This is a genomic window from Mucilaginibacter gilvus, assembly GCF_004054195.1.
In the GTDB taxonomy this organism is placed as follows: domain Bacteria; phylum Bacteroidota; class Bacteroidia; order Sphingobacteriales; family Sphingobacteriaceae; genus Mucilaginibacter; species Mucilaginibacter gilvus.
Map to the genome: position 1 here is coordinate 461,215 of NZ_SBIW01000001.1, position 57,671 is coordinate 518,885.

The window sequence follows — 57,671 nt, forward strand, 5'->3', positions numbered from 1 at the left end:
TTGCACGCCCGCCAAAATAGCGCCAATGGTAACCGTAGTAAAATAAGGTACCGCGGTAACATCAGGTATAGTAGCCACAGCGCCCTTTTGGCCGGTTGCGGTTAGTTTACCTATCGATAGGTTGTATAGTCCGGCAAATTGATCTTTAGGGGTAAGTGCATCTGCCGCGCCGCCGCTGGTTGCGTAACCCAATGCGTCGTTATTACCTAACCAATCGGTAAAAAAGGTGAATGGTTTGGCGGTAACAAAATCAAGGTAGGTGGTGCTGTTTGTACCTGCGTTGCCCGGCAGCATTCTTTCAAAAAAACCGTTAAGGTTACCATAAGGTGCATAGGTTACCTGTTGTAGTTTTATGCCCGGTACACCATAGTTGTTTATGTCGCCGGTGTATTTGGTGTATAAAACCACGGTGCCAAAGCCCGGTATAGCAGCTGTACCCCTAACCGCAAGGTTAGTAGTAACCGGCGTAGTGATCGGCGAGCCTGTGGCGGTAAAGCCAGTTAATTGGATGTAACCCGAACCGTTAGACTGATCGGCGTTAAATAATGGCTGCGTAAATGTACCGCCGCCAACCATAGCCATTTGCTTGGCAATAATGCTTGGGTAGGAGTTTAATTGCCCTTCCAGGTATAAACCGCCATCGGCGTACCCTGCGGTTAACGAGTTACCCAGAGAGATGTACCGCGAAAAATCGGCACCACCTTGTGTAGAGGCCGGGGTTTCTATAGTAGGCTTGCACGATGCTAATAATAACAGCCCGGCAGATATGTATATGTAATTTTTTATCGATTTCATGTGCTTAAATACTAAATATTACCAATGATAAGAAAGTGAAACGCCGGGGATATACACGTTACTTTTGAAAGTACCCGATAACTGTGTTTCGATATTGGTTTGGGTACGGGTAAACAGGTGCTCAAACTCAAAAGACAGGTCGATATCTAAGCGTTTAGCAAGCTTGTAGCCCACGCCACCGGTTAAGTAGTAACGGTTAGCATCCGGCACCTCGGGGGTTACATACCCATCCTTAACAGGCGTAGTAGCATAACCGCCGCCAAAGCGCAGTGCTAATTTATTGCTGTATTTATATTCCGCACCGGTACGCAACGCGAAAGCATTCTCGTAGTTGCGTGGGGAATAAGTATCGGCCAATGCAGAGGTGTTGGTGGCGTAATCAAAGGCAAGCGCTTTAAAGCTGCTCCAGCCCACAAAGTTAGCATCGAAGCCCACGGTCAATTTTTTGGTTGGATAAAACCCAAGACCTAACGATAGGGTTCCCGGTAAAGGTATGCCCGAGTTAAACGTATTTGGTTGCGGGAAGTTTGCCTGCACGGATGATGGCACGGTAAAAATCGCGTCGCCGTTTTTTAGTTTGGTATTCACTTTCGAGCGGTAGTCCAGCCCTGCTGTAAAAGATTTGGTTTTCAGGAAGATCCCGGCGTTCCAGCCATAGCCTTTGCCCGTACCTTCCAGTTTTGCCTGGCCGGGGTTTCCGTTAGCATCTGCCAAAGGTATGGCCTTCCTCAGATCTACGCTGGCATGATTATATACAAAACCTGCACCAATGCTTAAAGCATTGGTTAGCTTGTAGCTAAACGTTGGTTGAATAAAGATAGCTTTCAAATCCAGGCTCTCTACCGCGTATTTGCCCGCCCATGTAGTACCCCAGTCGGTAAGCCCGCCAAATGGCGTATAAACGCCCAGGCCAAATTTCCAGTTCGCGGCTTTTGGCCCCCAAACGGCGTAAGCCTGTATAGGCGTTGCTACGCGGTTTTTGGTAAAATACTTGTCGTTGGTGCCCGATGGATTGAAGCCGGATTTGAACCATAAAGGGCTTATGCCGACAGAGACGGAATTTTCCGGCAGTAGGGCGACAGCACCCGGGTTAAAGAAAATGGATGCGCCATCCTGCAGCAGGCCGGTGCCGGTATGGCCCATGCCAATTTGTTTTTGCCCACCAAGATTTACCTGAAAACCCTGTGCAAAGGCAATAGCAGGTGATAGCCACAATAGTAGCAGTAAAAGTTTTTTCATTAATGAGAAATTACGTAACAGAAATAATTGGTTTATTATTGGGCATCAAACTTAAGAAATTACCTTTAATAAAAACATCAAAAAATCTTAACATAACTATTTAAATATTTGGCAATAAACCTTAACTTTGCGCCTCTGAAATAGTACCGTTGTATAATAAAGGTATCCGTTTCAATTAAAATTCTTTAAAACACCAGGTAATATATGCCAAACATTGGAAAAATATCACGGATCATCGGTCCGGTAGTTGACGTAAGTTTCGCTGATGATGCACATCTTCCTAAGATTTATGATGCGCTTGAGATCACTAAAGACAACGGACAAAAAATTATTTTAGAAGTTCAGCAACACTTAGGTGAAGACCGTGTACGCGCAATCGCCATGGACTCTACCGACGGCCTGCTGCGCGGAATGAATGTTTTAGATACCGAAGCTGCTATTAAAATGCCGATTGGTGATGCTATTAAAGGCCGCGTATTTAACGTAGTTGGCGATGCTATCGACGGTATCCCTAATCTTGATAAAACCAATGGACGCTCTATCCACAACACGCCTCCGCGTTTTGAGGACCTGTCTACCGAAACTGAGGCCCTGTTTACAGGTATTAAAGTTATCGACTTATTAGAGCCTTATGTAAAAGGCGGTAAGATCGGTTTGTTTGGTGGTGCCGGTGTAGGTAAAACCGTATTAATCCAGGAACTGATCAACAACATCGCGAAAGCTTATGCAGGTTTATCTGTATTTGCGGGTGTAGGTGAGCGTACCCGTGAAGGTAACGACTTACTGCGCGAGATGCTTGAATCGGGCATTATAAAATATGGCGATGCATTTATGCACTCCATGGAAGCAGGCGGATGGGATCTTACAAAGATCGATCCTGAAGCTTTAAAAGAATCAAAAGCAACCTTCGTTTTCGGCCAGATGAACGAGCCTCCAGGTGCACGTGCACGTGTGGCGCTATCAGGTCTTACCCTTGCAGAGTACTTCCGCGATGGTGACGAAGAAGGTAAAGGCCGCGATATCCTTTTCTTTATCGATAATATTTTCCGCTTTACCCAGGCAGGTTCTGAGGTATCGGCATTATTAGGCCGTATGCCATCTGCGGTAGGTTACCAGCCAACTTTGGCAACAGAGATGGGTACCATGCAGGAGCGTATCACTTCAACAAAACGTGGTTCAATCACATCTGTACAGGCCGTTTACGTTCCTGCGGATGATTTAACTGACCCTGCACCGGCAACAACTTTTGCCCACTTAGATGCTACAACCGTACTTTCGCGTAAAATTGCGGAGCTTGGTATTTACCCTGCGGTGGATCCGTTGGATTCTACCTCACGTATCCTTAGCGCGGCTATCTTAGGTGATGAGCACTACAATACCGCTCAGCGCGTTAAAGAAACTTTACAGCGTTACAAAGAACTTCAGGATATCATCGCCATCTTAGGTATGGACGAGCTTTCTGAAGAAGATAAATTAACCGTATCGCGTGCTCGCCGTGTTCAGCGTTTCCTTTCTCAGCCATTCTTTGTGGCAGAGCAGTTCACCGGTTTAAAAGGTGTATTGGTTGATATTAAAGATACCATCAAAGGCTTTAACATGATCATGGATGGCGCAGTAGATGAATACCCTGAGGCAGCATTTAACCTTGTGGGCAGCATTGAAGACGCTATTGAAAAAGGCAAGAAATTATTAGCAGAAGCTAATAATTAGTAGCAAGTATTTAATTAGTATCAAGTAGTTAGTATCAAGTAGCAAGACAGTTTTGTTTTTCCGCTTAATAAAATTGCTTTATACTACTAAATTTTTACTTGATACTTGATACTAACTACTTGATACCAAAAGCATGACATTAGAAATTCTTACTCCTGATAAAAAAGTTTTCGAAGGCGAGGCTACCTCAGTAACCCTGCCCGGTACTTTAGGGTTTTTAGAGATCCTGAACAACCACGCCCCCATCATCTCTACCCTGAATGATGGCAAGCTAACCGTAAGGGATGGCGGTAAAGAAGATATCTTTTTTATTAAAGGCGGTGTAGTAGAAGCTTTAAACAATAAAGTAACTGTACTGGCAGAAGGCATTACCCATAAGTAATTGCTTTTTGCGCTGATATTGAAAAGGCTTTCGACGCATGTCGAAAGCCTTTTTTGTTGTTGGAGTATCAGTTCTAAAACTATAAATTTGTATATAAGTGTAAAAGTATGACTACATTAAATATGCGGCAAAAAATAATAAGTTATTTGGCAGATGCTGAAGAAAACAAAGTAAAGGCCATCTATACATTATTGGAAAGAGATATTGATGAAGGAGAAGCCTTTTTATTGTCTGACGAGCAACTCGACATCTTAGAACAGGAGGAAGAGTTGCATTTAACTGGCAAAACCAAATCCTATACTAAGGACGAAGCTATTCAAATAATCAGAAGGCAACGAGATTTTTAATGCCGCAGTTAATAGTTAAGCCGCGCGCCATCAAAATGGCACAGGAGGCCTATGGTTGGTATGAGGATCAACAACAAGGTTTAGGAGAGTTATTCTTAAAAGAATTGAGCCGCTGTTTTGGGAAAATTGAAGATTGGGCATTGCTGTATGCAAAAATTAAGAAAGACTTCGTCAAATAGTTTTACAAACAGTCCCTTATGTTGTTGTTTTCAAGATTATAAAAAAGCGAGGTTATAGTTTACGCCGTGTTTCATACGAGCCGCAGCCCTCGGAAGAAATTCACTAAATAGTATTGTTGGCAAAAAATACAAAAGGGCCCGGACAAATGTCTGGGCCTGTTTTTGCGGTCAAGCTTTTTATTTCCCTGTTGCGGTCATATCTCCTATGATGCTCATCGGGTAGGTCATGCCGCCTGGTGTAGCCGCAGTATCTTTTATTTGTACAGTAGCTTTCAGATTGCGGGTTTGTTTGTTTTCAACGATCCAGCCGGTGGTTTTGTTGAGTTTTATCTTGGTGGTAAGTTCGCCGGATACTGCGGTCATACGCATTTGTATGCCGTTAGCAACCCTGTAGTCAGGCAGCGTTTTTTCAGATAATACGGTGCCGGTTCCCTCTATTAAGCACGCGTCGTCCGTTATAGCCTTCAGGCTGTAGTTTATCTTGGTATTAGCAACTATGGCTGCTGCTTCCATTAAACTATTGGTTGTCCATACCCCATTTGCACCAATTTCATCTTTTGGCAACATTACAAAAGAATCCTGCAGATTAGATTTAATAGATTTTTCGCCGAACGACTGTTGTAGTTGAGCCCTAAGCTGGTTTTTTTGCGCGTCGGGTATCGAGGGTAAATTATCAAACATATGTACATAAAGGCTATCGGTACCCATCACTGCTACAACTTTACCGCGTTTGCTCATTATAATGGTGAATGGCCTGTTCAGCATCGAGCCCAGTAGCTTGGAAATAATATCCTGTCTATCCAAGCTGCTGCTAAAATCAATCACTTTACCCATCATATCCATATGCATGGCCATATTAACGTAACTGGTTTCCAGGTTGTAAAGCGTATCATTTATAGCGGTTACTTTGTGGGCAACCTTTGCAGTAATAATGGTGGTCATCACCTGATGTGTGCCGTTAATTGCCTGGTCTATACTTATATTGGCATTGGTGGTAAGGTAGTACGTACTGTCTTTTTGCAAGTTGAGTTGTAGTTTTACCTTTTGGGCGTAGCCGTTTAGGCCAATAAACAGCAGTAATAAGGTTAGGTATTTTTTCATGTATATGGTTTGTTATAAAGGTAAAGATGCATATAGTTTTTAACAGAGGGAACAACAAAAAGAATTTTGCAAACTCCAATATTGGCCGTGTGGTTTAGAAATAACTTTTATTACATTTGGGCTCAGTTTTCACCAAAACAGCAACATGAACAATTTAAACAATAACATAACTATAGTGGCGCAAGTCATTATTCGTAGATAGAACTTTTTATACTGATATAGAGAGCCAGGTCAGTATTGTCCGGGCTTTTTTTATGACAATTTTTTTGGGGCTGAGTGCCATTTCAGGCAGAATTTAGCAAACTTGTTATGCATGCATAAAAAACATACCAAATACCGTTTTAAACTTTGGTATAAGGTGTTAAAAATTACATTCTTTATTTTATATATTTAACAAATTTTAATTCTGTTATATTAAATTATAAAAAACAATATTCTTTTTTAAAATATTTTTTTTAGTTGTTGTTATTCGCGGTAGCTATATCTAACTTACAGAAACAGATTATCACCTAATCATCTATCAACAAATTTAGCGTTTACGTTGATCGTAAAATATAAAAAATGAGTTCATCATCAGATACTACAGCGGCTATAGAATTAAACAAGTATAGCAAAACCTTTACGCAGGACCCAACACAGCCGGCCGCACAGGCCATGCTTTACGGGATCGGCCTTACCGACGATGATATGCGCAAAGCGCAGGTCGGCGTGGCAAGTATGGGTTACGATGGTAACACCTGTAACATGCACCTGAACGATCTGGCCAAGTTGGTTAAACAAGGCGTGTGGAATGAAGATATGGTAGGTTTGATATTCCACACCATTGGCGTAAGCGATGGTATGAGCAACGGTACCGAAGGAATGCGCTACTCCTTAGTGAGCCGCGATATTATTGCCGATTCTATTGAGGCTGTTACAGGCGCACAGTACTATGATGGTTTAATAACCCTGCCCGGCTGCGATAAAAATATGCCGGGCTCTATTATGGCTATGGGCCGCTTAAACCGCCCGTCTATTATGGTATACGGCGGTACTATTAAACCTGGTCACTGGAAAGGCGAAGACCTGAACATTGTATCGGCGTTTGAAGCCTTGGGTAAAAAAATGGCCGGCACCATTACTCCTGAGGATTTCCTGGGGGTGATCAAAAACGCCTGTCCGAGCGCGGGCGCTTGTGGTGGCGTGTACACCGCTAATACCATGGCTGCAGCTATCGAGGCTTTGGGCATGAGCTTACCTTACTCCTCATCAAACCCCGCATTAAGCGAAGAGAAAAAAGCCGAGTGCCTGGCAGCAGGCGCGGCCATCAAAATATTATTAGAGAAAGACATTAAACCTTCGGACATCATGACCCGCGAAGCATTCGAGAATGCCATGGTAGTGATCATGGTGTTAGGCGGATCTACCAACGCGGTGTTGCACATGATAGCCATGGGCAAAAGCGTTGGCGTAAAAGTAACGCAGGACGATTTCCAAATCGTAAGTAACCGTATCCCGGTGTTGGCCGATATGAAGCCAAGCGGTAAATACATGATGGAAGACCTGCACAACGTTGGCGGTGTGCCCGCGGTAATGAAATACTGTTTGGCCCAAGGCTGGCTGCATGGCGATTGCCTTACCGTTACCGGTAAAACTATTGCCGAAAACTTAGCAGAAGTACCGGCGTTGGATTTTGATGTGCAAAAAATTATATGGCCGGTGGAAAGCCCGGTTAAAGCTACCGGCCACTTACAAATACTTTACGGCAATATTGCCGAAGGTGGTAGCGTAGCCAAGATCAGCGGTAAAGAGGGAACTCATTTTGAGGGTCCTGCCCGCGTGTTCGATGGTGAGTTTGAACTAATAGCAGGCATTCAAAGCGGCCGCGTGCAAAAAGGCGATGTAGTGGTTATCCGAAACGTTGGCCCTAAAGGTGCGCCGGGTATGCCGGAGATGCTGAAACCAACCTCAGCCATATTTGGCGCTGGGTTGGGCAGTTCAGTAGCATTGATTACCGATGGCCGTTTTAGCGGCGGTACCCACGGTTTTGTGGTAGGCCACATCACCCCAGAAGCTTTTGACGGTGGTGCAATAGGTATCATTAAAGATGAGGACAAGATCATTATTGATGCAACAACCAACACCATCAACGTAATATTAAGCGACGAAGAAATGGCAGCCCGCAAAGCTGCATGGCAACAACCGGTGCTTAAGGTTAGCAAAGGTTTACTATATCGCTATGCAAAAACGGTAACCAGCGCAGCAGAAGGTTGCGTAACAGATGAAATGTAAAGCCCCCTAACCCCCTGAAGGGGGAACAAAGGAGCAAAAAAATAAATAATTAACAATTCTTCCAGCTCCCCCTTCAGGGGGCTGGGGGGCTAAAAACTTCCCCTTTAGGGGGTTGGGGGGCAATATGGAAACACAAACAATCACACAGGAAGTAAGTGAAATCGAAGAAAAATCGGTTAAATCATTTAAAGAGGTTTCAGGGTCGGTAGCTTTATTAGAGGCTTTGATCGTGGAAGGTGTGGAAACCATTTTTGGTTACCCCGGCGGCGCTATCATGCCTATTTATGATGCCCTTTACGATTATAAAGAAAAATTAAATCATATCCTGGTTCGCCACGAGCAAGGCGGCATCCATGCCGGCCAGGGTTATGCCCGTACATCAGGCAAAGTGGGGGTGGTATTTGCTACCAGCGGCCCCGGTGCTACTAACCTGGTAACAGGTTTAGCCGATGCACAGATAGACAGCACACCATTGGTTTGTATCACCGGCCAGGTTTTTGCGCACCTTTTGGGTACCGATGCCTTCCAGGAAACAGACGTGATCAACATCACCACCCCGGTTACCAAGTGGAACTACCAGGTAACCGATGCTACCGAGATCCCCGAAGTAATTGCCAAGGCATTCTACATTGCCAAAAGCGGTCGCCCGGGCCCGGTTTTAATTGATATCACCAAGAACGCGCAGATCCAAAAATTCAACTACGAGGGTTATGTTAAATGTAACCATATCCGTAGCTACAGGCCAAAGCCTATCGTTCGCCACCAGTATATCCAGGAGGCTGCCGAGCTGATCAATAGCGCCAAAAAACCATTCATCATTTGGGGACAAGGCGTAATATTAGGCAGTGCCGAGCAGGAATTTAAAGCCTTTGTAGAAAAAAGTGGGATCCCCGCAGCGTGGACGGTCCTCGGTGCAGGCGCTATCCCAACAGATCACCCGCAAAACGTAGGGATGCTGGGGATGCATGGTAACTACGGGCCAAACGTGTTAACTAATGATTGCGATGTATTGATCGCCATAGGTATGCGTTTCGACGACCGTGTAACCGGCCGCCTTGATAAATACGCCAAACAGGCAAAGGTAGTGCATTTAGATATTGACCCCGCCGAGATCGACAAAAACGTAAAATCAACGGTACCCGTTTGGGGCGATTGTAAAGAAACCCTGCCATTGCTTACCGCTTTGGTTGACGAAAAAAAACATACCGGCTGGTTGGCAACTTTTAACGAATACACCGCGAAAGAAATTGAGGCGGTAATTCATAAAGAACTTAACCCCGAAAGTGGCGAAATGACCATGGGTGAGGTGATCAAACAACTAAACGAGATCACCAAAGGCGATGCCATTATTGTTACCGACGTAGGCCAGCACCAGATGGTGGCCTGCCGTTACGCCAAGCTAAACAAAACCCGCAGCAACGTTACCAGTGGTGGTTTAGGCACTATGGGCTTTGCTTTACCGGCTGCCATAGGCGCAAAATTTGGCGCGCAGGATCGTGATGTGGTTGCTATCATCGGCGATGGCGGTTTCCAGATGACCTTGCAGGAATTGGGTACCATTATGCAAAGCAAAGTTGATGTAAAGATCATCATCCTCAACAACCGTTTCCTGGGTATGGTGCGCCAATGGCAGGAGCTGTTTAACGAGCGCCGCTACTCTTTCGTAGATATCCAAAGCCCCGATTTTGTAATGGTAGCCAAAGGTTACGGCATCGATGGTAAATCAATTTCGGAACGTGAGGAGCTTATCCCAACGTTAAACGAAATGATGGCGCACAAAGGTGCTTACCTGTTAGAAGTAATGGTTACCAAAGAGAACAACGTGTTCCCGATGGTTCCGCAAGGATGCAGCGTTAGCGAGATCAGATTAAAATAAGAGAAGCCCCCCCTAATCCCCTGAAGGGGAACTTTAAAACAATAACATGGAAACATTAGATAACGGCAAGCAGGAATTTAACATAACGGTTTACACGGAAAACCAAATAGGTTTACTAAACCGTATTGCCATCATATTTACTCGCCGTAAAATCAATATCGACAGCCTGAACACCTCTCCGTCGGAGATAGAGAGCATTCACCGTTTCAACATTGTGATCACAGAATCTGAAGACGTGGTGCGCAAGCTTACCCGCCAGATTGAGAAGCAGGTTGAGGTACTAAAAGTATACTACCACATTAACGAGGATGTGGTTTGGCAGGAAATGGCACTATATAAAATGAGCACCGATGTGATTGCCGAAAAGGTAAGTGTAGAGCGTTTGCTTCGCGAGAATGGTGCTCGTGCGGTGGTGATCCGTAAGGATTATACCGTGTTCGAAACCACCGGCCACCGCGAGGAAACCGATGCGCTCATCAAAATCCTGCAACCTTACGGGTTGATAGAATTTGTACGCAGTGCCCGTGTTGCCATCATCAAAAAAAGTGACGGCTTCAACAGCAAACTCCGCGAATTTGAAAGGCTGGAACCAGGCGAAGACGTCATAGAAAACGAATATTTGAACAAGGGTCAGAAAGTGTTTACGATGTAAAGCCCCCCAGCCCCCTGAAGGGGGAGCAGAATTTAAGAATCCGTGTAATCATCTTCAATCGGTGAAATCATATAAAATAGTAATCAGTTATAAATCACAATAAAAAATCAATCGGTGTAATCATTAAACAACATCGGTGTAATCACAAACAATAAAACAATGGCAAAACTAAATTTCGGCGGTAGTGAAGAAAATGTAGTAACCCGCGAGGAGTTCCCTTTATCAAAGGCACAGGACGTATTAAAAGACGAAGTTGTAGCAGTAATTGGCTACGGTGTTCAAGGCCCGGGCCAGGCGCTCAATCAAAAAGACAATGGTATCAACGTAATTGTTGGTCAGCGTAAAAATTCAAAAACATGGGACAAAGCTATCGCTGATGGTTTTGTACCGGGCGAAACCCTTTTTGAAATTGAAGAGGCTTTGGAAAGAGGAACCGTTATTTGCTATTTATTAAGCGACGCTGCACAGATAGCTGTATGGCCAACGGTTAAAAAACACTTAACCCCGGGTAAAGCTTTATACTTTTCTCATGGTTTCGGTATCACTTTTAACGAGCAAACCGGCATCATCCCTCCTGCTGATGTGGATGTATTTTTAGTTGCACCAAAAGGTTCTGGTACTTCATTGCGCCGTATGTTCTTACAGGGCCGTGGTTTAAACTCAAGCTACGCTATCTTTCAGGATGCTACAGGTAGAGCTTTCGAGCGCGTTATTGCTTTAGGTATCGCTGTAGGTAGCGGTTACCTGTTCGAAACAGATTTCCGTAAAGAAGTATTCAGCGACTTAACAGGCGAGCGTGGTACACTAATGGGTTGTATCCAGGGTATTTTTGCTGCTCAATACGAAGTATTGCGTGCTAACGGCCACTCTCCATCAGAATCTTTCAACGAAACTGTAGAAGAGTTAACCCAATCACTTATGCCATTAGTTGCAGAAAACGGTATGGACTGGATGTACGCCAACTGCTCAACCACTGCACAACGCGGCGCGTTAGACTGGTGGAAGAAATTCCGTGATGCTACTAAACCGGTATTTGAAGACCTGTACAAAAGCGTTGCAACCGGCGTTGAATCACAAAAATCAATCGACAGCAACAGCAAAGACGATTACCGCGAAAAATTGGATGCTGAATTAGCAGAATTACGCGAAAGCGAATTATGGCAAGCCGGTAAAACTGTACGCAGTTTACGCCCGGAAAACCAAGCTGTAGAAGCATAGTGAAGTTTAAAGTCGAAAGTATAAAGTGGAAGGTTAAAAATCCGCTTTATACTTTTGACTTTCAACTTTTGACTTTCAACTTTAAAAAACATGGGACAGACATTATTCGACAAAATTTGGGATGCGCACGTCGTCAGTAGCAACGAGGGTTTCCCTGATATTTTATACATCGATACACATTTCATACACGAGGTAACCAGTCCGCAGGCATTTGATGGTTTGCGCACCAGGGGCTTACCCGTTTTCAGGCCAAAACAAACTGTTGCCACGGCCGATCATAACGTCCCTACCTGGGACCAGCACCTCCCCATTAAAGAAGAACTTTCCCGCTACCAGGTTGATATGCTCACCAAAAACTGCGCAGAGTTCGGCATCGAACTTTACGGTTTAGGGCATCCATTCCAGGGTATCGTCCATGTTATAGGCCCCGAGCTGGGCATCACCCGTCCCGGTGGTACCTACGTTTGCGGCGACAGCCACACCTCTACACACGGCGCATTTGGTGCTATCGCTTTCGGTATAGGCACCTCGCAGGTAGAGCAGGTAATGGCTACACAATGTTTGCTGCAATCGCGCCCAAAAAGGATGAAGATAGAAGTGAACGGCAAGCTGCAAAACGGCGTTGGCGCTAAGGATATCATCCTGTATATCATCGCGCAAATTTCCGCGGCAGGTGGTACAGGCTTCGCAGTAGAATACGCCGGCGACACCATCCGTGGTTTAAGCATGGAAGGCCGCATGACCATCTGCAACATGAGCATCGAAATGGGTGCACGTTGCGGACTAATTGCGCCCGACGAAACCACCATTAATTATGTAAAAGGCCGCGAATTTGCCCCTAAAGGCGAAGCGTGGGACGAGGCCGTTGCTTACTGGCAAACATTGTATTCTGATGAAGATGCAGATTTCGACAGCATACTAAGCTTTAAAGCCGAAGATATTGAGCCGATGATCACCTACGGAACCAATCCGGGGATGGGCATAGGCGTTACACAACACGTACCCGAAACTGCATCGTTTGAGCAGAAAGAACAGGGTTCGTACAAAAAAGCACTTGATTACATGGGCCTGCACGATGATGAGCAATTGTTAGGCAAACCTATCGATTACGTGTTTATCGGCAGCTGCACCAACTCGCGAATAGAAGACCTGCGCCAGGTAGCCGAATTCGTAAAAGGCAAACACAAAGCCGATAACGTTACCGTATGGGTAGTGCCCGGCTCCAAACAAGTGCAGGAACAAGCCATCCGCGAAGGGCTTGACAAAATATTCGATGCAGCAGGTTTCCCGCTGCGCGAACCGGGTTGCAGCGCATGCCTGGGTATGAACGAGGACAAGATACCGGCAGGTAAGTACTGCGTATCCACCTCCAACCGCAACTTCGAAGGCCGTCAGGGGCCAAACAGCCGCACCTTCCTGGCCAGCCCGTTAACGGCGGCAGCGAGTGCGATAACAGGGGTGGTGACGGATATAAGGGAATTCCTGTCTGAATCAGAATTTTCAGAATTAGAGAATTAACAGAATGTGACTAGCTAAATGGAAAGGGATGAACTTACATACAAAATAATTGGCTGTGCTATGAAAGTGCACAACACACTTGGCAATGGTTTTCAGGAAGTTATTTACCAAAGATGCTTAGCGCATGAATTAACTAAAGCAGATGTGAAATTTGTAAGAGAAGAGGAACATCCGATATTTTATGAAGGGGTGAACGTTGGTACGAGGCGAGCGGATTTTATAATTGAAGGAAGGCTGTCGGTTGAACTGAAAGCAATCATCAATTTAGAAGATGTACACTTAGCACAGGCTAAAAACTACACCGTAGCATACAATTATCCAACTGGATTATTAATAAACTTTGGCAGTCAAAGTTTACAATATAAATTGATTTTAACCAACGATATAATTTACAAAACGGACAGAATTAGAAGGTATAGGTATTCTGTAAATTCTAAAATTCTGTAAATTCTGATTCAGACAATGGCAACCAAAATATTCAAACATATACAAACCAGCGTAGTGCCGCTGCCTATCGAGAACATAGATACGGACCAAATCATACCTGCAAGGTTTTTAAAGGCCACCACCCGCGATGGTTTTGGCAATAACCTGTTCAGGGATTGGCGCTACGATAACGAAGGCAACCCTAAAACGGATTTCGTTTTGAACGAACCTATCTACAGCGGTAAAATACTGGTAGCTGGTAAAAACTTTGGTTGCGGAAGCAGCCGCGAACACGCCGCCTGGGCTATTGCCGATTATGGCTTTGATGCCGTAGTAAGCAGCTTTTTTGCCGACATATTTAAAGGCAACGCGCTTAACAATGGTTTACTACCGGTACAGGTGAGCGAAGATTTCCTGGCGAAATTATTTGCAGGCGTTTTTGCTGATCCTAACGCGGTGATAGAAATAGATCTGGTAGACCAGTTCATCAAAATTGTAGCAACCGGCGAAACAGAAAGCTTTGAGGTTAACCCCTACAAAAAAGCCTGCATGACCAATGGTTACGATGATATCGACTACATCCTAAGCAAAAAAGAACTAATAGCGGAATTTGAAGGAAGGTAATAAGTTCTGAGTTTAAAGTCTTGAGTAAACAATGACTTAATGACGCAATGCCCCAATGACAACACAACAGAAAGAGATAAAACGAGAAGGCAAAGGCACCGCCAAACTATTCGATGAGCGTAGTTTGGAAGTGGATTATGCAACCCTGCCGCCGTTGCTGCAACCGGGCTGGAAAGTGCTGGATGTGGGCTGCGGAACAGGCGCTATCTCTAAAGGTATAGTCGCAAAAGTTGGCTCAACAGGGCACGTTACCGGCATAGATAACACTGCATATTTTATCGAAAGCGGTAAAGAAACTTATGCAGCTATCGATAACCTGGAACTAATCCATACCGATCTGTTTACTTACGAACCAGCAGAAAAGTTCGACCTGATCACATCGGCGAGAACCCTGCAATGGCTGGGCAACCCGCAGGAAGCGGTGGTAAAGTTCAGATCGATGCTGAAACCGGGTGGAATATTATCCGTATTGGATTATAACCACGAGGCATTGGAATGGCAGCCGCAACCGCCTGCAAGTATGCTGAAGTTTTACGCTACTTTTTTAAGGTGGCGTGGCGATGCCGGCATGAACAACCACATTGCCGAAGACCTGCCAGGTTATTTTACAGAAGCCGGGTTTACATCGGTTGAAGTACTGGAAGCAAACGAAGTGTACAAAAAAGGTGATGCAAATTTCGCGCAAAAGGTGGGCATCTGGTCGTCGGTAGCGCAGATGACTCAGATGGTGGATGAAGGCTATATCAGCAATGAAGACCGCCTGCAGGCCATTGAAGAATACGATAACTGGATTGAAACCGACGCGGAACTGATGGTCATGAAATTGAACGAGGTCCGCGGCGTAAATAAATTATAAAAACAAAAAAAGTTCCCCCTTCAGGGGTTAGGGGGCAAGAGCTTATGCAAAAACACATATTAGTAATACCCGGTGATGGCATCGGTCCCGAGGTTACCACCTGGGGAAAGGCCGTTTTAGAGAAAATTGCTGCCAATTTTGGTCACAAGTTTACTTTCGACGAGGCGCTGATGGGCCACGCAGGTATCGAAGCTACCGGCAACCCGCTACCCGATGAAACCCTGGCGAAAGCAAAAGCAAGCGATGCTATCCTCTTCGGTGCTATTGGCCATATTAAATACGATAACGACCCATCTGCCAAGGTTCGTCCGGAGCAGGGCTTGTTAAAGATCCGCAAGGAACTTGGCTTATATGCCAACCTGCGCCCTATCATGTTATTTGATGAGCTGCTGGATGCATCGAGCCTGAAACCCGAGATCCTGAAAGGAACAGATATCCTGTTCTTCCGCGAACTGACCGGCGACGTTTACTTCGGCGAAAAAAAACGCAGCGAAGACCGTAACACCGCGTCCGACCTGATGATCTACAGCCGTTACGAGGTGGAACGCATTGCCATAAAAGCTTACGAAGCTGCCATGGTGCGCGGTAAAAAACTATGCTCGGTAGATAAGGCGAACGTATTGGAATCATCCCGCCTATGGCGCGAGGTAGTGCAGGACATGGCCAAAAAATACCCGGAAGTAGAAACCGAGCACATGTTTATTGATAACGCCGCCATGCAATTGGTTAAAAACCCTAAAAAGTTTGATGTGGTGCTAACCGCAAACCTGTTTGGCGATATCCTTACCGATGAGGCATCGCAAATTGCAGGTTCCATGGGGATGCTGGCTTCAGCTTCCATTGGCGATGGCACTGGCTTCTTTGAGCCTATCCACGGTTCGGCACATGATATTACCGGGCAGGATAAGGCCAATCCGCTTGCCTCCATCCTATCTGTAGCGCTGATGCTGGAGATCAGCTTCGGCCTGAAAGACGAAGCAAAAGCCATTACCGACGCGATAGACAAAACATTAAAAGCAGGCTACCGCACCGGTGATATCGCCGATGTAAATACCGATAAAAGCAAAATATTAGGCACAATAGCCATGGGACAAAAAGTATTGGAATACTTGTAGATGTGCCCCCCAGCCCCCTGAAGGGGGAGTTTTGGAGACGCAAGGGTATTAGATACAAGAATAAAGCAGAGGAATCAGTAAAAATCATCTTATCGGTGAAATCATCTGTGAAATCTGTGTAATCATAAAAAAATGAAATGGAACGCAGAATTATATGACGATAAGCACGCCTTTGTATTTCAATACGGGGAGAATGTGTTGGAATTACTGAGCATTCAAGCCGATGAGCGTATCCTCGATCTGGGCTGTGGTACCGGCTATTTAACCAGCCAGATCCAACAAAAAGGCGCGAAAGTTACGGGCATTGATGCCTCACCGGATATGATTGCGAAGGCAAAGGCAACCTACCCGGAGGTTGATTTTTTTGTGAAGGACGGTACCGATTTTCATTTCGATGAGAAATTTGACGCCGTGTTCTCTAATGCCACGCTTCACTGGATAAAAAATGCCGACGCTGCCATTAAATGCGTTTACGATGCCCTTAAACTTGGTGGCCGCTTTGTGGCCGAAATGGGGGGCAAAGGAAATGTGCAGCAACTGATAGCCGCAACCCGCCAGGTACTGCGCAAACACGGTTACACCCGCCAGGCCGAAACCGAGGTTTGGTATTTCCCATCACTGGGCGATTATACCAGCCGACTGGAAGCACAAGGTTTCAGAGTTGCCTTCGCTTCGCATTTCGACCGTAAAACACCGCTGCAGGACGGCGACGAAGGCGTGGCCAAATGGATAACCATGTTTGCCCCGCTGTACCTATTAGGTATCCCGCAAAGCGAAAAACAAGAACTATTAAAAGAAATAACCGCCCTATTGGAACCCGTTTATAACGAAAATGGGCAATGGTACGCCGATTACAAAAGATTAAGATTTATAGCTGTGAAGGAGTAGTGGTAAATAGTAGCAAGTATATAGTATCAAGTAGCAAGATAAACACAATCTCAATACCCGATACCGAATATTAACTACTTGATAAAAACCCGATCTTGATACTTGATACTAACTACTTGATACTAAAAATTAAAACAAAAGAACTATGTTACACGATCCCAACCGCGTTTATGTTTTTGATACCACGCTTCGCGATGGCGAACAGGTACCGGGCTGCCAGCTGACAACCCCTGAAAAAATTGATATAGCCCGCGAGCTGGAAATACTGGGCGTGGATATTATTGAAGCAGGTTTCCCGGTGTCGAGTCCGGGCGACTTTATGAGCGTTGTAGAGATTTCCAAGGCTGTAAAAGAGCCTACCGTTTGCGCGCTTACACGTGCCAACAGAATGGATATCGATGTAGCGGTAGAATCGCTTAAATACGCCAAACATCCGCGCATACATACCGGGATTGGCTCGTCGGATATGCACATCAAGCATAAATTCAACAGCACTCGCGAGGAGATCCTGGAGCGTGCCGTTGAAGCCGTTAAGTACGCCAAAAAATCGGTTGAGGATATTGAGTTTTATGCCGAAGATGCCGGTCGTGCAGATGTAGTGTACCTGGCCCAAATGATTGAGGCCGTTATTGCTGCCGGTGCTACCGTAGTGAACATCCCTGATACCAACGGTTACTGCCTGCCCGACCAATACGGCGCCAAGATCAAATACCTAAAAGAGAACGTAAAGAATATTGATAAGGCCATCATATCGGTGCATTGCCATAACGACCTTGGTTTGGCAACCGCCAATTCCATTGCCGGTTTACAGAACGGTGCCCGCCAGATAGAAGGGACCATAAACGGTATTGGCGAACGCGCGGGTAATACCGCCATTGAGGAAGTGGTAATGATCCTCAAAACTCATGCTACTCTTGGCCTGCATACCAATATCAACAGCCGTAATTTTTACGAAATGAGCCGCATGATCAGCAGCCAGATGCGGATGCCGGTACAACCAAATAAGGCTATCGTGGGTGGCAACGCTTTCGCGCATAGCTCGGGCATCCACCAGGACGGCTTTTTGAAGAACCGCGAGAACTACGAAATCATTCGCCCCGAGGATGTGGGCTTCCCAAGCGCGAGCATTGTTTTAACCGCGCGCAGTGGCCGCCACGCCCTTAAATACCACCTGGAAAGGCTTGGCCACAAACTGGATAAAGATGAACTGTACGACGCATATAAACGCTTTTTAACGCTTGCAGATGTGAAGCTGGACATCAACGATGATGACCTGCAGCAACTGATGGCCTTTAAGCTGGTAAAGAACTAAGAACAATGGACACAGTAACGGAACATCACCTCGATTTTGAAGGGGCATACGAGCGGCTAAAAGGCGTAGTAAGGCACACGCCTTTAGAACACAACGCGCGCCTCTCTGAAAAATACGAGTGCGAGATCTATTTAAAACGGGAAGACCTGCAGATAGTACGCTCTTATAAATTAAGGGGCGCTTACAATATGATCAGCAGGCTGAACACCGAGCAGCTGAGCCGCGGCGTAGTTTGCGCCAGCGCGGGTAACCATGCCCAGGGCGTTGCTTTCTCCTGCAAAAAACTGGGCACCAAAGGCGTAATTTTTATGCCCGAAATTACCCCCAAACAAAAAGTAAAACAGACAGAAATGTTTGGCAACGGCAACGTGGAGCTAATTTTGGTTGGCGATACTTTTGACGATTGCCTGCGTGAAGCCCTTATCTATACCGAGGCCCACGGTATGACCTTCATCCCCCCTTTTGATAACGAACAAGTTATTGAAGGTCAGGGAACCGTTGGCGTAGAGATCTTTGAAGACCTTCCCGAGGTTGAAGTGGTAATTATGCCCGTTGGCGGTGGTGGTTTAGCCGCTGGCGCCGGGACTTACCTGCGCCAGCAAAACCCGGATGTTTTACTGATAGGCGTTGAACCTGAAGGTGCCCCATCCATGTGGACAGCTATTGAAAAAGGAGAACCTGTAACCCTAAAAACCATAGACAGGTTTGTAGACGGTGCAGCCGTAAAACGTGTTGGCGAAAAAACCTTCCTGCTGTGCCGCGATGTTTTAGACGATATGCTCACCGTGCCCGAAGGCAAGGTTTGTACCACCATACTAAAGCTTTACAACGAAGATGCAATTGTGGTAGAACCCGCAGGCGCGCTATCTGTAACAGCCTTGGATTCGGTTAAGGAGCAGATAAAAGGCAAGAACGTGGTTTGTGTGATCAGTGGTGGCAATAACGACATTGACCGGATGCAGGAGATCAAAGAGAAATCGCTGCTTTACGAAGGTTTAAAGCATTACTTCATCGTGCGCTTTCCGCAGCGCCCGGGTGCGTTGAAACTGTTTGTGAACAACGTATTAAGCCCCGGCGACGATATCACCCGCTTTGAGTTCATCAAGAAAAACTCCAAAGAGAATGGCCCTGCCCTGGTTGGCATCGAACTAAAAAACGCCGGTGATTACCCCGCATTGATACAGCGCATGGAAGAACATCGCTTCGAGGTGATCGAGATCAACAAGGACGCTACGCTGTTTGAGTATTTGGTGTAGTATTATTTAACCACAATATTTTGTAGAGACGCGATACTTCGCGTCTTTTTTTGTTTTAGCCCCACGCAATCGCTCGGCTCCAGCCGAGTGATGCCTGTTAGGCGGCGTCCCGCCGCAGGGAAAGGCGGTCATAGCTAATAATTAGTTGCCACTTGGCTGAGACTGAGCGGCGGATTGAAATAAAAAAGTACATTTTATGTTAACCTCATAAAAATACAAATATCTCATTATCAATACATTATAAAAATAATTTTTGAATTGTGTTAAGTTATGTTGACCCTGATTCCCCTGGGCAATCGCTCGGTTCCAGCCGAGAGGCGGCGGCGTTTGTTTATTTATCCTTCCCCATCATCTTCATCGCCTCCCCCGCCGCTATTTGCCCGGAGATCAAAGCCGGCGGCACTCCCGGGCCAGGAACGGTGAGCTGACCCGTATATAGCATATTTTTGATATACTTTGCCCGCATAGCGGGTTTAAAAAATGCGGTTTGCTCTAAAGTATTAGCAAGCCCATAAGCATTGCCTTTAAAGGAATGGTAATCCGTTTTAAAATCTTCCATGGCGTAGCTGCGTTTCAGGATAATCGCGTCTCGCAGGGGCTGGCCTGTTACCCGTTCAAACCTGTCTATCATGATATTGAAGTACTGTTCGCGAAGGGAGTCGCTGTCTTCCAGTCCCGGTGCAAGGGGCATCAGGAAGAAGAGGTTTTCGCAGCCTTCGGGGGCAGCATCAGGGTCGGTTTTGGAGGTGCAGCATACGTAGAATAGCGGCTTGCTTGGCCATTTCGGGTCAGTATAGATCTCTTTGGCGTGCTGCTCAAAGTCCTCATCGAAGAATAAATTATGGTGTTCTATACCATCTATCTTTTTGTTAGTACCAATATAAAATAACAGGCTCGATGGCGACATGGTACGGCTATCCCAATATTTCTCTGTGTAATTGCGATGGGGTTTGTCCAGGAGGTGCTGATCGGCGTGCTCGTAATCTGCACCGGTTATCACAAAGTCTGTCTTAAAATCGCCTTGTGTGGTTTTGATGTTGCTTACCTGCTTATCCGCAACCTCAATTTTGGTAACTTCGGTATTCAGCCGGATTTCTACGCCGTAGCTTTCGGCGATGTTGACCATCGCCTTTACAATCTCGTTCATACCACCCATAGGGTACCAGGTACCGAGAGCAAGGTCTGCGTAATTCATCATGCTGTACATGGCCGGGGTATCTTTTGGTCGCGCGCCTAAAAACAAAACCGGGAACTCCAGCAGCTTAATGAGTTTGGGGTTCTTAAAATATTTGCGTACATGGCTGCTCATGCTGGTCAACAATTGCATACTCACGCTTTTGCGGATGAGGTTAAAATCGATAAATTCCGTAATGGAATGCGAGGGGCGGAAAACGTATTCACCCATGCCTACTTTGTATTTATAGGCGGCTTGCTCTAAAAACAGCTGTAAACCTTTGCTGCTGCCGAGTTCGATGCTTTCAAAAAGGGCTTCCAAGTCGCCCATATCAGCAGGCACATCTAATATATCATCCTTGCCGTAATAAACCCGATAGCCGGGGTCAAGGCGTTTCAGGTCGTAAAAATCGGATGGTTTTTTGCCAAACAGGGCGAAGAAATTTTCGAAAACATCGGGCATCCAATACCAACTTGGGCCCATATCAAACTTAAAACCATCCTTTTCCCAAATTCGTGCCCGGCCGCCGGGCTGGTCGTTCTTCTCCAAAACGGTAACCTTATAGCCCTCCTTCGACAGAACACATGCTGAAGCCAAACCGGCAAAACCTGCCCCGATAATAATAATTTGTTTATTTTTCATCCGAAACCAAATGTAAACATTACCCCGAACTCAAAAACAATACGGCGGCGGTTTTGTACATTTGGTGTAACAACAATTGTCCATGAATTTGTTCGACGAAACATGTTTTGAATGCAGTAAGCTCATCACCCAAAAGTATAGCACCTCGTTTAGCCTGGGTATAAAAGCATTCGAAAAACGTTTACGCTACCCGGTGTATGCCATTTATGGCTTTGTGCGTTATGCCGACGAAATTGTAGACACTTTTTACGGACACGATCAGCGCCAGCTCATCAACGATTTTCGCAAGGAAGCCTTTACGGCCATCGAACGCGGCATCAGTACCAACCCGGTGCTGCAATCGTTTCAGCAGGTAGTGAACCAATACGGCATCGAACGGGAACTGATAGACGCCTTCCTCACCTCCATGAAAATGGACCTCGATAAAACTGAATATGACGAAGGCGGTTACAAAGTATATATCTATGGTTCGGCAGAAGTGGTTGGGCTGATGTGCCTGCGTGTTTTTTGCGCCAATGACGGGATGCTGTACAACCAGCTTATTCCCAAGGCACGCAGCCTGGGCTCGGCCTTCCAAAAAATAAACTTCCTGCGGGATATTAAAGCAGATTTTGAGGACCGCGGCCGCACCTATTTCCCCGGGGTTGATTTTGCAAACTTTACCGCGCACGATAAAAGCACCATAGAGACTGATATTAAAAAAGATTTCGATGATGCTTTGGCGGGGATAAAACAACTGCCTAAGGCCGCCCGTTTGGGCGTATACGTGGCTTATGTATATTACCTACAGCTGTTTAAAAAGATCCGCCGCACGCCTGCCGGGGTAATTATGCAAAAGAGGATCCGGATCTCCAATTCGCGCAAGCTGAGCCTGTACCTAAAAGCCCGGCTGCACCAAAAACTAAATGTGATATAATATTTGCCGATGCTAAACCGCCTTACATATTCCCCATGCAAGTACCTGCTTTTTGCGCTGATGGCCGGTGTGCTTATGTCCTTTACTTCGGTACGGAACGATGATGGCACCACGCCCGATCTCCACGTGATCCGCAAGTTGCTAATCACAGCCCTCGAAAGTAAAAAGACCACCGATTCGCTTTATAAAAGTTTGGGCGCCATAAAGGATCGCCCCGCGCTGATCAACGCTTACATGGCTACGCTGGAAGCCCTGAAAGCAAAGCACGCCTGGAACCCGTACTACAAGATCAGATACCTCAACGATTCGGAAAAGACCTTTAAAACCGCCGTTGCAGCTGACCCGCGTAACATCGAGATCCGTTTTATGCGCTTCTCTATCGAACATAACGTGCCTAAGTTTTTGGGCTACACCAAAAACCTGGTGACCGACCGCGAGGAGATCATCAAACAGATAAATGCTAAATACTACGCCCAGGCAGATAAAGCGCTGGTGAAAACCATTATTAAATTCCTGCTTGAGTCTAAACGTTGCACCGCCGCCGAGCAAAAGAACCTTACCCAACATTTAGCCGCCCTATAGCGTGAAATACACCTATCTCATCATCAACCTGCTCACGGTGATCTTCCCGGTGGCTCTATCGTTTGATAAGCGTGTGGCCTTCGCCAAAAGCTGGAAATACCTTTGGCCGGGCATGGCCATCACCGGGCTGGTGTTTTTGTTTTGGGACGTACTGTTCACCGTTTACGGCGTATGGAGCTTCAACGAAAACTACATCACCGGCATCAATTTCATCGGCCTTCCGCTGGAGGAGGTGCTCTTTTTTTTAACCGTTCCCTTTTCCTGTGTATTCATTTACGCCTGCCTCAACTACTACGTAAAATGGCAGCCAGGCTATGTGTTTACGCGGATGATAGGCAACCTGCTGATAGGCGCATCGGTATCCATGCTGGCATTTAATTATACCCGCCTATACACTGCTGTAACGTTTGGCTTGCTGGCTGTTTTGTTAATTGTGCTGCTGTACGTTTTAAAAGCCGAATGGCTCGGCAGGTTTTACATGGCCTTCGTGGTATCGCTTATCCCCTTCTACATCGTAAATGGCATTTTAACAGCCTGGCCGGTGGTGTTGTATAACGACGCGCAAAATATGGGTATCCGAGTGGGCACCATCCCCTTTGAAGATCATTTTTACAGCATGGCCCTGCTTATAATGAACGTTGCCTTTTTTGAATACTTTAAAACCCGTAAAACCGCATGAGCGAACTACCTATATACACCAAATCTCAACTCGCGTTGCGCAACGGCCAGGATAAGCCCGAAATATGGGTTGCCCTAAAAGGCGTTATTTATGATGTTACCGAAAGACGCCTGTGGCAAAACGGCAAACATTACGAACACTGGGCCGGGCAGGACCTTACCGACGAACTGGCTGATGCCCCGCATACCGAAACGGTGTTTGAGAAGTTTAAGGTGGTGGGGAGCTTGAGATAGCCCACTTTCCTATTAAGCGTCATTGCTTTAAGGCAGGAAGCAATCTCTGAACTTTGCATGAACGCAATGCATGTCACCTACCTGCCTATCGGGAGATTGCTTCGTGCCTTACAGCAATGACGCGAGGAAAATACCAACAAAAAAAACCCGCCATTTTGGGGCGGGTTTCTCTTATATATAGTGAATTTATTGCTTAGTTTTCTGCGTAGATAGGTTTTGCAACACCATTATCGTAAGCTTTAAGATTTTTCTTAAGTAGCTTGCGGGCTACGTGGATGCGGGTTTTAACAGTACCTATAGGTATCGTTAAATGATCTGCTATCTCGTGGTATTTGTGGCCTTCAAAATACATGGTGAAAGGTATATAATAATCTGCTGGCAAGCGGTCTAAAGCGCGCTTGATATCGTCCATTACAAATTTAGCTTCGCCTTGGTTTTTTGTTGAACTGAATACCAGGTTTGGCGAGGAGATCTCATCGCTCTTGGTAACAAATGTGCTCATTTTAACAAAACGGCGATAGTTGTTGATGAAGGTGTTTTTCATGATGGTGTATAACCAGCCTTTCAAATTTGTACCTTCTTTAAACTTATTATAGTAAGTTATGGCTTTCAACATTGTATCCTGAACAAGGTCGTTAGCATCGTCTGCGTCGTGTGTAAAGTGTAAGGCGTATGACCTTAATGAACTTGCTTGACGTAATACCAGGGTGTTAAACTCAATCTTTGTCATTCTGTTAATGTTTTGTATTGAGTATTATTCAAACATGATACCACGAAATGAAAAGTGTACGAAATTTAAGAATGGGGCCAAAGCCAAATTAAAGAGTGCCAAAGCGGAGACAAAACCTTACAATGTACCGCAATTAGCTATAAATCAACTTAATAAATAAAGCAATAGATTTAATTGCCAGCAGAAAAGAATTAAAAAGAATTTAAAACAATTCTCATTTTAAACGCTTAGGGCAGAGCGAGTTGATAAAATATCTTTATAATTAAACAAATTAACTAACAATATTAACCTCGCGTTGCAGCGTAACGCCAAATTTAGTGTACACACTGTCTATGATTTGCGACGAAAGGCTGTACACTTCTTCGCCCTTTGCACCGCCATGGTTCACTAATACCAATGCCTGGTTCTTCCAGGTGCCGGTGTTTCCAACGGTTTTTCCTTTCCAGCCGCATTGCTCTATCAGCCAACCCGCCGCCAGTTTTACCTGTCCGTTGCTTGCCGGGTAGTTAACAACATCGGGGAAGTTTTGTTGGATAGGCTGAAACTCCGCTGCGCTGATCACCGGGTTTTTGAAAAAACTGCCCGCGTTGCCGATGGTGGATGGATCGGGCAGTTTAGATACGCGGATGTGCGATACCACCTGCGATACATCTTTAAGCGTTGGCTCGCTGATGCCGCGCGCGGCTAACTCCTGTTCTATAGCGCCGTATTTTAAATTAAACTTTGGAATGAGAGACAAATGGAACTTTACCGATACAATAATATACTGCCCGGGTACTTCGCTTTTAAATACACTGTCGCGGTAGCCAAATTTGCAGTCCGCTTTGCTAAAGGTTTTAATAATGCCCGTAGCTATCTCAAACGCCTGGCAACTCTCAAAAACGTCTTTCAGCTCCACGCCGTAAGCGCCTATGTTTTGGATGGGCGATGCGCCAACCGAACCGGGAATGAGGCTCAGGTTCTCCATGCCGGCGTAACCATAGCCCACGCAGTAGTTCACCAGGTGATTCCATACCTCCCCTGCCCCGGCTTCTACAAAAACATCATCGTGACTGATGCGATGCTCGATGCCACGGATATTGAGGCGGATCACCAGGCCGTCAAAATCTGCCACCATCAGCATATTGCTGCCGCCACCTAATACAAGGCGTGGGGTTTGCAGCCATTGCGGGTCGGCAAACAATTCGGCCAATTCTTCCGCATGGTTTATCTCTGCAAAGTAACGGGCGTTGGCATCTATACCAAAAGTGTTAAAGTTTTTAAGCGATACGTTTTCCTGGATTTGCAGCATGATGGCGAATTTCGGGATTTTTTTAGATTTGACAACTGTGAAATTTGCCAGGTCGGTGCATACCTGTTAAAATTACCTTCGACGCTGTGCACGCTGCCAGTTTAATAAGTCCTGAAGCGGGTTAGAGGCGCGGTAATTGTCTTTGTGCGCATAAATGATAGTGCTTAAACTTTTAAGCTGCAATTGCTGTTCGGTGACATCCAATTCGTACTGTCCATTAAAAACGCTTTCAAGGGAATCCGCTTTCATTATTACATTCCCGTTTTCCTCAATTCTCCAGGTTCCGTTAATAGCGGGGCTATTGATACCAGGCAGGGCCAATTCGCCATGCGTTTTAAAATTGCATATCTCGGCACACGGTCCGTTGCCATTTATATCTTGAAAATAAGCGAAAACCTCTGTTTTAGGGCCTATCAAAACGTTGTGGTAATAAATTCTGTCAACGCACCATTCATTCTTCGATAACAGTTCTAATTCAGTTGGCTTAATAATAAGATATATAATAATAGTTAGCACAGCTATAAACAGCACCACAAACAAAATGATACGCGAGACAATACCAATTCTAAAAGATTTCATCGACTCATTTATGCATTCCAAGGCAAATACTTAGGCTGATTTGGCTCCATCAGCATAGGTTTTACAGCATTCAGCTTGCCGCCGTTTAAAACTATTTCATAAAGCTTCAAATATTCTGCAGCCATTTTGGCAATGTTGAAGTTGTCAACCGCGTATTCGTGGCAAAGCTGATTACTGAAGCTATCGGCACGCTTTAATCCTTCTATCAAAACGCTTTTACTGTTTGATAGCAGGCCGACCTCTGCAGGCACCAACTCGGGCAGGGAGCCGTACGGGGTAGCAAAAACCGGGCAGCCAAAGTAAAGGCTCTCGGTAATGGCCACACCAAAGGGTTCGTTCCATAGCACCGGGAAGAGTAGGGCCTTGGAGCCGTTGAGCACTTCCGATTTTTGGTCGTTATCCACCATCCCTTTAAAGCTTACATTCAAATTCGGTGTAAAGCGAAGGCCCATTTTCAGGTTGAGGCGGGTACCACCCATTACCACCAGCTTGTTGCCGCTTTTGGTGGCAATATCAATGGCACCCTGTACATTCTTCACCCGCCAGGCAGCTTTGGCCAAAAAATGGGTATAGTTGCGTTTTTGGTTGAAGTTGGGTTTGCGGTAATCGGCAATGTCCAAACCGTTATAAACATAAGTGGTGGAACCGTTGCGGGCGGCATGGTTTGCTGATACGAATACCGAATTGAGATCCATCTCTCCCCTGCCCGAATTATTATGCACCGTACACAGGTAAGGCTTTTTTGTAAACCCCTGCACCTGGAACTGGAAGTGCACCACATCAATATCATCGGGCACCTGCTGGTTCATATCCTTCGCAGCATCGTAAACCAGCACTTTAGCAAAGGGGCATGCAGAACCGGCACCAACCAAATAGGTTACCGTGTGCCCCTGCCTCGCCAACTCGCGGCCAAGCCACCAGATTACGCGCTCGGTGCCGCCGTATGTGGTAGCCGGTATTTTGGTATCGTTTACAAAAAGGATATTCATAATTGGCAAAGTTAGCTTTCGTGAGAAATAAAAATGGCGAAATCTAAAAACATTAACTTTTTTAATTATTTTAGTAACTTGATTAACTTATTAACAAATTTTAAAATCATTATATGGCAGCCATTACCAATTCAGCAAATGCCCCCAGCAAGAAAAAAGGATTAAACCCCATCATCATTATTGGTTCTTTATTTTTTATTCTTGGTTTTGTTACCTGGCTGAATTCGGTACTCATCCCGTATTTAAAAATAGCCTGCCAACTCACCAACAGCGAATCGTATTTGGTAGCGAGTTCCTTTTATATCGCCTGTTTGCTGATGGCCAAACCATCGGCTTGGCTGCTAAAATTGCTGGGCTTTAAAAACGGAATGGTAGCCGGGTTGGTATTAATGGGCATTGGCGCCCTAATATTTATTCCCGCCGCGTTAACCCGTACTTACGCTATCTTTTTAATAGGCCTTTTTATACAAGGCTGCGGCTCGGCGGTGTTGCAATCGGCGTCAAACCCGTATATCACCATCGTAGGACCACCGGAGAGTGCCGCCAAGCGAATCAGCATTATGGGCATCTGTAATAAATTTGCAGGTGTATTGGCCCCATTAGCGCTCGGTGCAGTAATTTTAAATAACATAGATGGCTTCGACGCCAGCCTGGTGAATCTTAGCGCCGCCGACAAAATCGCCCAACTGAACGAACTGGCATCAAGGGTAATTGTACCATATTTGTTGATCGTGGTGGTGCTGGTTATCCTGTCGGTATTGATATACTTTTCGGGACTGCCGGAGATCGATACCGACCATGAGGACGAAAGCGTAGCAGCAGCCAATTCGGGGAAAACCAGCATCACGCAGTTCCCGCATTTGGTACTGGGAGTTATCGCCCTGTTCCTGTACGTTGGCGCAGAAGTTATTGCCGGCGACTCTATCATCGGCTATGGTTCATCACACCACATTCCGCTCTCAACCGCCAAGTATTTTGCATCGGGCACCTTAACCTGTATGGTAATTGGCTATATCGTAGGCATCCTGTTCATCCCTAAATATATTACGCAACAAAAAGCATTGGTTTTATGCGCCATATTGGGCGTTGTATTAACCGGTGTAGCATTGGTTACCCAAAAATATGTATCTATCAGCTGTATCGCCCTATTAGGTTTGGCTAACTCGCTGATGTGGCCAGCTATGTGGCCCTTGGCATTATCGGGACTGGGCAGGTTCACCAAAATAGGTTCGTCGTTACTGGTAATGGGTATAGCAGGTGCCGCGGTATTCCCGCCGATATACGGTTTATTGGTTGATAAGATCTCCGCGCAAACCGCTTACGTAATTTTAATACCAATGTACCTGTTCATCCTGTACTATGCAATTGCGGGTTATAAAGTTGGCAAACATGTAGTGGAGGTGTAGGTTTTTTTGATCATTTGCATATCATCCTTGCTTATGTTATATTTGATATTATGGAAACGATAAAAGTTAATATCATAAACCCCAAGGCCTTAAAGCTATTGAATGATCTGGCTGATATGGATTTGATCTCTATCCAGGAAAGCCCTAAAAATGACTTGGAAAGCATATTAGCGCAATTACGCTCTCAAAGTAATTCCGCGCCGTCTTTAGAAGAAATAACGAAAGAAGTGGAAGCAGTTCGTGCTGAACGCTATGCCAAATAGCCCTTCTGTATAATATGGGGCGTGTCAGTCAAGCCGCGCTATCGGTAAATAATGCAGCAAAAATCAGAACAATAACGCTCACCAAGCCCCGGTTCGGATTAAAGCATTTTACCATGCTCAATAACGGCGTTTCCATTAAAACTAATAAGTGTTGGGCCGTTGGTGATAATGGAGTTTACCTTGCTACATGCTCAACAAGCTACCGTGTATCTACGCCATATAAAGGAGATCCACAATATGTACAAGCATACAGCTGGGCTAAGCATCTCATTGTATTTGCTAAGCTTAACAGACCAGCCCCAGATAGTGCTATTCAGCCCTTTAATATTGCAGAACGCCTGCTTGATCTATTTGGTAGTGAAAATATTCATCTTAGGCAATACCCGAAGTTTAACAGACATTTTCTATTTCAATCTATAAATAAAGACGAGGCTATTAAGCTCTTAACTCCTGCTTTGATAGCAGTAATAGAAAAACACAAAGGCTTGCATATTGAGATCAGGAGAAATGAATTTATCGGGCGATTTGAAAGACCTGTAGAAAATAATGACGCCGTTTGTTTAATTGAGGTGGCAGAAGCTTTTTTAAGTGGCACAATTTGAATGTCATCTTACTAAAATTGACCCTCAAATTCTATCTATCAAAAAAAAGTTCAAATTTTAAAGAACTCACCCCCTAAACCACTTCCTCCCCACCACCAATAACCCAAACTCTTCCGAAGGATTTTTTGCTGTAGATTTATGATGAATTTTATGCGCGCGGCGAATGGCGCTGAGGTACCGATTATCACTTTTAAAGGCTTTGAAACGGTTATGGATAAACCAATCGTGAAAGATGAAGTAGATGGTGCCGTAGGTGCTGATGCCTGTACCTATCCAAAAGCGGTAATCTAAGGTGATATGCCCTGCCCACATCAACCACAAAGCCAATGCGGCAAAACCGATGCTGAACAGGTCGTTCAGTTCGAACCAGCCATGGCGCTGCTGGTGGTGTGTTTTATGGATAAACCACAACGGCCCATGGAACAGGTATTTATGCATTGCCCAGGATAGTGTTTCCATTAGCACTATCGTGAGCAATATCGTGGCTATGTTTATTATTATAACATCCATTAACACACCCCTAACCCCTCTCAAGAGGGGAACTCTAATAAATCCGAAATTGAAAATTCGAAATTCGAAATCCCTTAAATATGTATCGCCCTGTTTTCCGTCGCAGCTAAACATGCTTCGCGCATCGCTTCAGTATAAGTTGGGTGGGCGTGACTGGCACGGGTTACGTCCTCGGCACTCGCGCGGAACTCCATGGCTATAACCGCTTCGGCAATCATATCCGCAGCGCGGGGACCAATCATGTGTACGCCTAAAATTTCGTCGGTGGTTTTATCAGCCAGTACTTTTACAAATCCATCCAGGTCGCCACTAGCACGGGCACGGCCGCTTGCCTTGAACGGGAACGAACCTATTTTATAAGCAGTTCCTTTTTCTTTCAGTTGCTCTTCGGTATAACCAACGGCTGCAACTTCCGGCCAGGTGTAAACAACGCCCGGTATAAGGTTGTAGTTAATGTGCGGTTTTTGCCCGGCAATCATTTCGGCAACAAATGTACCTTCATCCTCCGCCTTGTGGGCAAGCATAGCGCCTTTTACCACGTCGCCAATAGCGTAAACGCCTTTAACGATGGTTTCCAGGTGCTCGTCAACCGTAATTTTACGGCCACGTTCTTCTACCGTGATGCCAATTTTATCAAGCCCTAAGCCATCGGTATAGGCTATACGGCCAACGGCAACCATACAGTAGTCGCCTTTTAGTTCTATTTTTTCGCCTTTAGCGTTATCGGCTGTAACGGTTACTTCCTTGCCTTTTGCTGTTGCGCCGGTTACTTTGTGGCCCAGGTAAAATTCCATACCCAGTTTCTTCAACACCTTTTGCAGTTCGCGGCCCAGGCTTTTATCCATAGTTGGGATAATGCCGTCCATAAATTCAACAACCGATACTTTTGCACCCAAACGCGCGTACACCGAACCCAGTTCTAAACCAATAACGCCACCACCTATCAATATTAGGTGCTTTGGAACTTCAGTTAAGGTCAAGGCCTCGGTAGAAGTAATAATGCGTTTCTTGTCTATTTTCAGGAAAGGCAGGCTGCTTGGTTTCGAACCCGTAGCGATGATCACCTTTTCGGTGGTCAGCTCGGTAACGGTGCCGTCTGCCTTGGTAACAATAATGGTATTTTTATCCTTAAAAGAACCAACGCCCTGGTGAACGTCAATCTTATTCTTCTTCATTAAGTAAGTAATGCCGCTGGTGTTGGCATCCACAACTTCCTGCTTGCGTTTGATCATCTGCCCAAAATCAATCCCCAAATTATCCAGTTTAATACCGTGGGTAGTGAAAGTGTGGGCCGCGTTATGGTAGTGTTCAGATGAATCCAGCAGCGCCTTGGAAGGGATACAGCCTACATTGAGGCAGGTACCGCCAAGCGTGTTGTATTTTTCAATAATGGCGGTTTTCATGCCTAATTGCGCGCAACGGATTGCGGCAACGTATCCACCCGGACCAGAACCTATAACGATAACATCATATTGCATAGTAGTGTATTTTATGGCTGACAAAGTTAAGGAATATAAAAGGGCTTATAAAATAGGGATTTGATTAAATGTGGTGGGGGTGACAGAGCATATGGGCGTTGCCTTCGGCCCGGGCTTTACAGGGCTGCGCTGCGCTCCGGCCCTTCAGGCTAAACCCTTCCAATCCCTAACGCAGGTTGTCTGAATCAGAATTTACAGAATTAATAAATTTTCAGATGGTTGCTTCATATTCTGTTAATTCTAAAATTCTGTAAATTTTGATTCAGATAATTACCCCAAACCACCCAATTCTTACCTCCTTTTGTAACAACCCTGCCACCGTTAGTTTATTATTAATTTACTTACTAAATTAGCCTCAGCTAATACTGAAATTATGAAAAAAATCTTCGCCGTTTTATTGCTGTTAACTACAGCCTGTTCCGCAACCTTTGCGCAAACGTATGATGTTAAGGAACATTACACCAAAAAAGATGTGTACATCACCATGCGCGATGGCGTAAAGCTGTTCACCTCCATCTACACCCCAAAGGATGCATCGAAGGACAATAAATACCCTGTGATGATGCAGCGTACCTGCTACAGCGTTGCGCCGTATGGCGAAACCAAGTACCCGGGTCAATTAGGTCCCTCCAAATACATCATGCAGGAAGGCTACATTTTTGTGTACCAGGATGTGCGTGGCCGCTGGAAAAGCGAAGGCACCTGGACCAACATGACACCGGTTATCGATAATAAAAAAGGCAAAACCGATGTAGACGAAGGCTCAGACACTTACGATACCATCGACTGGCTCATCAAGAACGTCGCAGACAATAACGGCCGCGTAGGCCAATGGGGCATCAGCTACCCCGGTTTTTATACCGCCGCAGGCATTTTATCTAATCACCCTGCACTTAAAGCCTCATCGCCGCAGGCACCCATCTCCGACTTCTTTTTTGACGATTTCCACCACAACGGAGCGCTTTTAGAAAGCTACTTTTTCACTTACCCTGTATTCGGCGTGCAGAAGAAAGATACCACCACCAAAGCCTGGTATAATAACACCATGATAAACCCCGGCACCAAAGATGGCTACCAGTTTTTACTGAATATGGGCCCGCTTAAAAATGCCGACAAATACTACAAGGATAACTTTTACTGGCAAGAAACGATTAACCACCCTAATTACGATGAGTTTTGGCAAAAACGCGGCCTGTTAAAACACTTCAACAAAGTGAAACCTGCGGTAATGCTGGTTGGCGGCTGGTTTGATGCCGAGGATCTAACAGGTCCGCTGGCGATATATAAAACCATTGAGAAGAAGGACCCGAACGCTTATAATACTATTGTAATGGGTCCGTTTGGGCACGGCAGGTGGTCGCGCGAAACAGGACACACCATGCACAGCAACATTTACTTCGGCGATAGCATTGCTACTTTCTACCAAAAAAATATCGAGCAGAAATTCTTTAACCACTTCCTGAAAGGCAATGGCGACAAAAATAGCGGACTGCCCGAAGCTTATATGTTCAACACCGGTAAAAACGAGTGGAAAACATTTGACAAATGGCCATCGCCGGCAGCTGAAAAACAGAAGCTATTCCTAAACAGTGATGGCAAACTGGCCGCTGCCCAGCCATCAGCAGCAGGCTCAACCAGCTACGTAAGTGATCCGTTGAAACCGGTACCTTATACCGAGGACCTGCCTACCACAGTTGGCTTTACCCCGCACAATTACATGAGCGAGGATCAGCGTTTCGCAGGCCGCCGTACCGATGTATTGGTTTTCCAAACGGAAGTATTGGCGGATGATGTAACTCTTGGCGGCGAAATTATGGCACACCTAAAAGTGGCCAGCACCGGTACCGACGCCGATTTCTTTGTTAAACTGATTGACGTTTACCCCGCCGATGAGCCGAACAATCCCTACATGCCCAATAAAAGCATTACACTGAGCAATTACCAGCAAATGGTGCGCAGCGAGGTAATGCCCGCCCGTTTCCGCAATAGCTTTGAAAAGCCGGAGGCATTGGTAGCCAACCAAAAAACGGATATCAACTTCCGTGTGCAGGATGTGCTGCACACCTTTAAAAAAGGCCACCGTATAATGATCCAGGTACAAAGTACCGCCTTCCCGCTATTTGCCCGTAACCCGCAAAAGTTTGTAGAGAACCCTTATAAGGCTGATGAAAGCGATTACATTAAAGCTACAGAGACGGTGTTTAACGACAGTTACTTAGAGGTTGATGTGCTGAAATAGGGAGTGGTTATGCAACTCAAATAAACCACCTTGTCATTGCGAGGAGCGGCGTGGGATTGCGCGCGGGGGCGACGTGGCAATCTTGTCGCCAATGCATAGCATTTGTGCATAGCTACGAGGTTGCTTCGCCGCTTAAGCCTGCCTACGGGCGTTCGCTCGCAATGACATAGTTTGTAATTATAAGGCATTAAACAAAATAATTGATGAAGTTAAGCTTTCTTACCACGGTATTATTAGCAATGATGATACTTCCGGCTACACTATTTGCCCAGGTAAAAACAACAAAACTAGACAAAAACACCATCCCAAAATCCATCAAATACGAGGGGCATATTATTGATGCAGTAAGTTTTACAGATAAAGACGGTGAACATATTGTTGTGACAACTGAGTCCGGCTTAACAGCAAGCAAAGGCGCGGATAGTGAGGGATACCGCGATGCAGCATTGCATGCCTATCATTATAAAAAAACAGGTACAGAACTAAAACTAACCTGGCAAACCTACGATTTTGTAAAAGATTGCCCGGTTGATGTTACCGCCAGCTACTTACCCAAAAGCTTTGCCGTGACGGATCTGGATAGCAACGGCAAGGCCGAAGTTTGGCTGATGTATAAAACCGTTTGCCACGGCGATGTGAGCCCAAGCGATATGAAGATAATTATGCACGAAGGCGATAAAAAATACGCCGTAAGAGGCACCAACAAGGTGCAGGTATCACCAAAGGAATATGCAGGCGGCAAATTTATTTACGACGAAGCTTTTAAAACCGGCCCCAAAGCTTTCCGAGAGTACGCTGGCAATCTTTGGAAAAACAATTTAATGGAAACCTGGAAATAGGTATTAAACACATAAAAATGAAGAACATATATCGTTCGTTAGCAGTGCTTGCATTTTGCATATTTACCATTACCGCCCACGCCCAGCTCGGCACCCAAAAAGAAGTTTTTACCCGCGCCGATACCCTGCGCGGATCGCTTACTACGCAGCTGCGTACCTGTTACGATATCAACTATTACCATTTGGATATTAAATTCGATATCGATAAAAAGTACATCAGCGGTAACGTGCTGTTTAAGTTTACCGCAGTATCCGATTTTACTAAACTCCAGTTCGACCTGTGGAACAACCTGAAGATTGAGAAAGTAGTGTACAAAGGCCAGGAATTGAACTACACCCGCGAGTTTAACGCGGTGTTCCTCAGTTTCCCAAAAACCATCAGCAAGGGCAGTAAAGAGGAATTTACCGTGTACTATAGCGGCAACCCAACTATCGCCAAACGTGCGCCATGGGATGGCGGCGTGCAATACGCCACCGATTCTTTAGGCAAGCCGCATGTGGCTACTGCCTGCCAGGGTATGGGCGCCAGCGTATGGTGGCCAACTAAAGATGTGCAGGACGATGAGGTAGATAGCGCCATGGTAAGCATCAGCGTACCAAACGGATTGAAAGATGTATCTAACGGACACCTGCGCAAGGTTACTAAACTCAAGGACGGCTACACCCGTTTCGATTGGTTTGTGGCCAACCCGATAAACAACTACAACCTCGAAGCCAATATTGGCGACTACGCACACTACACCGGCACCTACCAAGGCGAAAAAGGCAAACTGGAAATGGATTTTTGGCCGTTAAGCTACAACATCGAAAAAGCAAAAAAACAATGGGGACTTGATGCGCCGCGCATGCTCAAAGCCTTCGAAAACTGGTTTGGGCCCTACCCCTTTTACGAGGACGGTTATAAACTGATAGAAACCCCGCACCTGGGGATGGAGCATCAAAGCGGAACGGCCTACGGTAACAAATACCGCAACGGCTACCTTGGCCGCGACCTATCGGGCACCGGCTGGGGCCTTAAATGGGATTTTATAGTAGTACACGAGAGCGGGCACGAATGGTTTGGCAACAACATCACCAGTAAAGACCTCGCCGATATGTGGATACACGAAAGTTTCACCAACTACAGCGAATCGCTATTTATCGAAACCTTTTACGGCAAACAAGCCGGGCAGGAATACGTGCATGGCACCCGTATGGCCATCCAAAACGATGCCCCTATAATTGGGGCATACGGCGTAAACAAGGAGAGCAGCGGCGATATGTATTACAAAGGCGGCAACATGCTCAATATGGTGCGTACCATTATTAACGATGATGATAAATGGCGCGGCATCCTGCGTGGGCTCAACAAAACGTTCTACCACAAAACCGTTACTTATGATGATGTGGTTGGCTACATTAACGCGCAAAGCGGCATGAACCTCTCACCCGTATTTGAGCAGTATCTGCAACATGTAAAGCTGCCGGTCTTAGAATTTATGACGATTCAGGGTAAGCTGATGGCCCGCTGGGTTGCGGAAACCCCCGGTTTCAACATGCCGGTAAAAGTAAGAGCGAAGGGTGGCGAGTATAAATTCATCAAGCCGACCAGCCACTTCGCGCCGGTAAATATTGATGCGATAACGAAAGACAATATCGAGGCCGATACTTTTAATTATTACATCGGGGTGTTGGTAGACTAATTTTGAGGAGTTAAATTTTGAAAACGCGAAAAAAGCAAAAAAACAACACCCAAAAGGCAGTAAAAACGACCTAAAAATGCAAAAAAAACGCAAATTTTAGCAATTTTTGGAAAGTAATTCGCCGCTTTTTGCGCGGAAGGACACCGATTTGGAAATTACATCGCGGCACCTCAATAATTATTTTCGAGATGGTGCAACTTATCAAAAATGAATAGCGTCTAATAGGTTGAACACAAAACAATAAAACTATGAGATCACTAAAGAAATTTATACTGGCCGCTGTACTGGTAGCCGTTAACGCGTTCGCTTTCGCAAAAAACAGCACCGAAGATCGCCACTTAACCGGCTTTTCAGCAGTAAGCGTAGCTGGTTCGTTTGATGTGTACATCACGCAGGGCTCGTCAGAATCGGTAAAGGTTGATGCCCCTGCAGATATCATTGGCCGTATTGTAACCGAAGTAGAAGGCGGCACCCTTAAAATCTACACCAAGCGCGAAGAGAACGGCAACTGGAGCTGGCACGATAAAAAAGTGGTGATTTATGTTGCCCTGAAAGATATAAACGCCATCAGCCTATCGGGCAGTGGTGACGTATTCTTTAAAGAAGGCGTTAAAGCAACTTCCTTAAAATTAAAACTAACCGGCTCGGGTGATATTACCGGCAGGCTAAGTGTTAAAAACCTCGATAGCAGCATAGCAGGTTCGGGCGATATTACCATCAGCGGTAGTGCAGATAATTCAACCGTGAGCGTTGTAGGTTCGGGCGATTTCACAGCACAGGGTTTGGCTACCGGTACAACTACCGTACGTGTAGCAGGCTCGGGCGATGCCAGGGTAAACGCTTCAGAAAAAATTGATGCATCCGTAATTGGCTCAGGTGATGTACATTACACCGGCTCGCCAAAAAGCATCAACACCTCAAAAGCAGGCAGCGGCAGCGTAAGCAGGATGTAATTTTGAGACAAAAGAAATAAAGACTGAGAGAGAAAAGACAGTCCAACAAAAAAGGGTTTCGATACATATCGGAACCCTTTTTTATATATGATTGGTAAACTTACGCTAATTGCTTGGCCAATTTTTCGGCAAGTACTGATTTTGGTACAGCGCCAATTTGTTTGTCTACAATTTCGCCACCTTTGAAGAATAATAAGGCAGGGATATTACGAATGCCGTACTTCATTGATATGCCGGGGTTGTTATCTACGTTTACTTTACCTACAACAGCTTTGCCTTCGTACTCTTTGGCAATATCTTCTACTACCGGGCCAACCATCCTACACGGACCGCACCACTCTGCCCAAAAATCAACAAGTACCGGTTTATCTGAGTTAAGAACAAGTTCTTCAAAGTTTGCATCAGTTATTTCTAAAGCCATGATATTTTTTATTTAAAATTTTTGTGTACAAATATATACTATTCAAATAGCTTGCCACAAGTGGGTACCTGCCAATGTGACAATTATATTAACAATGTTGATAATTATGACAGATGTGTAATAATCAGGCCGTTTAGGGTTACCTTTTATACAGTTGAAGTATCAATATAAACGCTAATTATGGAGTTCCTGTTACTATTTGCCGCACCTATTTTACAGATCATTTTGTCGGTACTAAGGCTGGTGCGCAAAATAGCCTTGCCGTTATTTATAATTTTCGGCATTGCGCTGTTTAGCGGAATAATATGCTCTTTTATAGCTATGAGGATAGTTTTAGATGCCATGTCGCAAGAAGCTCATGGGAGAGGAATATGCGGTATGCCGGCTATGGCCGCATTGTTTGCCGGAGTATTTATCACTTTCGTTACTACTCCCCTCATTGCCATCGTTTCCTATTTCATCAATCGCTATGTCCAAAAAACGGCCAAAGCTAAAGCCCCGGCCGTTATCCCAAACAAATCAACCATCTTATAAATTATACATCCCGCCATCTGCTATCAACTCCGAACCCAGCAGGAAGCTGGAATCATCTGATGCAAAGAAAGTAACCACTTTGGCCAACTCTTCGGAAGTTCCAAAACGGCCAACAGGGATCTGTTTCAAGATACCTTCACCCATTTGCTGTAACTGGTCGTCAGTGATGCCCAATTTATCGGCACTGTGCAATGGGGTCCCCACCGGGCCCGGGCTTACCGAGTTAACCCTAATCCGGCGTGGCAATAACTCAACCGCAAGGTTTTTGGTTAAGGACAATAGCGCTGCTTTGCTGGCAGCATATACACTGGCGCCGGCCATGCCTATGTGTGCATTGATAGAAGTGTTGAACACAATAGAGCCCCCGTCATTCACCGGCGGCAACAATTGCTGCAGGGTAAAGTAGGCGCCTTTAAAATTGACATCCATGATCTCATCGTACATCTCCTCTGTCATTTGGTCAACCGAGTTAAACTTGCCTATACCCGCGTTCACGAAGATGATATCGATGCTCTCCGCAACGGCTTTAACCTGCTGGTTTTAAGTTTTGATTTCGGCCATGTTACCACTATCGGCAATTACGCCCGAAGCGTTCTCGCCTAATAAAGCGATAGCTTCGTCGATAGATTTTTGGTTACGCCCGGTGATGATCACTCTTGCACCCTGGGCAATAAATTCTTTTGCTGTGGCCAGGCCTATACCACTGTTTCCGCCTGTTATTACTGCTGTTTTATTGGCTAACTTTTTCATTATCTTTGTTTTGATAGCTCAAATTTACAGCGGGTTTTGCTCTGCGTCAAGAATGCACTATTTTGTACGGAGCGCACCATTTGGTAGGTTATGGGCGCATTGAGCTTAAATCAATTCTCAGTTTTTAAAGATGACAAAACAACGACATCCCGAATATACGTGTAGCATGGAAGCGGCCCTAAGCGTAATAAGCGGTAAGTGGAAAGTGAAGATATTGAACCAATTAATGGACGGCCCCAGGCGTTACAGCGAGATCCGCCGCAGCATAGACGGTATGACCGAAAAGATGCTTTCGCAACAACTGCGCGAGTTGGAAGAAGATAAAATTTTAACCCGCAAGGTATATCCCGAAGTACCCCCTCGTGTGGAATACGCCTTTACAGAATTGGGGAAAGAACTCGCGTCGATATTTTACGCTTTAGAAAAATGGGGAGCGCATTTTTTAACCGTAAACAGCGATACCATAAAGGTTGCAGATGCAAGTTGCTATACGTTTAGGGAGCCTGTAGCGGAAGCGGTTTAAACCACACTCAATATCCCCTGTTATTGAACCACCTCGCTTATCTGCACAATCGATACACTACTCATCAACTCAATTCAACACCGCATTCGTATTTGTCAAACTCAATATCTCCGCCATAAAGTCGTCGCTTGGGCTTACTTTATGGGTTTTGGAGGAGAGGTTAACGTACATCGAATCCTCGCCATCGTTTATCTTAAACTTTAACGCACAACTCCTGGATGGGTACTTCTCGTTATTCGTGCTAACCATTTGCATCAGGTTGTCTATCACCTGGTCGTTCAGTGTTCTGATATCCAGGTTCACCGTGATAGATTTGGTGAGTTTATCGCGCATTTCTGATAACAGCGACATCACTGTTACACGCAGATCCCAGTTATCTTTCTGCCTGAATTTCTCCTCAATATTACCTTTAATATGCAAAAAGTAGCCGTCCATCATCAGGTTGCGGAATTTTACATAATCCTCGCCAAAAAATGCAAACTCGTACGATTCATCGTAGTCTTCCAGCACAAACGTGCCGAATGGTTTCCCCATTTTGGTCATCTTATGCTGCACATTGCCTACCAGCCCGCCTATACATATTTCGCCACGTTTACGTAGTTCGGCAAACTTGTTCATGACCTCCTCGCCGCCTTCCCCCGAGCGGGCCTTTTGCACAACCTTTAACTCACTTATGGTAGTGTTACAATATTTTTCCAGTTCCAGCTTATAATTATCAAGCGGGTGCCCGGTGAGGTAGATGCCGATAACATCTTTTTCGTATTTCAACTTTTCTATCAATGGCCATTCTTCCGCCTCGGGCATTGCAGGTTCTGGAATGTAAGATGCTACCGAGCTGCCAAACAACGACGATTGCGAGCTATTTTTGGTGTTTTGGTAGTCGTTTCCGTATTTGATCAGGCGCTCTACTCCGGTTAAAAGCCCGTTCTCTGTTTTGGCAAAAAATTGTGCGCGCTTCAGTTTAAACTCATCAAAAGCGCCGCCATAAACCAGGTTCTCGTACGATTTCCGGTTTACCGACCGCGTGTTGGAGCGCTGTGCAAAATCGTAAACACTGATATAAGGGCCGCGCTCGTTGCGTTCCTCTATAATACTTTCTACCGCTTTTTCGCCAACGCCCTTTACGCCCGCCATCCCAAATCGGATAACACCTTTTTTACTTGCGGCAAAGGCCATATCACTTTCGTTAATATCTGGCCCCAAAACCTCTACCCCCATACGGCGGCATTCTTCCATAAAGAAGGTGATCTTCTCCATGTTGTTCTGGTTATTTAGTACCGCCGCCATGTATTCTGCCGGGTAATGCGCCTTTAAAAAAGCCGTTTGGTAGGCCACAAAAGCGTAACAGGTAGAGTGCGATTTATTGAACGCATATTGGGCAAATGCCTTCCAGTCCGTCCATATTTTGGTAAGTTTATCTTTAGCGTGGCCTTTGGCAATAGCACCATCCATAAACTGGGACTCCATTTTGTTGAGGATCTCAATTTGCTTTTTACCCATCGCCTTACGCAAAACATCGGCATCGCCCTTACTAAAACCGGCCAATTTTTGCGACAAAAGCATCACCTGTTCCTGGTATACGGTAATACCATAGGTTTCGCCCAGGTATTCCTCCATATCGGCCAAATCGAACACAATAGGTTCCTGGCCGTGCTTACGTTTAATAAAGTTGGGTATATACTCTATTGGGCCCGGGCGATACAGAGCGTTCATGGCTATCAGATCTTCAAATTTATCAGGTTTCAGATCGCGCAGGTACATTTGCATACCATCACTTTCAAACTGGAAAGTGCCATTGGTATCGCCACGCTGGTAAAGCTCGTAGGTTTTAACGTCATCAAGCGGAATGTAATCAATGTCGATATGAACATCATGATTCAGCTTGATCATGCGCAGCGCATCCTTAATAATGGTCAAGGTTTTCAGGCCCAAAAAGTCCATCTTAATTACACCTGCATCCTCAATTACACGGCCATCGTACTGGGTAACCAAAAGGTCGGAGTCCTTCGCGGTGGCAACCGGTACAATGTCTGTTAAGTCGTAAGGCGCGATGATGATACCTGCGGCGTGTACACCGGTATTACGTACCGAGCCTTCCAGTTTTTCTGCTTCGCGAAGCACAATACCTTTTAGTTCGGTTGATTTGTATATCGCCTGCAGTTCGGGTACCTGCTCAATAGCCGTTTTCAGGTTGATCCCCAAGGTGTCAGGCACCAGCTTCTTCAGGGCGTTTACATCAGATAAAGGCATATCCAGCACACGCCCAACGTCCTGTATACTCGTACGGGCGGCCATGGAGCCGTAGGTAATGATCTGCGCTACCTGGTTCTTGCCATATTTATCAACTACATAATCGATAACTTTTTGGCGCCCGGCATCATCAAAATCCGTATCAATATCGGGCATCGATTTACGATCGGGGTTGAGGAAACGCTCGAACAGGAGGTTATACTTCAGCGGATCGATATTGGTAATACCGGTACAATAGGCCACCACCGACCCCGCCGCCGATCCACGGCCAGGGCCAATGAACACGCCCATATCGCGACCGGCCCTGATGAAATCGGCAACGATGAGGAAGTACCCTGCAAATCCCATGGTGCGGATAGTGAAGAGCTCGAAGTTGATTCGTTCTTCCGCCTCGGGGCTAATATCTATATAACGTTCCTTGGCCCCCATAAAGGTCAGGTGCTTCAGGTACTCCCACTGGTTAAGGGTGTCCGCGTCGGGCGTCATATCACTGTGGATCTTAAACTCGGGCGGGATAATGTAATTGGGCAACAGGATGTCGCGCTTTAATTTCAGTACATCCACCTTATCAACAATCTCCTGAGTATTATCTAATGATTCGGGGATATCCGAAAACAGCTTGCCCATTTCGGCCTGCGTTTTAAAATAGAACTGGTCGTTAGTGAAACCGAAGCGATAGCCCTTGCCACCCTCCTCGTCGGTAGCTATGGGCGTGCTTTGCAGGTCGCCGGTGTTTACGCAAAGCAAAATATCATGCGCGTTGGAGTCCTGCTGATCCACGTAGTGCGAATCGTTAGAACAGATCACCTTTACATTATACTTTTTGGCAAATTTAGCCAGCACAAGGTTCACTGTGTTTTGCTCGGGGATATCGTGGCGCTGCATTTCTATGTAGAAATCTTCGCCAAACAGATCCAGCCACCATTTAAACTCTATTTCGGCGGCGGCCTCGCCATCCCGCAAAATTGCCTGCGGTACCGAAGCGCCCAGGCAACATGTTGTAGCTATAATGCCTTTATGATATTTGAGAATAAGTTCTTTATCTATACGTGGCCATTTGCTGTAAAGGCCTTCCATATATCCGAGAGAACAAAGCTTGATTAGGTTTTGGTACCCCTCGGCGTTTTTTGCCAGCATCAGCTGATGGTAACGCTTATCCTTTTTCTCCTTGGTAAATTGCTTTTTATGCCTGTCGTCTACCACGTAAAACTCGCAGCCCACAATGGGCTTTACGCCATGCTTGCCGGCTTCTGCCACAAATTTAAACGCGCCAAACATGTTCCCGTGGTCGGTAATAGCCAGGGCCTTCATACCATCGGCAGCGGCTTTTTTGTATAACTTGGTTATATCGGCGGCTCCGTCGAGTAATGAAAACTGGGTATGAACGTGTAAGTGCGAAAATTCTGGCATAGTATCTTTCTCTCCGTATCGTGTAGATTACAAATTTATCAAAAATCGAAAGGCGGGTGTACTGTTGTCTACGGATTTTTTTATCAACACAAAAAATGACTAAGGAGTGGGTGAAAAAATCAGATAGCTTACGCTTTAATACACGTGGTTGTGTAATTTTTACATTACAAGTTCAAAATCACACATTTTCTCAGCTAAAAGATTGATTTTCAAAAAACATTCTCCTTTTCAAGGTGTTGGCAAAGTATTAAAACAAGCGGCATTTTCTTTGTAATATAAAAGTTTAACCTCAACCCATTGCAGATTTGGAACGATTTGGACGTATAGCCCTCAAAACAATTCTTTGGATAATTGCAAGCATCATTTTTTTGGTGTTGCTTGTGGTTATTTTAATACAGGTGCCCGCTGTACAAAATTATGCTAAAGACAAGGCGGTAACCTTCTTACAAAATAAAATTCACACCAAAGTAGAGATAGGCCACATTAGCCTGGGCCTGCCAAAATTGTTGGTGCTTGAAGATGTTTATTTTGAAGACCAGAAGAAAGACACCCTGATTGCAGGCGATAAACTAAAAGTAGATATCACCCTGCTGAAACTTCTTAAAAACAAGGTTGAGATAAATGAGATAAACCTGGAAGGTATTACGGCCAAAATTAGCCGCGGACCTGATAGCCTGTTTAACTTCGATTACATCATCAAAGCTTTTGCAGGGGAACAGAAAAAAGAGGTTAAGCCTACCGATACGGCATCTACCATGAAATTCTCTATCGATAAGATAATCCTGGATAAAATCAACGTTGCCTACAAAGATGTTACCACCGGCAACAATGTGCGATTCCTGCTTGGCCATTTTGATACCCGTATAAAGGATTTCGACCTGGATAAGATGAAGTTCACCATCCCGAAGATAAACCTGAGTGGGGTGGACGCGAAGATCATTCAAACACCTGCCGGTTCCTCCATTGCACAGACGGCTACCGTTGATACAGCGGTTACACCGCTGAATATGGACCTTACCCTCGGAGAAATAAATGTTGACAAAGTAAAGGTTGATTACCGCAGCAAGGAAATGGCGGCATCTGTAAACCTGGGTAAGTTTTTAGTGAACATGGATAAGATAGACCTCCGCAATCAGCACGTAGGCGTTAAATCTATCGAGCTAAGCAACACGGATGCCGGATTGATATTTGAAAAACCAAAAACTGTAGCTAAAGCGGTGGGCCAGGCCATTAAAAAACTGGATACACTGGTTTCGGTAAGGCAAACTGCAAAAGGCTGGACTGCCGATTTGGGCAAGATAACCCTGGTAAACGATAATATTAAATTTGATAACGACGCGCAAAAAGCCCTGCCACGCGGGCTGGACTTTGCGCACATGAATATCAAAAACCTGAATGCGGATGTAGAGAAGATAGCCTATAACCCGGATAGCTTATCGGGCAGGGTAAACTCTTTCACCTTTAGCGAGAAGAGCGGCTTGAAGATAGATAAGTTTCACACCACCTTCTTCTACGGGCCAAAAAGCGCTTATTTGAAAGATCTGTTGGTAGAAACCCCGAGATCCGTTATTCAAAAAGAGTTGGAAGTTGGTTACCCGTCCATCGAATCGTTAACAAAAGACCTGGGGAAGCTGAGCATCAACGCCAATTTGGATGGCAGCAAATTAGGGCTGCACGATATACTGCTGCTGATGCCAACCATGGCATCTATGGAGCCATTTAAATCGTCGCCCAATACCGTTTTAAAAATTAACGGCAGGGTTAACGGCACGGTAGATAACCTGCGCATCCCCAATTTAGAACTAAGCGGCTTTGGCAACACCTACGTAAAAGCGTCCGCAGTTGCAAAAGGCCTGCCCGATGTGGACAAAGCCTACTTGGACCTTACTGTTAACGATTTCCGCACCAGCCGCAGCGATATTGTTCGCCTTGTGCCAAAAGGTACCATCCCGCCGAATGTAAGCATCCCCGAAAATATGAACCTGAGGGGTACTTTCAAGGGCAGCATGAAAAACTTCAGCACCAAAATGAACCTGCGCAGTAGCTATGGCGCGGTAGATTTGGTAGCCGCCATGAAAAGCGGCAAACGCAAAGGCAGCGAAACGTATTCGGCCGATATCAAGGCCAACAACCTGAATGTGGGTGCGCTAACCAAACAACCACAAATGGTGGGCATGGTTACCATGAGCGCCAACATCAGCGGCGCCGGGCTCGACCCCAAAACCGCCAGTCTGAAGTTTAACGGCAATGTGGCAAGCGCTTACGTTAAAGGTTACACCTACAAAAACCTGGCAGTAAAGGGCACAGCCCGTAATGGCGCTTACGTGGCTAACGCCCGCATGATAGACCCTAACATCAACTTTAGGCTGGATGCCAAGGCTAATATGAATAAGAAATACCCATCGGTAAATGCTACGCTGATGGTAGATAGTATCGACCTGCAAAAACTGGGCTTTACCAAAACAGTAATGCGTTTCCATGGCAAGATAGTGGCTGATGTACCCACCGCCGACCCCGATTACCTGAACGCGAACATCCTTGCTACAGATCTATTGGTTAACAACGCCGGGCAGCGCATTAATTTAGATACTGTAAGCCTCATCTCAACCGCTAATGCCGATAGCAGCAGCCTCCGTTTAAAAACTCCAATATTTTACGCCCACATGGGTGGCAAGTATAAATTGACCGAAGTTGGCCCCGCAGTAATGGATGTGATCAACAAATATTACAATACCAACCTGGTAAGTAAAACGCCGGCGGTAAAAACCAAATATTCGCCGCAGCAATTTACGTTTGATGCCAGGATGGTAAAAACGCCGCTGGTAGAAAAATTCGCGCCCGACTTGAAACAACTCGACCCTGTTTTGATCAATGGTCGTTTCAACAGTACCACTGGCGAACTGGTGGTGAATGGCTCGATGCCAAAAACAATCTACGGCACCAACACGATTAATAATGCCAAACTTGCCATCAACACCGGCAACAATACCCTTAATTATAGCTTAACGGTTGACCAGGTAAAGGTTGGTACATCATTAGATATCCTTTACCCAAGCATCACCGGTGCGGCGCAAAACAATAAGCTTGGCCTTAATGTGCAAGTGCGCGATGCGGCTAAAAAAGAACGCTACCGGGTAGCGGGCGTGTTCAGCGTGATCCCGGACGAGTATCAGTTCAGCTTTTTACAGGATGGCGTACTGCTGGATTATACGCCATGGGCCGTTAACCCCAGCAATGCCCTTGCCTTTGGCAACAAAGGAATACTGGCGCGCAACTTTAGCTTAACCAATAGCAACCAGGTTTTAAGCGTTAACAGTAACTCGGGTGAATATAACTCCCCTATCACGGTAGATTTTAAGAACTTTAAAATTGAAACCATCACCAAAATGGCCAAGCAGGATTCGTTATTGGTGGGCGGTACAATAAACGGCAACGCGGTGGTGAGTAATTTTCAAAAATCGCCAACGTTTGAAGCCGCTATAAACGTAAGCGATTTTAACTTTAAAGGCGATACCGTTGGTAACATCGCCCTGAAAGTAAACAACCAAACCGCCAATGCCTACGCCGCGCAGATGAGCATCACCGGCAAAGGCAACCAGGTAGACCTGAACGGCATGTACTACACCCTACCCGAAAGCCGCTTCGATCTGAACCTGAATATTGTGAATTTGGGGATGAAGAGCATCGAAGGCTTCAGCTTCGGCAGCATCCGCAATTCCAGCGGCAATATTACCGGGCAGCTTAAAATCACAGGCACAACGGCAGCGCCCGCCGTACGGGGGAACATCAACTTTAATAAGGTAGGGTTTAACGTATCCATGCTCAATTCCTATTTTACCATGCCGCAGGAAAGCATTACGTTCAATGATGAAGGCATCCGCTTTAACGATTTTACCCTCGTAGATTCTACTGGCAATAAGGCCATTGTAACGGGCTCGGTATTCACCAAAACCTATACCGACTTTAAATTTGGCATGGATATCCGGATGAATAATTTCCGGGTGATCAACTCTACCAAAGCCGATAATCAACTCTTCTATGGTAAATTATTTATGGATGCCAACGTGAAGGTACGCGGAGATATGGCTAAACCCGTTGTTGATGCTACCCTTACCGTGAACGAAAAAACAGATATGGTTTTCGTTCTCCCCACTACCGACCCCGGCGTGGAAGACAGGAAAGGCGTTGTTGAATTTATAGACCAAAGCGCGCCAAAAATGGATTCGATATTATTGGCACGGCAATTGGATTCGTTAAAGCAATCTGAAATTACCGGGCTGGATGTGAACGCCACCGTAAACATCGACAAGAACGCCAACTTTACCATTGTAATAGACGAACGCAACGGCGATGTGGTTCACTTAAAAGGCGAGGCCCACCTGAGCGGCGGCATAGACCCGAGCGGGAAAATGAGTTTAACCGGCACGTATGTGGTAAACCAGGGATCGTACAATTTATCATACGCTACGGTTAGTCGCAAGTTTAATTTTAAACAAGGCAGCACCATCACCTGGACGGGCGACCCTACCAGCGCTAATATTGATCTGACCGCGATTTATGTGGCCAACGTGCCACCGATAGACCTGGTTGCAAACCAATTAGGTGATGTAAACAATACGCAATACAAGCAAAAACTACCGTTTAACGTAAACCTTAACCTGCGGAATGAATTGCTAAAGCCCGATATCAGCTTTGATATCACCCTGCCCGATAGTAATTATAATGTATCTGGCGAGGTTACTACCACCGTTAACACCCGATTGAACCAAATACGGCAGGATCCCAACGAACTGAATAAACAGGTATTGGGCGTACTGGTGCTCGGCCATTTCATCGGCGATAACCCGTTACAAAGTCAGGGTGGCAGCGCAGGTGTTGAAGGTGCAATTCGCAGCAGCGTAAGCAGCCTCCTGTCCGATCAGTTGAACAGCCTTGGAGCTGGTCTGATATCCGGTGTAGACCTTAATTTCGGCTTAACTTCCGGGCAGGATTATTCTTCCGGCACGGCACAAAACCGAACGGACCTGAACGTTGGCGTATCCAAACGTTTCCTGAACGACAGGCTAACGGTGTCCGTGGGCAATAATTTTAACCTGGAAGGCGCGCAGGCCGGGCAAAAAACATCCAATATTGCCGGTAACGTATCAGTAAATTATAAGCTGAGTAAGGATGGCCGCTACACCCTGCGTGCTTACCGAAAGGATGAATACGTGGTGATACAGGGCCAGATAGTGGAAACAGGACTGGGCTTCTCCTTAACTGTTGATTACAACCGCTTCCGCGAGATATTCCGCAAGCGTACCGAGGAAGAGAAGGCCATGCGTAAGCGTTACCAGGAGGAACAAAAAATAAAAGACGAGCAGGAGAAAGCTTCGCAGCAAAAAGATAAAGAAGACAGAACCAGGACCCAGACCACAACTATACAATGATAAAGCATCTTAAATATTTATTATTCCTTTCACTATTCGTGAGCGCTTGCAGTACCACCAAGTATTTGCCAGCCAATGAAAAATTATATACTGGTAGCTCGGTAAAGGTAGAAGATAAAGACATTAAAAAAAGCGATGCCAAGGCCATCAGCAGTGAGTTGAACGCCACTGTGCGCCCGCAGCCAAACTCATCGTTATTGGGGTTACGTATCAAACTTTGGCTTTATTATAAAACAAAAGCACGTAAAGGCTTTATCCAAAAATTCTTTAGCAAGTACGGCGAGCCGCCTGTATTGACAAGCCAGGTGAACCTTGAGAAGAACAGTACCATTATGCAAAACCGCCTGCAAAACGAGAGCTATTTTCAAGCAACCGTTAGGGGCGATACCATTGGTAAGAAGAGAACAGCCAAAGCGGAATTTATAGTAAATGCCGGCCCATCTTATACCATTCGGAGTGTGGCCTTCCCCGTAGCTACCGATAACAGTTTAGATACCGCTGTAAGGGGCACCATGAAAGAGTCTCTTTTAAAGGTTGGCGACAAGTATAACCTGGACGTTATTAAATCGGAACGGATCCGCATAGATGCCCGCCTCAAAGAGAAAGGATTCTTTTTCTTCGCGCCCGAGCAGTTGATCATCAAGGTAGACAGCACCATCATCAATCATCAGGTCGACTTGATCGTAAGCATTAAACCCACCACACCGGAAAGGGCACGCGAGATCTACACTATCCGCAATATTTACGTGTATCCAAATTACTCCCTGCGCGATACTTCGTTAAAACTGAATCAGGCACAATTTTACCGCTGGTATAATTTAATAGATCCGCGTAAAACGGCAAAACCCTACCTGTTTGCCAATACGGTACTATTGCACCCCAACGATACGTACAGCCGCACCACGCACAATAACTCGCTTAACAGGTTTATCAACCTGGGGCCTTATCAATATGTAAAAAACCGTTTTGAAGATGTTACCCCTGATTCGCCAAAGCTGGATGTTTACTACTTTTTAACACCGTACAAACGCAAATCGTTACAATTGGAACTATTGGGGCGCACCACATCGGCAAGCTATACCGGCTCGCAAATAAACCTTAACTGGAAAAACAGGAACGCATTTAAAGGCGGGGAGCTGTTAACCGTAACCTTATTTGCCAGTACCGATGTGCAGGTAGGCGGCAGCAACGGCGGGTTCAACGTTTTTCAATATGGTATTCAACCATCCATTTCCTGGCCGAGGATCATTGGGCCATTCAATATTAAGGCGGATAACGCTTACATACCGCGCACTACGCTTACGCTTAATTATACGTCGGTAGTCCGAAGTAAGTTATACTCGCTCAATTCGTTCAGCGGCTCTTTCGGGTATTCGTTTAAAACCAATGTACATAAACTGAACGAGTTTAATTTACTGGAGATAACCTACGTAAAGCCACGTAACGTTAGTGACCTTTATACGGATAGCATCAACAACCCAAACAACCGTAACCCGGCGCTTAAGCACGTTATCGACCCGCAATTTACGTGGGGACCAAGCTATGCGTACACATTTGATAACACTACCGAAGATTACCGCACCAACAGTATTTTCTACCGTGGAAAAGTGAGCCTGTCTAACAATATCTACGGCCTGTTAACCGGTGCCGATACACTGGGCGGTAAGGCAAAAACTTTTCTGGGCTCTACTTTTAACCAGTATGCTAAAGTGGAGACCGAGCTACGGTATTTTCATAAAATGGGAACCGGCAGTAAAATTGCTGCAAGGGTATTGGTTGGCGTTGGGCTGCCTTATGGCAACTCTACTATTCTGCCCTACAACCAGCAATTCTTTATCGGCGGGCCTAATAGTTTAAGGGGCTTTAGGGCACGGTCTATAGGCCCCGGTACCGTAGACGCAAGTTCGTTAAACGGGGGCTTCATTGCCGATCAATCGGGCGATATTAAGCTTGAGGCTAACCTGGAGTACCGCGTTAAACTCTTCAGCATTGTTTACGGCGCTTTGTTTACCGATGCAGGTAACGTTTGGAATGCCAAGCCACACCAGGCAGGCGGTACGTTCGGCCCTAACTTTTTGAGTCAGTTAGCGGTGGATGCAGGCTTTGGTTTAAGGTTTGATGCTACGGTACTGGTATTGCGTACAGATCTTGGTTTCCCGCTGGTGACACCATATAGCACCAACGGTGCCAGCCGCAGCATAAGCCCAAGCTTTAAAAACGCTATACTGAACATCGCTATCGGCTATCCTTTTTAATAATTACGAGTTAGTGATTGTAACTGATCGGGGTTTACCGCGTCAAACAAATGAACTAACGAACTGGTGAACTAATGAACAAAATATCCGTTCCGCTGCACATGATAGACTTGCACAAAGATGGCTTCCATCCCCTGCTGGACATCACCCTTTTTAACAAACCGTTTAAAGTGGTGCTGGATACCGGCGCATCACGCACCGCTTTCGACCATGAGCTGCTTTTAGCGGCCAATGAAGATGCTCCTATTATCGCCAGCGAACGGCTTTCTACCGGGCTGGGCACTAATACCATGCAGTCTGCTACCGCTATAATTAACAATGTTTGGATAGGCGAATTACTGATCGATGAAATTGAGGTAGCCGTACTCGACCTATCTACCATCAACATCGCCTACCGCGAATTGGGCCACCCCGAAGTTTTAGGCGTTATAGGTAGCGATATCTTGGTGAAATATAAGGCGGTTATAGATTTTGGGAAGAAGGTACTGGTTTTAAAGTAGCGAAAAACCGTCCCGTTATCGCCACATCGTTTTGCAAGGAACAAAGCAATCTCCCGACAGATCTGTAGACGATAAGCATTGCTTCTGCAATATTCAACGGTTGTTAAGTCCATAAAAAATGATGGAGAACTTTAAACGCCTTTGGCCTCCGCATACCGCCTCCTCCACATTAACGCGGCGAAAATAATGAGCGTTGCGATCCCGAGCCCGATAATAATATAATTGTTGGCTTTTTTAATACCACCTACCTGGTTGGGCACGTACATCCTCTTAGCGTCCCTGCTATACATCTGGCAGGTTTGAATGCGCAGATCGATCAATTTGTCATCATACCCATATTCCTTTGCCAGCTGATAATCAGCAAGTGCAACCCTATAATCTCCGCGGAGGAAGGTTATATTACTCAAATCAAATAACAACTGCGCTACTATTTTATCCTTCGGTTTTACAAAGGAGATCCTTTCATTCAATTGATAATATAAAGCACTGGATAACGAGTCTAAACTTTTCATCCTTAGTGCTGTACGGGGTATGCTATCCGTTCCAAAATCGGTATTTAATAAAAATTGAGAATTGATAAGCTGCCGGCCGCCAAGTTTTGCTTTGAGGATATTGACATGTATCCACTCCGAATCAAAATGCGAATCTTCATTGAGTTTTACTGCTTTCTCTATCCAAAATAATGCTTGCTTGTTTTGCCCGTCCAATTCGTAGGCAGTGCCAATATTAGATGCAGTGGAATAGCGGTCGGGTTCCGTCATTTCAATTTCCTGGTAAAGGGCGATGGCTTTTTTATACTCGCCAAGTACGACAAGCACAAGTCCCTCGTCAGATAAGTATCGGATATCGTTTTTTAATCTATATAAACTATCAAGTTCGCGAACATACCTTTTGATATGATTTCTTCTTTCCCCATCGAAAAAATAGTGCCCGCGTGGCGTATCATCCACCCGGTCGGTATACAAAAACGCGTGGTTGCCCAATACGTACACTTCGCCATTTAAGCAGGCAAAGCTTTTACCCAAAAAGCAAAGGGTGAGTATAATTACAAATGCAACTTTTTTCATGGTTTGTGATAAGGTATTTAAACTTACGCATTAGTATCTGAATACGAAGAAGCGAAGTAAGCATTTTTGGAATTTTAGGCATTTGTTTTCCCCACCGTCACACATCGTCAATTGCAAACGATAGCGGCAATTGACGGCAGCAAGAGCCGGTGTGCAAGCAAGCCCTGGAGGTAAGATTGCTCTTGTCCCGAATTAATAGTGGCAAACAAAAAAGCCCCGCTTAAAAGCGAGGCTAAATGTTAAAAGATGGAAGCATCTGCACAGTTTTACAGATAGCTATCAGTATTGCATCCCGAACGTTCGGGACACATCCAATTAGATATCTATACGTGCGTACTTAGCGTTCTTTTCAATAAACTCGCGGCGTGGGGCAACTTCATCACCCATCAGCATGCTAAAGGTATGGTCGCACTCGGCAGCGTTTTCAATACTTACCTTTTTAAGGGTACGGTTAGCCGGGTTCATGGTGGTATCCCATAACTGCTCGGCATTCATCTCGCCCAAACCTTTGTAACGCTGTATATGTACGCTATCTTCTTTACCTTGTCCTTTTAGGCGTTGCACAGCTATATCGCGTTGCTCGTCGTTCCAGCAGTATTCAAATTCTTTACCTTTTTTAACCTGGTAAAGCGGTGGCGAAGCGATATAAATGTAGCCGTACTCTATCAGCTCCTTCATGTAACGGAAGAAGAAGGTTAATATCAGCGTGGTAATGTGCGATCCATCCACGTCCGCATCCGTCATTACTACAATTTTATGGTAACGTAGCTTGGCAATATTAAGCGCCTTGGCGTCCTCTGGGGTACCAATGCTTACCCCCAAACCGGTGAACATATTTTTTATCTCTTCGTTCTCGTAGATCTTGTGCTCCATGGCTTTCTCCACGTTCAGGATCTTACCACGTAATGGTAATATCGCCTGGAACTCGCGGTTGCGGCCCTGTTTGGCGGTACCACCCGCCGAGTCACCCTCTACCAGGTAAAGTTCACATAATGCAGGGTCGCTATTGGCACAATCAGATAGCTTGCCCGGTAAGCCCGAACCGCTCATCACACTCTTGCGTTGCACCATTTCGCGGGCCTTACGGGCAGCGGCACGTGCAGTAGCAGCAAGAATAACCTTCTGAACAATCATCTTAGCTTCCCTTGGATTTTCTTCCAGGTAGTTACCCAAAATTTCGCCAACCGCAACGTTTACGGCACCACTCACCTCGCTGTTACCCAGCTTGGTTTTGGTTTGCCCTTCAAATTGCGGCTCCTGTACTTTTACCGAAATTACGGCGGTTAACCCCTCGCGGAAGTCGTCCCCGGTTATTTCAACCTTCATGTTTTTCAGGAGGCCGTTTTTATCGGCATACGCTTTTAGGGTGCGGGTTAGCCCCATACGAAAACCCGCCACGTGGGTACCACCTTCAATGGTATTAATGTTATTCACGTAAGAGTGTACATTCTCTATATACGTATCGTTGTACTGTAAAGCGAGTTCTACAGGTATACCCTGCTTAATGCCTTCCAGGTAAATTGGCTCGGGGATGATAGCCGTCCTGGTCCCATCCAGGTATTTAACAAACTCTTTTAAGCCGCCTTCCGAATAGAAATCTTCGGTAGGGTATGTGCCGTCTTCGTTGGCATCGCGCTCGTCTGTTAACGATAAGCGGATACCCTTATTTAAAAAGGCCAGTTCGCGCAAGCGTGCGGCAAGAGTATCGTATTTATATTCGGTAGTAAGTGCAAAAATTTCGGCATCCGGTTTAAAAATGATAGTGGTACCGCGTTTATCGGTTTCGCCAATGGTTTTTACATCAAACAAAGGTTTTCCCTTTTCGTATTCCTGCGTCCAGATCTTACCTTCACGGTAAACTAAAGCGGTTAAGTGTATCGATAGCGCGTTAACGCAACTTACCCCAACGCCGTGTAAACCGCCTGATACCTTGTAGGTATCCTTATCGAATTTACCGCCGGCGTGCAATACCGTCATTACAATTTCTAATGCAGACCGCTTCTCTTTGGTAGTAATACCCGTTGGGATACCACGGCCATTATCCGAAACTAAAATGGAGTTGTCTTTCTGAATAACCACCTTAATGGTATCGCAATGGCCGGCAAGCGCTTCATCTATCGAGTTATCTACCACCTCGTAAACCAAGTGGTGAAGCCCTTTTACGCCCGTATCGCCAATGTACATCGATGGCCTTTTACGTACGGCCTCTAAACCCTCTAAAACCTGTATATTATCTGCTGAGTAGTTCGATTTATCCTGATTTTCTTCGCTCATAATTTATCTAAAACAATAACGTACTCCGGGGTGGAGTTTTATATGCAAAAGTACGGTTTTTGATGCACATATACATCATTATTAGCACTAATGTGGATAAATATGACCCATAATAAACATCCTTTTTAGGGTTAGGAAACTTCATACGAAAGTTTATCTTTGTCAAAATTTTTTTTAGATAAACAGAATGAAAATCAACGCGTCAATCGTTACAAAATCAGTTTTGGCAATAGCACTGGCAGCAGGCGTAACTGCGTGCAACCAAAATAAAACTGCCGACAAACCTGCAGCAGCAGCAAGCACTACAACATCAGCTGGAACACATGAAATAGTGTTCATTAACCAGGATACACTTGTTGCTAAATATGACTATTTTAATGATATGTCTAAACGCCTGGAAGATAAAGCCAAAGTAGCACAGGCCGATGTACAGTCTCGCCAGCAGGCGGTACAACGCCGATATGCAGAATACCAAAAGGATGCTGCGACAATGCCTGCAGATAAACGTGCAGCAACAGAGCAACAACTGCAACGTTCGGGCCAGGAGTTTCAGCAGTATCAGCAAAATGCAGGTGCACAGGTTCAGCAGGATCAAGCCAACGAACAAAATAAATTCTACGAAAAATTGGCTGCGTTTACCAAAGCTTACGCTAAAGAAAAAGGCTACAAAATGGTATTAACTTTCACCCGCGCCAACACAGGTATGCTTTACGGCGACCCAAGCCTGGATGTTACCGCTGATGTTATTAAAAGACTTAATGACGATTACGCAAAAGACAAGAAATAATTTCTGGATGTGCAGATGCGTGGATATGCGGATGTGCAGATTAGAAAATGAACAAATAATAAATAATATTAAAAAAGAAAACCCCGGCCATTGGTTGGGGTTTTTTGATTTATAGAGGAAGATAAAAAACGACGGATATGGGACACGAGGATTTTATGCAGATGGCGATAGACCTATCGGAATATAACGTAAAACAGGGCTTGGGCGGCCCCTTTGGTGCCGTAATAGTAAAAGACGGCATGGTGATAGCCCGCAGTGCCAATAAGGTGGTACCCACCAACGACCCAACCGCACATGCCGAAGTATCTGTAATACGCCTCGCCTGCCAAGAAATGGGCACTTTTAATTTGGAGGGCTGCGAGATCTACACCAGCTGCGAACCCTGCCCGATGTGCCTGGGTGCTATCTACTGGGCCCGCATCAGCAAAATATATTACGCCAATACCAAGGCCGATGCCGCCGCCATCGGTTTCGACGACCATTTTATTTACGACGAATTGGAACTACCCATGGAGAAGCGCAAATTACCCTTTGAACAATTAATGCGCAACGAAGCGCAACCGGCATTTAAGCATTGGAAATCGATAGAGGATAAGGACGAGTATTAAAAATCGTATTTGTTATCCTGAGCGAGAGCGAGGGATTTGATAGCGAACTTTGCATACACCGATGTCTGTCGGCGAATAGATGCTTCGCTATCGCTCAGCATGACAAGGTTTTTTCAAACCCGAATGACGGTGTCTCCACCGCCATTCGCCAAGTAACAATTTAGCTGATCAGCGATTTCACCAACTCCTCCAGATCGTTCAAATACAACATATTCGGACCATCGCTAAGCGCGTGGTCAGGGTCTGGATGGGTTTCGATGAAGTAGCCGGATGCGCCGAAGGCACGGGCCGCATGGGCCATGTTGGGTACAAATTTGCGGTCGCCGCCGGTTTTACCACCTGCACCGCCGGGACGCTGTACCGAGTGGGTACAATCCATGCAAACCGGGTAGCCAAATTCTTTCATATCGGCAATGTTCCTGAAATCTACCGCCAGGTTATTGTAGCCGAACGAGTTGCCGCGTTCTGTTAGGATGACCTGCTCGTTGCCGGCTTCTTTCACCTTTTGCGCCGGGTAATACATATCCTGCCCTGATAGAAACTGTGCTTTTTTCACATTCACTACCTTGCCGGTTTGCGCGGCCGCTACCAGCAGATCCGTTTGGCGGCAAAGGAATGCCGGGATCTGCAAAATATCTACTACCTGTGCTGCAATAGCCGCCTGGAACGGCTCATGAATATCAGTAGTGACATCCAAGCCAAATTTTTCCTTCACATTGTTCAGCATTTCTAACCCCTTCTCAATGCCCGGGCCGCGGTAAGCGTGGATGCTGGTACGGTTGGCTTTATCGAACGAGGATTTGAACACCACGGTAATGGGGTACTTGCTTTTCAACTCCGCAGCCTTATCGGCTACAGTGTAAAGCAATTCCTGGTTTTCCATAACGCAGGGGCCAACAATAAAAAAGGGCTTCTCGGTAATGTTTTTATATAGTGCCATTATTCTCTATTTTTTTACGCGCAAGTTCCAGGTCCTCCGGGGTATCTATCCCCTTCTCGAAACCTGTAACTTCTATCATTTTAATTTTATAACCATTTTCCAAAGCCCGCAGCTGCTCCAGTTTTTCAGACCCTTCTAAAAAAGAAACAGGCAGCTGGATAAATTTGCTCAGAAACTCCGCCCGGTAAGCGTAAACGCCCATGTGTTTTTTGTAACCCGAAGGGTCTTCCAATATTTTATCGCGCGAGTATGGGATCCTGAACCTCGAAAAGTACAAAGCGTAACCGTTTACATCGGTAACTACTTTCACCAGGTTGGGATTATGCAATTCGTCCAGTGTTTCTACCGGGGCGCAAACGCTGGCCATGGCG

The 57,671-nt window shown here is 45.6% G+C and carries 50 protein-coding genes and 1 pseudogene (2 of these 51 only partly in view); 34 read left to right on the plus strand and 17 right to left on the minus strand.

Translation table 11 applies throughout. From position 1 onward, the window contains the following. Positions 1–795 carry the 5' portion of an SGNH/GDSL hydrolase family protein gene (locus EPL05_RS02170; RefSeq protein WP_128531867.1) on the minus strand. It extends 540 nt beyond the left edge of the window, so 795 of the gene's 1,335 nt are visible here — the first part of the coding sequence; it begins with the start codon at positions 793–795; the stop codon falls past the left edge of the window. A gap of 18 nt (positions 796–813) precedes the next feature. Next, entirely contained in the window at positions 814–2,034 is a 1,221-nt protein-coding gene (locus tag EPL05_RS02175) for an OmpP1/FadL family transporter (RefSeq protein ID WP_128531868.1), read from the minus strand. Positions 2,035–2,238: 204 nt separating this feature from the next. Here EPL05_RS02175 and atpD point away from each other — a divergent pair, with 204 nt between their 5' ends. The 4 genes from atpD (at position 2,239) to EPL05_RS02195 (ending at position 4,652) form a co-directional block, all read left to right on the plus strand. After that, complete coding sequence (gene atpD, locus EPL05_RS02180) at positions 2,239–3,744, plus strand: F0F1 ATP synthase subunit beta (RefSeq protein WP_128531869.1); 1,506 nt, start codon at positions 2,239–2,241, stop codon at positions 3,742–3,744. Between the two features lie 133 nt (positions 3,745–3,877). Then, on the plus strand, positions 3,878–4,126 hold the full coding sequence (gene atpC / locus EPL05_RS02185) for an ATP synthase F1 subunit epsilon (protein WP_128531870.1): 249 nt from the start codon (positions 3,878–3,880) through the stop codon (positions 4,124–4,126). Between the two features lie 107 nt (positions 4,127–4,233). Further along, positions 4,234–4,473 carry a hypothetical protein gene (locus EPL05_RS02190; protein ID WP_128531871.1) on the plus strand — a complete coding sequence of 80 codons (240 nt, stop codon included), beginning with the start codon at positions 4,234–4,236 and terminating at the stop codon, positions 4,471–4,473. Then, entirely contained in the window at positions 4,473–4,652 is a 180-nt protein-coding gene (locus EPL05_RS02195; protein ID WP_128531872.1) for a hypothetical protein, read from the plus strand. Before EPL05_RS02190 ends, EPL05_RS02195 begins: the two co-directional genes overlap by 1 nt. Before the next feature lie 177 nt (positions 4,653–4,829). Here the strand turns inward: EPL05_RS02195 and EPL05_RS02200 are convergent, their stop codons facing one another. Then, entirely contained in the window at positions 4,830–5,753 is a 924-nt protein-coding gene (locus tag EPL05_RS02200; protein WP_128531873.1) for a DUF6263 family protein, read from the minus strand. Positions 5,754–6,314: 561 nt separating this feature from the next. Here EPL05_RS02200 and ilvD point away from each other — a divergent pair. The 12 genes from ilvD (at position 6,315) to ilvA (ending at position 19,765) form a co-directional block, all read left to right on the plus strand. Further along, positions 6,315–8,024 carry a dihydroxy-acid dehydratase gene (ilvD, locus tag EPL05_RS02205; RefSeq protein ID WP_208394651.1) on the plus strand — a complete coding sequence of 570 codons (1,710 nt, stop codon included), beginning with the start codon at positions 6,315–6,317 and terminating at the stop codon, positions 8,022–8,024. A gap of 124 nt (positions 8,025–8,148) precedes the next feature. Beyond that, positions 8,149–9,900, plus strand: coding sequence for a biosynthetic-type acetolactate synthase large subunit (ilvB, locus tag EPL05_RS02210; RefSeq protein WP_128531874.1), 1,752 nt, complete (start codon positions 8,149–8,151; stop codon positions 9,898–9,900). A 46-nt stretch (positions 9,901–9,946) separates the two neighbouring features. Next, the gene (gene ilvN, locus EPL05_RS02215) at positions 9,947–10,552 is read left to right on the plus strand and encodes an acetolactate synthase small subunit (protein ID WP_128531875.1); all 606 of its coding nucleotides are present in this window, start codon (positions 9,947–9,949) and stop codon (positions 10,550–10,552) included. 159 nt (positions 10,553–10,711) lie between these two features. Continuing rightward, a complete protein-coding gene (gene ilvC, locus EPL05_RS02220; protein ID WP_128531876.1) occupies positions 10,712–11,770 on the plus strand; it encodes a ketol-acid reductoisomerase in 1,059 nt (352 codons plus the stop codon). Positions 11,771–11,860: 90 nt separating this feature from the next. Next, a complete protein-coding gene (gene leuC, locus EPL05_RS02225) occupies positions 11,861–13,288 on the plus strand; it encodes a 3-isopropylmalate dehydratase large subunit (RefSeq protein WP_128531877.1) in 1,428 nt (475 codons plus the stop codon). Between the two features lie 18 nt (positions 13,289–13,306). After that, on the plus strand, positions 13,307–13,735 hold the full coding sequence (locus tag EPL05_RS02230; protein WP_128531878.1) for a GxxExxY protein: 429 nt from the start codon (positions 13,307–13,309) through the stop codon (positions 13,733–13,735). Positions 13,736–13,750: 15 nt separating this feature from the next. Next, complete coding sequence (gene leuD / locus EPL05_RS02235; protein ID WP_128531879.1) at positions 13,751–14,338, plus strand: 3-isopropylmalate dehydratase small subunit; 588 nt, start codon at positions 13,751–13,753, stop codon at positions 14,336–14,338. A 55-nt stretch (positions 14,339–14,393) separates the two neighbouring features. Further along, complete coding sequence (locus EPL05_RS02240; protein WP_128531880.1) at positions 14,394–15,194, plus strand: methyltransferase domain-containing protein; 801 nt, start codon at positions 14,394–14,396, stop codon at positions 15,192–15,194. Positions 15,195–15,238: 44 nt separating this feature from the next. Continuing rightward, positions 15,239–16,309, plus strand: a complete 1,071-nt coding sequence (leuB, locus tag EPL05_RS02245; protein ID WP_128531881.1) for a 3-isopropylmalate dehydrogenase — start codon at positions 15,239–15,241, stop codon at positions 16,307–16,309. Between the two features lie 132 nt (positions 16,310–16,441). After that, positions 16,442–17,197, plus strand: a complete 756-nt coding sequence (locus tag EPL05_RS02250; RefSeq protein ID WP_128531882.1) for a class I SAM-dependent methyltransferase — start codon at positions 16,442–16,444, stop codon at positions 17,195–17,197. Positions 17,198–17,342: 145 nt separating this feature from the next. Beyond that, positions 17,343–18,509, plus strand: coding sequence for a 2-isopropylmalate synthase (locus EPL05_RS02255; RefSeq protein WP_128531883.1), 1,167 nt, complete (start codon positions 17,343–17,345; stop codon positions 18,507–18,509). Positions 18,510–18,514: 5 nt separating this feature from the next. Continuing rightward, complete coding sequence (gene ilvA, locus EPL05_RS02260) at positions 18,515–19,765, plus strand: threonine ammonia-lyase IlvA (protein WP_128531884.1); 1,251 nt, start codon at positions 18,515–18,517, stop codon at positions 19,763–19,765. Positions 19,766–20,096: 331 nt separating this feature from the next. Here ilvA and EPL05_RS02265 read toward each other — a convergent pair whose 3' ends face one another. Beyond that, positions 20,097–21,581, minus strand: a complete 1,485-nt coding sequence (locus EPL05_RS02265) for a phytoene desaturase family protein (RefSeq protein ID WP_128531885.1) — start codon at positions 21,579–21,581, stop codon at positions 20,097–20,099. An 82-nt stretch (positions 21,582–21,663) separates the two neighbouring features. Here EPL05_RS02265 and EPL05_RS02270 point away from each other — a divergent pair, with 82 nt between their 5' ends. From EPL05_RS02270 to EPL05_RS02285, 4 genes are read left to right on the plus strand one after another with little or no spacing between them, the layout of a single operon-like run. After that, positions 21,664–22,497 carry a phytoene/squalene synthase family protein gene (locus tag EPL05_RS02270; RefSeq protein ID WP_128531886.1) on the plus strand — a complete coding sequence of 278 codons (834 nt, stop codon included), beginning with the start codon at positions 21,664–21,666 and terminating at the stop codon, positions 22,495–22,497. A gap of 9 nt (positions 22,498–22,506) precedes the next feature. Continuing rightward, a complete protein-coding gene (locus tag EPL05_RS02275) occupies positions 22,507–23,079 on the plus strand; it encodes a hypothetical protein (protein WP_128531887.1) in 573 nt (190 codons plus the stop codon). Between the two features lies 1 nt (position 23,080). Beyond that, positions 23,081–23,758 carry a lycopene cyclase domain-containing protein gene (locus EPL05_RS02280; RefSeq protein ID WP_128531888.1) on the plus strand — a complete coding sequence of 226 codons (678 nt, stop codon included), beginning with the start codon at positions 23,081–23,083 and terminating at the stop codon, positions 23,756–23,758. Continuing rightward, a complete protein-coding gene (locus tag EPL05_RS02285) occupies positions 23,755–23,991 on the plus strand; it encodes a cytochrome b5 domain-containing protein (RefSeq protein ID WP_128531889.1) in 237 nt (78 codons plus the stop codon). The genes EPL05_RS02280 and EPL05_RS02285 overlap by 4 nt, the downstream gene beginning before the upstream one ends. 193 nt (positions 23,992–24,184) lie before the next feature. Here EPL05_RS02285 and EPL05_RS02290 read toward each other — a convergent pair whose 3' ends face one another. The 4 genes from EPL05_RS02290 to EPL05_RS02305 all read right to left on the minus strand — a co-directional run bounded on the left by EPL05_RS02290 (position 24,185) and on the right by EPL05_RS02305 (position 27,580). Beyond that, positions 24,185–24,721 carry an RNA polymerase sigma factor gene (locus EPL05_RS02290; protein WP_128531890.1) on the minus strand — a complete coding sequence of 179 codons (537 nt, stop codon included), beginning with the start codon at positions 24,719–24,721 and terminating at the stop codon, positions 24,185–24,187. A gap of 271 nt (positions 24,722–24,992) precedes the next feature. Beyond that, complete coding sequence (murB, locus tag EPL05_RS02295; RefSeq protein ID WP_128531891.1) at positions 24,993–26,012, minus strand: UDP-N-acetylmuramate dehydrogenase; 1,020 nt, start codon at positions 26,010–26,012, stop codon at positions 24,993–24,995. 72 nt (positions 26,013–26,084) lie between these two features. Beyond that, entirely contained in the window at positions 26,085–26,591 is a 507-nt protein-coding gene (locus EPL05_RS02300) for a hypothetical protein (protein WP_128531892.1), read from the minus strand. Between the two features lie 8 nt (positions 26,592–26,599). Next, positions 26,600–27,580: a glycosyltransferase gene (locus EPL05_RS02305; protein WP_128531893.1), complete on the minus strand. Its 981-nt coding sequence runs from the start codon at positions 27,578–27,580 to the stop codon at positions 26,600–26,602. 113 nt (positions 27,581–27,693) lie between these two features. Here EPL05_RS02305 and EPL05_RS02310 point away from each other — a divergent pair, with 113 nt between their 5' ends. The 3 genes from EPL05_RS02310 (at position 27,694) to EPL05_RS02320 (ending at position 29,851) form a co-directional block, all read left to right on the plus strand. Continuing rightward, positions 27,694–28,986, plus strand: a complete 1,293-nt coding sequence (locus EPL05_RS02310; protein ID WP_128531894.1) for a sugar MFS transporter — start codon at positions 27,694–27,696, stop codon at positions 28,984–28,986. Positions 28,987–29,036: 50 nt separating this feature from the next. Next, positions 29,037–29,249, plus strand: a complete 213-nt coding sequence (locus EPL05_RS02315; RefSeq protein ID WP_128531895.1) for a hypothetical protein — start codon at positions 29,037–29,039, stop codon at positions 29,247–29,249. Positions 29,250–29,362: 113 nt separating this feature from the next. Beyond that, the gene (locus tag EPL05_RS02320) at positions 29,363–29,851 is read left to right on the plus strand and encodes a hypothetical protein (RefSeq protein WP_128531896.1); all 489 of its coding nucleotides are present in this window, start codon (positions 29,363–29,365) and stop codon (positions 29,849–29,851) included. A 66-nt stretch (positions 29,852–29,917) separates the two neighbouring features. On the opposite strand, the gene EPL05_RS02325 is transcribed toward EPL05_RS02320, so the two are convergent. Both EPL05_RS02325 and lpdA read right to left on the minus strand, forming a co-directional pair. Continuing rightward, positions 29,918–30,361, minus strand: coding sequence for a sterol desaturase family protein (locus EPL05_RS02325; RefSeq protein ID WP_128531897.1), 444 nt, complete (start codon positions 30,359–30,361; stop codon positions 29,918–29,920). Between the two features lie 74 nt (positions 30,362–30,435). Next, positions 30,436–31,839: a dihydrolipoyl dehydrogenase gene (gene lpdA, locus EPL05_RS02330; protein ID WP_128532066.1), complete on the minus strand. Its 1,404-nt coding sequence runs from the start codon at positions 31,837–31,839 to the stop codon at positions 30,436–30,438. A 373-nt stretch (positions 31,840–32,212) separates the two neighbouring features. Here lpdA and EPL05_RS02335 point away from each other — a divergent pair, with 373 nt between their 5' ends. The 4 genes from EPL05_RS02335 to EPL05_RS02350 all read left to right on the plus strand — a co-directional run bounded on the left by EPL05_RS02335 (position 32,213) and on the right by EPL05_RS02350 (position 37,552). Next, positions 32,213–34,078, plus strand: coding sequence for a CocE/NonD family hydrolase (locus EPL05_RS02335; protein ID WP_128531898.1), 1,866 nt, complete (start codon positions 32,213–32,215; stop codon positions 34,076–34,078). 203 nt (positions 34,079–34,281) lie between these two features. After that, positions 34,282–34,917, plus strand: a complete 636-nt coding sequence (locus EPL05_RS02340) for a M949_RS01915 family surface polysaccharide biosynthesis protein (protein ID WP_128531899.1) — start codon at positions 34,282–34,284, stop codon at positions 34,915–34,917. Positions 34,918–34,934: 17 nt separating this feature from the next. After that, positions 34,935–36,599: a M1 family metallopeptidase gene (locus tag EPL05_RS02345; protein ID WP_128531900.1), complete on the plus strand. Its 1,665-nt coding sequence runs from the start codon at positions 34,935–34,937 to the stop codon at positions 36,597–36,599. 248 nt (positions 36,600–36,847) lie between these two features. Beyond that, positions 36,848–37,552, plus strand: a complete 705-nt coding sequence (locus EPL05_RS02350; RefSeq protein WP_128531901.1) for a head GIN domain-containing protein — start codon at positions 36,848–36,850, stop codon at positions 37,550–37,552. A gap of 100 nt (positions 37,553–37,652) precedes the next feature. Here the strand turns inward: EPL05_RS02350 and trxA are convergent, their stop codons facing one another. Further along, positions 37,653–37,973, minus strand: a complete 321-nt coding sequence (gene trxA, locus EPL05_RS02355; protein WP_128531902.1) for a thioredoxin — start codon at positions 37,971–37,973, stop codon at positions 37,653–37,655. A gap of 180 nt (positions 37,974–38,153) precedes the next feature. Here trxA and EPL05_RS02360 point away from each other — a divergent pair, with 180 nt between their 5' ends. Next, positions 38,154–38,507, plus strand: coding sequence for a Tim17/Tim22/Tim23/Pmp24 domain-containing protein (locus tag EPL05_RS02360; RefSeq protein ID WP_128531903.1), 354 nt, complete (start codon positions 38,154–38,156; stop codon positions 38,505–38,507). On the opposite strand, the pseudogene EPL05_RS02365 reads toward EPL05_RS02360, so the two are convergent. Then, positions 38,502–39,257: pseudogene (locus EPL05_RS02365) on the minus strand (SDR family oxidoreductase). The gene EPL05_RS02360 and the pseudogene EPL05_RS02365 overlap by 6 nt on opposite strands. Positions 39,258–39,387: 130 nt before the next feature. Between EPL05_RS02365 and EPL05_RS02370 the strand changes: the two are divergent. Beyond that, entirely contained in the window at positions 39,388–39,780 is a 393-nt protein-coding gene (locus EPL05_RS02370; RefSeq protein WP_128531904.1) for a winged helix-turn-helix transcriptional regulator, read from the plus strand. Positions 39,781–39,849: 69 nt separating this feature from the next. On the opposite strand, the gene dnaE is transcribed toward EPL05_RS02370, so the two are convergent. After that, positions 39,850–43,440 (minus strand): DNA polymerase III subunit alpha, encoded by a 3,591-nt coding sequence (dnaE, locus tag EPL05_RS02375; protein WP_128531905.1) that lies wholly within the window; start codon positions 43,438–43,440, stop codon positions 39,850–39,852. A 305-nt stretch (positions 43,441–43,745) separates the two neighbouring features. Between dnaE and EPL05_RS02380 the strand changes: the two genes are divergently transcribed. The 3 genes from EPL05_RS02380 to EPL05_RS02390 all read left to right on the plus strand — a co-directional run bounded on the left by EPL05_RS02380 (position 43,746) and on the right by EPL05_RS02390 (position 51,624). Further along, a complete protein-coding gene (locus EPL05_RS02380) occupies positions 43,746–48,869 on the plus strand; it encodes a translocation/assembly module TamB domain-containing protein (RefSeq protein ID WP_128531906.1) in 5,124 nt (1,707 codons plus the stop codon). After that, positions 48,866–51,124 carry a translocation and assembly module lipoprotein TamL gene (tamL, locus tag EPL05_RS02385; protein ID WP_128531907.1) on the plus strand — a complete coding sequence of 753 codons (2,259 nt, stop codon included), beginning with the start codon at positions 48,866–48,868 and terminating at the stop codon, positions 51,122–51,124. The genes EPL05_RS02380 and tamL overlap by 4 nt, the downstream gene beginning before the upstream one ends. A gap of 74 nt (positions 51,125–51,198) precedes the next feature. Beyond that, positions 51,199–51,624: an aspartyl protease family protein gene (locus EPL05_RS02390; protein ID WP_128531908.1), complete on the plus strand. Its 426-nt coding sequence runs from the start codon at positions 51,199–51,201 to the stop codon at positions 51,622–51,624. Positions 51,625–51,755: 131 nt separating this feature from the next. Here EPL05_RS02390 and EPL05_RS02395 read toward each other — a convergent pair whose 3' ends face one another. Further along, a complete protein-coding gene (locus EPL05_RS02395; protein ID WP_128531909.1) occupies positions 51,756–52,691 on the minus strand; it encodes a tetratricopeptide repeat protein in 936 nt (311 codons plus the stop codon). 315 nt (positions 52,692–53,006) lie between these two features. Further along, the gene (gene gyrB, locus EPL05_RS02400; RefSeq protein ID WP_128531910.1) at positions 53,007–54,965 is read right to left on the minus strand and encodes a DNA topoisomerase (ATP-hydrolyzing) subunit B; all 1,959 of its coding nucleotides are present in this window, start codon (positions 54,963–54,965) and stop codon (positions 53,007–53,009) included. A gap of 187 nt (positions 54,966–55,152) precedes the next feature. Between gyrB and EPL05_RS02405 the strand changes: the two genes are divergently transcribed. Together EPL05_RS02405 and EPL05_RS02410 are read left to right on the plus strand one after the other, a co-directional pair. After that, positions 55,153–55,752, plus strand: coding sequence for an OmpH family outer membrane protein (locus EPL05_RS02405; protein ID WP_128531911.1), 600 nt, complete (start codon positions 55,153–55,155; stop codon positions 55,750–55,752). A 137-nt stretch (positions 55,753–55,889) separates the two neighbouring features. Next, positions 55,890–56,360: a nucleoside deaminase gene (locus EPL05_RS02410; RefSeq protein ID WP_208394654.1), complete on the plus strand. Its 471-nt coding sequence runs from the start codon at positions 55,890–55,892 to the stop codon at positions 56,358–56,360. A gap of 160 nt (positions 56,361–56,520) precedes the next feature. Here EPL05_RS02410 and kdsA read toward each other — a convergent pair whose 3' ends face one another. Both kdsA and kdsB read right to left on the minus strand, forming a co-directional pair. Next, positions 56,521–57,300 carry a 3-deoxy-8-phosphooctulonate synthase gene (gene kdsA / locus EPL05_RS02415; RefSeq protein WP_128531912.1) on the minus strand — a complete coding sequence of 260 codons (780 nt, stop codon included), beginning with the start codon at positions 57,298–57,300 and terminating at the stop codon, positions 56,521–56,523. Then, positions 57,287–57,671, minus strand: the 3' portion of a protein-coding gene (kdsB, locus tag EPL05_RS02420; RefSeq protein WP_128531913.1) for a 3-deoxy-manno-octulosonate cytidylyltransferase. It continues 356 nt past the right edge of the window; 385 of the gene's 741 nt are visible here — the last part of the coding sequence; its start codon lies beyond the right edge, outside the window; its stop codon occupies positions 57,287–57,289. Before kdsB ends, kdsA begins: the two co-directional genes overlap by 14 nt.

Coding starts and splice junctions, on each gene's coding strand:
- EPL05_RS02345 (WP_128531900.1), top strand. CDS start 34,935: ATGAAGAACATATATCGTTCGTTAGCAGTGCTTGCATTTTGCATATTT.
- murB (WP_128531891.1), bottom strand. CDS start 26,012: ATGCTGCAAATCCAGGAAAACGTATCGCTTAAAAACTTTAACACTTTT.
- EPL05_RS02320 (WP_128531896.1), top strand. CDS start 29,363: ATGCTCAATAACGGCGTTTCCATTAAAACTAATAAGTGTTGGGCCGTT.
- kdsA (WP_128531912.1), bottom strand. CDS start 57,300: ATGGCACTATATAAAAACATTACCGAGAAGCCCTTTTTTATTGTTGGC.
- EPL05_RS02410 (WP_208394654.1), top strand. CDS start 55,890: ATGGGACACGAGGATTTTATGCAGATGGCGATAGACCTATCGGAATAT.
- EPL05_RS02335 (WP_128531898.1), top strand. CDS start 32,213: ATGAAAAAAATCTTCGCCGTTTTATTGCTGTTAACTACAGCCTGTTCC.
- EPL05_RS02200 (WP_128531873.1), bottom strand. CDS start 5,753: ATGAAAAAATACCTAACCTTATTACTGCTGTTTATTGGCCTAAACGGC.
- EPL05_RS02300 (WP_128531892.1), bottom strand. CDS start 26,591: ATGAAATCTTTTAGAATTGGTATTGTCTCGCGTATCATTTTGTTTGTG.
- ilvA (WP_128531884.1), top strand. CDS start 18,515: ATGGACACAGTAACGGAACATCACCTCGATTTTGAAGGGGCATACGAG.
- atpC (WP_128531870.1), top strand. CDS start 3,878: ATGACATTAGAAATTCTTACTCCTGATAAAAAAGTTTTCGAAGGCGAG.
- EPL05_RS02195 (WP_128531872.1), top strand. CDS start 4,473: ATGCCGCAGTTAATAGTTAAGCCGCGCGCCATCAAAATGGCACAGGAG.
- EPL05_RS02390 (WP_128531908.1), top strand. CDS start 51,199: ATGAACAAAATATCCGTTCCGCTGCACATGATAGACTTGCACAAAGAT.
- leuC (WP_128531877.1), top strand. CDS start 11,861: ATGGGACAGACATTATTCGACAAAATTTGGGATGCGCACGTCGTCAGT.
- EPL05_RS02270 (WP_128531886.1), top strand. CDS start 21,664: ATGAATTTGTTCGACGAAACATGTTTTGAATGCAGTAAGCTCATCACC.
- EPL05_RS02240 (WP_128531880.1), top strand. CDS start 14,394: ATGACAACACAACAGAAAGAGATAAAACGAGAAGGCAAAGGCACCGCC.
- EPL05_RS02275 (WP_128531887.1), top strand. CDS start 22,507: ATGCTAAACCGCCTTACATATTCCCCATGCAAGTACCTGCTTTTTGCG.
- EPL05_RS02265 (WP_128531885.1), bottom strand. CDS start 21,581: ATGAAAAATAAACAAATTATTATTATCGGGGCAGGTTTTGCCGGTTTG.
- EPL05_RS02370 (WP_128531904.1), top strand. CDS start 39,388: ATGACAAAACAACGACATCCCGAATATACGTGTAGCATGGAAGCGGCC.
- EPL05_RS02360 (WP_128531903.1), top strand. CDS start 38,154: ATGGAGTTCCTGTTACTATTTGCCGCACCTATTTTACAGATCATTTTG.
- EPL05_RS02395 (WP_128531909.1), bottom strand. CDS start 52,691: ATGAAAAAAGTTGCATTTGTAATTATACTCACCCTTTGCTTTTTGGGT.
- EPL05_RS02405 (WP_128531911.1), top strand. CDS start 55,153: ATGAAAATCAACGCGTCAATCGTTACAAAATCAGTTTTGGCAATAGCA.
- EPL05_RS02175 (WP_128531868.1), bottom strand. CDS start 2,034: ATGAAAAAACTTTTACTGCTACTATTGTGGCTATCACCTGCTATTGCC.
- gyrB (WP_128531910.1), bottom strand. CDS start 54,965: ATGAGCGAAGAAAATCAGGATAAATCGAACTACTCAGCAGATAATATA.
- EPL05_RS02315 (WP_128531895.1), top strand. CDS start 29,037: ATGGAAACGATAAAAGTTAATATCATAAACCCCAAGGCCTTAAAGCTA.
- EPL05_RS02190 (WP_128531871.1), top strand. CDS start 4,234: ATGACTACATTAAATATGCGGCAAAAAATAATAAGTTATTTGGCAGAT.
- EPL05_RS02325 (WP_128531897.1), bottom strand. CDS start 30,361: ATGGATGTTATAATAATAAACATAGCCACGATATTGCTCACGATAGTG.
- EPL05_RS02305 (WP_128531893.1), bottom strand. CDS start 27,580: ATGAATATCCTTTTTGTAAACGATACCAAAATACCGGCTACCACATAC.
- EPL05_RS02340 (WP_128531899.1), top strand. CDS start 34,282: ATGAAGTTAAGCTTTCTTACCACGGTATTATTAGCAATGATGATACTT.
- leuB (WP_128531881.1), top strand. CDS start 15,239: ATGCAAAAACACATATTAGTAATACCCGGTGATGGCATCGGTCCCGAG.
- EPL05_RS02285 (WP_128531889.1), top strand. CDS start 23,755: ATGAGCGAACTACCTATATACACCAAATCTCAACTCGCGTTGCGCAAC.
- ilvC (WP_128531876.1), top strand. CDS start 10,712: ATGGCAAAACTAAATTTCGGCGGTAGTGAAGAAAATGTAGTAACCCGC.
- EPL05_RS02255 (WP_128531883.1), top strand. CDS start 17,343: ATGTTACACGATCCCAACCGCGTTTATGTTTTTGATACCACGCTTCGC.
- trxA (WP_128531902.1), bottom strand. CDS start 37,973: ATGGCTTTAGAAATAACTGATGCAAACTTTGAAGAACTTGTTCTTAAC.
- tamL (WP_128531907.1), top strand. CDS start 48,866: ATGATAAAGCATCTTAAATATTTATTATTCCTTTCACTATTCGTGAGC.
- EPL05_RS02350 (WP_128531901.1), top strand. CDS start 36,848: ATGAGATCACTAAAGAAATTTATACTGGCCGCTGTACTGGTAGCCGTT.
- EPL05_RS02250 (WP_128531882.1), top strand. CDS start 16,442: ATGAAATGGAACGCAGAATTATATGACGATAAGCACGCCTTTGTATTT.
- EPL05_RS02230 (WP_128531878.1), top strand. CDS start 13,307: ATGGAAAGGGATGAACTTACATACAAAATAATTGGCTGTGCTATGAAA.
- ilvB (WP_128531874.1), top strand. CDS start 8,149: ATGGAAACACAAACAATCACACAGGAAGTAAGTGAAATCGAAGAAAAA.
- ilvD (WP_208394651.1), top strand. CDS start 6,315: ATGAGTTCATCATCAGATACTACAGCGGCTATAGAATTAAACAAGTAT.
- EPL05_RS02310 (WP_128531894.1), top strand. CDS start 27,694: ATGGCAGCCATTACCAATTCAGCAAATGCCCCCAGCAAGAAAAAAGGA.
- atpD (WP_128531869.1), top strand. CDS start 2,239: ATGCCAAACATTGGAAAAATATCACGGATCATCGGTCCGGTAGTTGAC.
- EPL05_RS02290 (WP_128531890.1), bottom strand. CDS start 24,721: ATGACAAAGATTGAGTTTAACACCCTGGTATTACGTCAAGCAAGTTCA.
- leuD (WP_128531879.1), top strand. CDS start 13,751: ATGGCAACCAAAATATTCAAACATATACAAACCAGCGTAGTGCCGCTG.
- dnaE (WP_128531905.1), bottom strand. CDS start 43,440: ATGCCAGAATTTTCGCACTTACACGTTCATACCCAGTTTTCATTACTC.
- ilvN (WP_128531875.1), top strand. CDS start 9,947: ATGGAAACATTAGATAACGGCAAGCAGGAATTTAACATAACGGTTTAC.
- lpdA (WP_128532066.1), bottom strand. CDS start 31,839: ATGCAATATGATGTTATCGTTATAGGTTCTGGTCCGGGTGGATACGTT.